Source organism: Haladaptatus sp. R4 (assembly GCF_001625445.1).
Classification (GTDB): domain Archaea; phylum Halobacteriota; class Halobacteria; order Halobacteriales; family Haladaptataceae; genus Haladaptatus.
This window is the reverse complement of the sequence record NZ_LWHG01000021.1, coordinates 887,988-941,278: the sequence shown is the minus strand read 5'-3', so window position 1 is coordinate 941,278 and position 53,291 is coordinate 887,988. Positions and strand designations below refer to the sequence as shown.

Sequence of the window (53,291 nt, the reverse complement as noted above, 5' to 3'; positions counted from 1 at the left end):
AACGGGCATGGAAAAGCGGTACGCCGAAATCACGGAGGACCTCCAGCGCGCGTTCTGGCGACTGGGTGTTCCGGCCCAGCGCGGCGAGCCGGAACGGTCGTTCTGTCCGGGCGATTACTCGCTCCAGTGGAAGGGGAAGGTTGCCGGCGTGGCACAACGGGTTCGAACCGGCGCGGCGCTCGTTTCCGGCGTCGTCATCGTAGACGACCACGGTGAAATCGCGGGCGTCTTGGACCCGATTTATTCCGCCCTCGACGTCCCGTTCAATCCCGATTCGGTCGGGAGTATCGCCAAGGTGGACGGTGATAGCGACCCGAAGCGCGTCGTCGAGATAATCGAGGAGATGTTGGTCGGTGGCGCGGACGTGACGGTCGAACACGTTGACCGAGGGATTTAGGGCGATTCCCGGAACAGTGGCGAGTATGCTCACAATCCGGAACGCGACGCTACCTTCTGGGAGTAGACGAGACGTTCGTATCGACACAGACGCCGGGAGGATATCGGCCGTCGGCTCTTCGCTCACGGAGTCCGGCGAGGTGGTCGATGCGACTGGAAAACTGTTGTTACCCGGCGCTATCGACGCTCACGTCCACTTCCGACAGCCCGGCTTTTCACACAAGGAGACGTGGGAGACCGGTAGCAAGAGCGCTGCTGCGGGTGGCGTGACGACGGTCGTGGACCAACCGAACACCAACCCACCGACGGTCGATGCGACGTCGTTCGACGAGAAAGCCGAACTCGCGGCCGAATCCTACGTCGATTACGGCATCAACGGGGGTGTCACACCCGACTGGAATCCGGACGAACTGTTCGAGAAGCCGATTCTCGCGCTCGGCGAGGTGTTTCTGGCGGATTCGACCGGGAAGATGGGTATCGAGGAGGACCTGTTTCGGGTGGCGGTGGAGCGAGCGACGGACGAGTACATCGTCGTGACGGTGCACGCCGAGAACGCCGACCTGTTCGACTCGGACGCGAAATCTCGCGACGACGCGGACGCGTGGAGCGCCTACCGAACCGCGGAAGCCGAGGCCGACGCCGTCGAACGGGCGTGTAAAATCGGGAACGACCTCGACGCGCGACTGCACATCGCCCACACCAGCACGCCGGAGGGAATCGACGCGGCGAAGGACGCGGGTGCGACCTGCGAGGTGACGCCGCATCACATGTTACTCTCGCGCGACCACCTCGACGAACTCGGGACGTTCGGGCGGATGAATCCCCCGCTCCGGAGCGAAGAGCGCCGCGAGGAAGTCTTCGCACGCGTGGCGAACGGGACGGTGGATATGATCGCGACCGACCACGCACCCCACACGCGCGAGGAGAAGGACGCCGGAATCTGGGACGCACCGAGCGGCGTACCAGGCGTCGAGACGATGCTCCCGCTCCTGTTGGAGCAAGCACGCAAAGGGAATCTCAGCTACGAACGCGTCGCCGACCTCACGGCTCGAAACCCGTCGAAGGTGTTCGGACTGCCGCGAAAGGGCCGAATCGAGGAGGGTCGGATGGCCGACCTCGTCTTCGTCGACCCCGATGAATCCCGCGAGATTCGAGCGGACGACCTCCATACCAACTGCGACTGGACGCCGTTCGAAGGGTGGAAGGGTGTGTTCCCCGAGACGACGATGGTTCGCGGCCACATCGTCTTCGAGGATGGCGAGTTCGGCGAGCAAATCGGGGAAAACGTTCGAGCATAGACCCCGAAATTATCCGTCGTGGGGGTGTAGCGTGTAGCAACCCTATGCAAGCAGTCGTCCTCGCCGCCGGAAAAGGAACCCGTCTTCGGCCACTCACCGACGAGAAACCGAAAGCGCTGGTCGAGGTAGCCGGAAAACCGATCCTGACTCGCTGTTTCGAGAACGCCCTCGAACTCGACGCGGAGGAGTTGGTCGTCGTCGTCGGATACGAAGGGAAACGGATTCGGAAACGATACGGGGCGTCGTTCTCCGGCGTCCCGATAACGTACGTCCGACAGGACGAGCAGTTGGGGATGGCACACGCGCTGTTGCAGGCCGAACCGTACGTCGAAGGGGATTTCATGTGTTTCGACGGCGACTGTGTGATCCGCGCGGACCTCGAACCGCTGGTCACACGACAGCGCGAAGTGGGAGTGGATGCAGTACAACAGGTCGAAGAAGTCCCGACTGAGGCGGCGCGCGTGAAGGCTATTTGTGACGTGACGGACGGCGGTGAGTTACTCGGAATCGAAAAGGAACCCGACGACCCGCCCGAACCGAGCCTCATCGCGGTGGGATTCGCGGTTTACAGTCCCTCGATCTTCGAGGCGTGTGCCGAGACCGAGTTGTCGGTGCGCGGCGAATACGAACTCGCGGAGTCCATCGAGCGGTTCGTCGCCGAGAATACGATGCTGGTGGGGCAAACCGACGGATGGACGGTAAACGTCAACACGCCCGCGGAGCGGGACGACGCGGAGCAACGGCTTGCCGGTAATCGGTGATCGAAAACTGGTAATTGGTGATCGGTGATCGGCGAGCGTTGGACCGTGGAGCCACCAAGGTTAGGCACTCTCGCGACGATAGTCAGCGCGATATGCCGGGGGAGAACACGGTCGAGATACCCATCGATTCCGTTCGCCTCGACGGGTTTCTCGACGTTCCGGAGGGTTCGACGGGAGTCGTGGTGTTCGCACACGGGAGCGGGAGTAGTCGGCACAGCCCACGAAACAACTTCGTCGCGGATCGACTCCACGAGTTCGGCCTCGGGACGCTCCTGTTCGACTTGCTCACCGAAGCGGAGGACGAGACGTACGCGAATCGGTTCGACATTGGATTACTGACCGACCGCCTCGTCGCGGCGACGAAGTGGCTCGAAGACGAGCGGGGAATCGCGGAGCGTCGTGTCGGGTACTTCGGATCGAGTACGGGTGCGGCCGCTGCACTGCGTGCCGCCGCACGCCGTCCGGACATCGGAGCGACGGTCTCGCGCGGCGGGCGCGTGGACCTCGCGATGAACGCTCTCGCCGATGTGACCGCCCCGTCGCTGTTCGTCGTCGGCGGACGGGACACCGACGTCCTCGAACTGAATCGGGAAGCGTACGACGAGTTGGGCTGTGAAAAGCGATTGGAGGTCGTCGATGGGGCGGGGCACCTGTTCGAGGAACCGGGAACGCTGGAGGCAGTTGCCACCGTCGCCGGTGAGTGGTTCGCGTCGAAACTCGTCGAGCCTTAAGGAAGGAAGAAGGGAACCAATGCGAGAAGCAATCCGGCGAGGACACAGAGCAACCCGTAGGTCTGATACCGCGCGACACCGAACTCGCCGAGTTCGCCGGTCGATGCGACCGCAACTGATTGTCTGATCCCAAACACTTCCTGCGGCTTTGTCGTGACGACGACGCCGAATAGGGCGAATAAGACGCCCACAAACAGTGTTTCGAAGACGACCATATACTCCATAACAATGATATAATAAAAAATGTTGCGGCTCAGTGTGCCGCACGCAAGACGGTCGTCATAACGACGACGCCGAGCATGCCGCCAGCGCCGAAACTTCCGATGGCCGTCATGGCTCGGCGGGACCCCGCCTCCGTCCAGTTCGAATTCGTATCGAGGTGTTCCTGCACATTTTCGATTGCGGACCCAGCGAACACCGAACCCGACCAGCCGAGGATGGCGAACCCGAACGCGAGTGTAGTGACCGCGAACGTCTTCCGACTGGCGAACGAGACCGTCTCTCCATTAGCGACGACGAGGAGCATGGCAGCACTGCTGAGGACAATGCCAAAAAGTCCGAATCGAACGATGAGACGGAGTCGCGGGCGCAGATAACCGGCGAAATCCATCAGTCGACCGCTTCGCGCATCCGGGGGTCGAGCGCGTCGCGCATCCCGTCACCGAGGAGGTTGAAGCCCAGCACCGTGACCGCGAGGAAGAGGCCGGGGAAGAACGACCACCACCACGCACTCGGAATGCTGAACAGGCCGTGCTTGACGCCGTTCGAGAGCATCAGTCCCCACGACGGGGTACCCGGAGCGCCACCGAATCCGAGGAACGATAGCGCCGCGAGGTCGAGGATTGCGAGGCCGAAGTTGAGCGTGCTCTGCACCGTGATCGGCGCGAGGCAGTTCGGCAGAACGTGGCGGACCAGCACGCGGGCGTTCTGTGCCCCCAACGCCACCGTCGCATCGATGTACTCGTCTTCGAGCACTTTCAGGGCCGCTCCGCGGACGACGCGGGCGAATCGCGGCGTGTAGACGAGGGTCAGTGCGGCGACTGCGCGCCACAAGCCCCATTCATTGGGGAAAATCGCGACCAACGCGAGCGACAGCAGGAGCGATGGGAACGCCAACAGCACGTCCATCGTCCGCATGATGATGTTGTCGGTGAGGTCGCTGTAGTAGGCCGCGACGATGCCGAGACCGACACCGAGCGTCGTGGAGGCGACGACCGTTACCGTTCCGAACAGCATGGCGTACCACGCCCCGTAGAGGACGCGCGGGAAGATGTCCCGTCCCAGTTGGGTCGTTCCGAAGGGATACTTCGCGCTCGGTGGGTGCATGCTCGGTATCACCCCGATCTGTGTCTGTTTGATGGTATCGAGATCGATGGTAAATCTCGCGTAAATCGCCACTACGAGCATGAAGACGATGATGGCGAGTCCGGTGACGGCGAGGCGATTCGACAGGAGTTCGGAGAGGAACGGCGACGCCCGTAGGCGTTCGAAAAAGCCACGGGAAACCGTTTCGCTGTTTTCTGTTTGTGTGCTCATTGTTGGATCCTCGGGTCGAGATAGGAGTAGGTGATGTCGACGAACAGGTTGACGAGGGTGAACAGGAGCGCGAAGGTCAGCACGGTTCCCTGTACAACCGGGAAGTCACCGACTTCGATCGCGTTCACGAGCAGCGTTCCGATACCCGTAATCCCGAAGACGGTTTCGGTCAGCACTGCGCCGCCGAGCAGGGTACCGAACTGGATACCGATGACGGTGATGACCGGAATCAACGCGTTTCGGAAGCCGTGTTTCAGCATCGTGATCTTGGTTCCCTGCCCCTTCGCGCGGGCGGTTCGGATGTAGTCCTGCCGGACGACCTCCAGCATGGACGACCGCATCATGCGCGAGATGAGCGCCATCGAGTAGATACCGATGACGAGCGCGGGCAAGAACAGGTGCATCACGGCCGATTGGAACGCCGCGAGGTTACCGCTCAACAACGTATCGACGGTGATGAGGCCGGTGACAAGCGGAATGCTGAACTGTGATGCGATGCGCTGGCTCGGCGGGAACAGATGGAGAATCTGGGCGAACAACAGAATGATGAGCGGTCCGCTCCAGTAAATCGGGACGCTGATGCCGGTCAGCGCACCGAGGCGGGTGAGGTGGTCGGTCGCGGAGTCCTGCTTGATGGCCGAAATCACGCCGAGCGGGATTCCGAACAGGATGCCGAATATCTGCCCGTAAATCGCTAGCTCGACGGTAACGGGAAGCTTGTGCAGGAGGATGTTCGTGACCGGAACACCCTTTTGAATCTGGTAGGACTTTCCGAGATTGAGGTGAAGCGCCTTCCACAGGAAATCGAGGTACTGGACCCAAATCGGTTGGTCCAGTCCCATCTGGTGGCGAACTTGCTCGACGAACGCCTTCGACGCCCGTTGACCGGCAACCACCTTCGCGGGATCACCCGGTGACAGTTGCAGAATGGCGAAGACGAACGTCGCCACCCCGAGTAGCACGGGAACGAGTAGCAACAGTCGCTTGACAACAAACCGCTTGGATATCATCTACACCAAGGTCAATTTTGCGGGGTCAAAAAATGCTCGTTACTACAATCAGTCAGTTGAGTTTCACGAGACGGAGGAACGGACCGCTGATGGGTGCGAGTTCGAACCCGCTGACCCTGTTGTGAACGCCACGGAGGTCCTTCGCGTGGTCCATGAACACCCACGGCGCTTCGTCGTGTGCGAGTTTGCCCGCCTTCTTGTACTTCTTCTTCCGCGTCGCGTTGTCGTAGGTCACTTGCGCGTCCTCGACGAGCTTCATGAAGTCCGTGTTCGCCCATCCGGCCACGTTGAGCGTGTTGAAGTTCTCCGCGTCGAAGCTGACCCAGTCCTGTCCCTTCGGAACCTTGTCGATGGAGACGCCGGGGTGGAGCAGCGCGTAGTAGAAGTTGTCCGGGTCGGCGTTGTCCGTCATCCAGCCGAGGAAACACGCGTCGTGCTTTCCGCTACTGGTGTAATCGAGGAACGGATCGAACGCCTGCTGGTGGATGGTCACCTCGATACCGACTTGGTGGAGGTTCGATTTGACCGTCTGGGCGGCCTGAATCGGACTCGGGTTGTACGTCCGCGGGTTCTTGAACGTCGCCAACTCGAACGAGAAACCGTCGCCGTAGCCCGCTTCCTTCAGCAACTTCTTCGCCTTCTCCGGGTTGTGCTCGTACGGGCTGATGCTGTCGTTGTAGCCCATGACGCTTTCCGGAATCGGCTGGTTCGCCTCCTTTGCGATACCATCGAAGATGGTGTTGACGATGGCCTTCGTGTTGATGGCGTAGCTGATGGCCTGCCGGACCTTCTTCTTCCGGAACGGCTTCACCTTCGCCATGTTGAACGCCATGTAGCCGACGTTGATACCGGCGGCCGAGACGAGTTCCGCGTTGCCGGACTGCTTGACCTGCTTGGACGACTGTGCGCCGAGTCCGTCGATGATGTCGGCGTTGCCAGTGTCGAGCGTCTGGGCGCGCGAGGTGTTGCTCCCGACGACCGTGAAGACGACTTCGTCCACGTAGGGACCATCGCCCCAGTAATCGTCGTTCTTTTCGAGGCGGATTCGGTTGTTGTTCGTGTCCCAGTTTTTGAATTTGAACGGCCCGGTGCCGACAGGGTCCGATTTGAGGTCCTTGCCCTTCTCCTCGATCGCTTTCTTGGAGTGAACCGCCGAGACGAACATGGCGAGGTTCGGCAGGATCGGCGCGTACTTCTTCTCCAAGGTGATCTCCAACTCGTTGTCGCTCTTCGCTTTCACGTCCTCGATGACGCCGAGCGTGTACGGACCGTACGAGGAGGCGTACTTCTTGCCGGGGTAGTACTTGTAATCCGTATCCACGAACCGTCGGTAGGAGGCGACGAAGTCGTCCGCGGTGAACGTCTCTCCGTTGTGGAACTTGACGTTCTTCCGGAGGTCGAGCGTGACCGTCTTGCCGTCGACCTTCCAGTTCGTCGCGAGCCCTTCGGTGAGGGAGGTCTTTCCGGGTTTGAACGCGATGAGCGTGTCGTAAATCTGGTTCGTCACCTTCGCGGCTTCACCGCTCGTCGTGTTCTGGAAGTCGAGCGACCCCGAACCGCTACCGCGGGTGTAGGTCAGCGTGCCGCTCTTGTCGCCGCCGTTTCCGTTATCGGTGTTGTCTCCGCCACCGTTACCATCGCTCGTCGAACTGTCGTCGTCGCCCGTGTTACCGCCGATACAACCAGCGAGCGTCGCTGCTGCCGCGGCACCACCAGCAGCTTTGAGGAAATTACGTCTGTCAGTCAATCTGTCGCGTGACGCCATACGCCAGTGTGGTCACATGTTGTATATAAACATACCGGACCAATAGTATTCAGAACGGGAAAGAAATGAAAGAAACAGTCGAACAGCGCCAACAATTAGCCACATTTCCGCACATAAAGTTTGGATTCTTAAATAGAACACCGTTTTTCATTAGGAAAAACGACGTTCCGGGATGGTTCGGCGACGAATCTGGCGGCATCGTCGTCTATGCTCCTTCGACGCGTGGTATTGCACACGCGTGTTTCGAGATGGTGAATAAAGGAACTCGATGAACAGAAATGTCGAATCGACTACTACGGTTGGTCGTAGAGGTGACAGGCCGACGGGTGGGTCGTGTCCTGAAGCACCGGATTCTGCTGCTCGCAGATGCTCGCAAACTGTTCGCGCAGGAGTGACTCCGCCGATTCCCAATCGCCATCGGCGAGATGGTCGAACGATTCGGCAACGACCTCACGCGGTTCGCCCGTCGGTTCCGTCTCGAACAACCTGTCCCAGAGAACGGCGTGGAACGAATCGTCCACAGGCTGTCGGCCCATCGGTTCGTCCGTCGAAGCGGGAGATTCCACGTCCGCCGTGGACTGGGCGTCCGCCCGCTTTTCACCGCCGTCGGTCGCGGCTTGTGTCGGGGCCCCTCCCTCCGCCGCCTGCTCGTGAATCGAATCGAGGTTGATGGCGCGGTTTTCGACTCGCTCGCGGTAGTTCATCACTTCGCGGTACGCCTGCTGGTCGATGTCCATTCCCTCCGGTGGGATAATCTGCGGACAGCGCGTCCGGAAGTGACAGCCGCTCGGCGGGTCGATGGGCGACGGAACGTCGCCCTTGAGGATGACGCGGTCGTCGGTGTCCGCTCTCGGGTCGGGTTCCGGAATCGCCGAGAGTAACGCCTGCGTGTAGGGGTGTTTCGGATCGGCAAACAGTTCGTCCGTGTCCGCTATCTCCACGATTTCGCCGAGGTACATCACGGCGATACGGTCGGAGATGTGCCGAACCACGGAGAGGTCGTGCGCGATGAACAGGAACGTCAGGCCGAACTCGTCCTGCAGGTCTTCGAGCAGGTTGATGATCTGGGCCTGCACGGAGACGTCCAGCGCCGAGACCGGTTCGTCGGCGACGATGAAGTCCGGGTCCACCGCGAGCGCGCGGGCGATGCCGACACGCTGGCGCTGGCCGCCGGAAATCTCGTGCGGGTACCGGTCGCGCTGACTGGGGTCGAGGCCGACGTTCTCCATCAGTTCCTCCACGCGTTCCCGTCGGTTCTCCTTCGCCAATCCGTGGATCTTGAGCGGTTCCGCGATGATACTCCCGATGGACATCCGGGGGTCCAGACTGGACAGCGGGTCCTGGAAGATCATCTGGACGTCCTTGCGCCGATCGCGCATCTCGTCGCCGTCCAAGCCGCCGAGGTCCGTTCCGGCGAAGACGACTCGCCCGTCGGTCAGGTCTTCGAGCCGGAGCAGCGACCGCCCGGCGGTCGATTTGCCACAGCCGGACTCGCCAACCAACCCCACGGTCTCGCCCTCGTAGATGTCGAACGAGATGCCATCGACCGCTTTCACGCTGTCGTCGCCGTCCGAGAGCCACTTGTCGAGGAAGTCGTCCGCGCGCGAGTAGTGCTTCTTCAGTTGATCGACTTCGACCAGCGTGTCGCCGATTTCGTGGTCACTGGTCGTGAGACTCTCCTGTTCCTGGATGTACTCCGTTTTGTCGAACGATTCGAGGACGCACTTGGCGCGGTGGTCCAGGTCCTCCGGACCGTGTTGGAGGTTCGGAATTTCACCCTGCGTACATTCGGGTTGCGCCCACGGACAGCGGTCGGCGAAGTGACACCCCTGCGGCATGTCGATGAGGTCGGGAACGTTCCCCTCGATGGGAGTCAGCCGTTCCTTGTCCTCGCGCGGGACGGATTCGAGGAGCGCGTAGGTGTACGGGTGGCTCGGGTTGTGGAAAATCTCGTCCACGGGACCGACTTCCACGAGGTCGCCCGCGTACATCACCGCGACGCGGTCACAGGTCTCGGCGACGACGCCGAGGTCGTGGGTGATCATGAAGACGGACATGCCCAACTCGTCCTGCAGGTCGTTGATGAGGTCGAGAATCTGGGCCTGAATCGTCACGTCCAGTGCGGTCGTCGGCTCGTCCGCGATGAGCAGTTTCGGCTTGCACGCGAGCGCGATGGCGATGAGGACGCGCTGGCGCATCCCGCCCGAGAACTCGTGTGGGTACTCCTCCACGCGGGATTCCGGTTCCGGAATCCCCACCTCTTCGAGGATGTCGATGGTGTCTTCGAGGAGTTCGCCGTCGATTTCGTCGTTGCCGAGTTTCGGGGCGATTTCCCGCACCGCGTTCCACCAGCTATCCTTTCGCTGGCCGCCGTACTGGTGGAGTCGAAGGCTTTCGGCCACCTGCTCGCCGACGGTCAGTGCCGGGTTGAGCGAGGTCATGGGGTCCTGGAAGATCATCCCCATCTCGCTGCCGCGGATGTCCCGCATGACGGATTCGGGCGCGGCCATGATGTCGATGTAGCCCTCGTCGGGGAACACGAACTCCCCGACGCCGCTCGGATATTTCTCGGCGAACGTTTCGGCGACTTCGGCGTGTTGGAATTCGATATCACCCGAGACGACTTCACCCGGGTCGTCGATGAGTTGCATCGCCGAGAGCGCGGTAACACTCTTTCCGGACCCTGATTCGCCGACGAGTCCGATCGTTTCGCCTCGCGGATATTCAGTTCGAAGTCGTCCACCGCTTCGACAGTTCCCCGCTCGGTGTGGAACTGCGTTTTGAGATTCGAGATGGACAGTAGATCGCTCACGATTACGCGGCTATGGTGGTCGCGCGAGCAAAAATCGTTCGGTTGAATATAGCATACGACACGGTAACGAAAGGATGGCCGTGAAAAAATCTCACAACCGCAAAACCATCTCTAGCTCGAAACTCTCGGCGTCGGCGGTTTCGAACCCGACGTTGCGATAGAGGTTGACGGCGGCGCGGTTCCATCGTTCGACCGTGAGCCACACCTTGTCGATGCCTTCCTGTCGCCCGTAGCCGAGGAGGGTACGGATGAGGTGCGATCCGATTCCGGCGCGTTGGTACCCCTGATGCACGAAGATGGCGAGTTCGTAGGAGGAGTTCCCGTCGGGAACGAGGGTCGCATGACCCGCGACCTCGTCACCGTCCCACGCGATGACGTTCAACCCGTCGCCGTCGGTTAACGTCTCCACCCAGTTGCGCACCCGTGGTTCCGTGGCCGGGGGAATCCCCTGTGCCCGGTCGGCCGGGTCGAAATCGACGTACATCGAGACGAGTGCTTCCGCATCCCCCTCCTCGAAGGGACGGACCTCGATGTCTCGCCCTTCGCGGTCGGTGAACGTCTGCGGTGGTTCCGGGAACGGCCCGGCGGGCTCGTCCGGGAACCGGCGGTCGGGACTCATCGTACTAGTTTCACCGAGACGTGCGAGTTCAATAGGACGAACTCCGCGATCTGGCCCAAGCGGATCTTCCCCATCGGACTGCGCTGGCCGCCGCCGAGAACGATCTGTTCGAACCCTTCGCTTTCGGCGATGTCGAGCAGTCGGCTCCCGGGGTCGCCGGAGACGTCCCGAACGGTCGCGTCGAACCCGACGTCGTCCAGTACCGCCTGTACCTTCTCCGTGATGTCGTCCTTCGCCAGATCGCTTTCCGGGTTGTCAAGGATGGCGACCGTCAGTTCGTCGTCCGCCGCGACCGCGCGCTCGACGGTTCGGGAGAGCGCGGTAAGGGAGTCATCGCTCCCGCCGATTCCCAATAAGACCTTCATACTACCTCCATTTCCGCCGGGTATCAAAACAGTTGGGTGCGATACGCTTTTGCACCCCGCTCGGTAACGACGGGATATGTCGAACGACCCCTCCCCGCCCGACCCCGAAACGGAGGACGAGCACGCCGAAACGACACGCGAGACGGCGGAAGGCGTTTCCCAGGAGATGGCCGCCGAATCGGCGGCCGAAACGACTCCCGACGCCGGAAACGATATCGCACCCGATGCCGGAAACGATATCGCACCCGATGCCGGAAACGATACCGCACCCGATGCCGGAAACGATACCGCACCCGACGAACCTGATACCCCCGAAATACCGCCGGAGGTGCAGAAATACGCCCGATTCAAGAAGATGGACGGGGCACAGTACGACCGCGTCAACGAGTTCCTGCGCGACCGGACCTACATCACCGCGCGCGAGTGGGCCATCGCCCGTCTCTGTGCGGACTTCCGAACCGAAACCGGCGTGGAGATGACGAAAATCGGGAACAACCTCCCGTATCTCGTCCCGTTCATGACCGACACGTACACCCCGCAGGCGGTGAATCAGGCGCGGTCGGCGTTCGAGGACAAGGTTCGAAAAGCGGGTGCGACGTTCCTCTACGGCGCGATGTCCGGCTTTTTCACCGCCGAGGAACTGGACGACGTGATGTACGAGGTGACCGAGGTCGCCAAGTTCCTGCTCGAAGTCGAGGGCGTGGACCTCGCGGTCGAGGACGAACTCGCCGCCGAGGACAGGATTTCGAGCGTCATGCGCGAGGTGCGTGAATCGAGCGAGGAGTTGCGCCACGACGAGATGGAGTGTCCCCACTGCGGGCACGAAATCAACGGTGAGGAGTAGGATTCGTTACTCTTCGACGTCCGCTTCTTCCACATCCGCGCTCGCCGCTTCGATCTCTTCCTCCGTCGGCCGGAACAGCGACGGGTCGTCGTGAACGAACTGGACGCGGTCCTCGCTCAGCGTTCGGACGAACGTGTACATCTCACCCGCTTCCGTCGCGTCGTCCAACATTCCCTCCGCTCCCTGCATGTCGTAGTACACCGGATAGAGAACGGCGGTTTCGGCGTCGTGGTCTTCCATGACGACGACACCGAACACGAGGCCGTCGGCGAGCGCGCGATAGAATTCGAACGCGTCGAACGAAACGTCGTCGTCCATCAGTTCCTCTACCTCCTCGAACTCGTTGTCCGGAACGAGCACGTCGAGTCCGAACTCGTCGTCCTCGTCCAGCCAAAGCGGCGTCACGTCGCCGGGATGGAGCTGTACCGTCTCCCATCCCTCGTCGTCGTATTCCGCCGCTGTCGCGTCCATGTCGCCGATGACGTTCTCCCAGTACGGCATCGCGCGTGAGTGCGCCGTGACGTTCGGCGTCGTCCGGTCCATACACCGATGGGTGGCTTTTGCGGGTAAAAACGTTGTGTCATCGCGGTTCGAACGCGCGTCTCAACTTTTGGCGATTCGGGGGGACACCAGATAATCGACTACCCCAGCACCTTCGGCGAACGAGTGGTGCATCGCGAGCGGGATGTCGACGCCGAGTTCGAGTTCGACGTCCAAATCACGCGGCATCGCTCGGTCGATGGCCGTCAGATAGTCGATGGAGAACAGCGCGTGTGCGTCGCCGGGGGTGAACCCCGCGAGGTCGTCCGCCGGAAGCGCGAGCGAGACGTCGTCGGTGTCGCCGTCCGCTTCGGCGTAGAACAGTTCCCGTTCCGCGTCGATTCCGAGCGTCACGTGACTCGAAACCATATCGGCCGCCGTCACCGCCCGACTGATGGTTTCGGCGTCCGTGACGACTTCCCCGGTGAATTCGAGATCGACGTTCGACCGGTTCGGCGGGGAGCGAACCGTTTCGGGGTCGAGAAGCGCGAGCGTGTACGTGAGTTCGTCGATGCGAATCACGAGTTTTCGCGTTTCGGCGTCGAGCGTAAGCGATACCAATTGGTCGCGGTCGGCCATTCCAACGATGTCGCTGAGCCGTGGGACGTCGACGCCGACGTGGGCACCGTCGGTCTCGTAGGATTCGAACGCGTCGGGTTTCAGGACGAGGTCGATGGCGGCCACGGTGGCGGGGTCCATCGCCGGAATCCGTAACCCATCGTCGTCGAAGTAGCAGTGACACTCGTCCACCAACGCCTCGACCAGCGAGACGGTCGTCTGCATCACGTCGGCGCTCACCACCCCTTCGAACAAGTTGTCTCCGTCGCTGCTTTGTCGTGGTTTCGAACTGGTTTCGCTCATCGTTTTCTCGATTTACCCATCAGTAAACAATCGAATAAGGATTTTCCTACGATAGAAGATAGATACCCCAGTATCGGTTATGTTTATATCAGTGTATCACATTCTATAACCTGATACAAGTTATGGACGGGAACGAGCGACCCCGCGGAATCCTGAGTCAGGCCGACCGCGCGTATCTTCGCGGCGAGTCCGACCTCGCGAGTACGCAATCGGAACGCAACACGCGTGCGCGCATCCGGGACCGAACGTACAACGCGATGTGCGATTTCGAACTCCTCGTGGAGCGACTTCCGGAACGCGACCGACGGCTCATCTTCGAAAAGCGGTTCGAAAACATGGACGGCGCAGCGGCGTTCGACGCACTCGTGTCCGCCGTCTCGTTCCTCTATCGGGCGACCGAGGACACCAGCCTCGATTTCGAGACGGTATTGCACGAAGGAATCAACATGGCGGAGGTGAGAGAGGGCAGGGTGGCGAGCGTCGATCTCGATCTGACCTTCCACTCGCTCTCCGTCGAGCAACTGCGACACAAACTGGAAGCGGGTGAAGCGTTGTCGCTCACCGAAATCGCCTATCTACACGACAGCGACGAGATACGGATGGACGAACTGGCGGAGTATTTCAGGGACGCGGACGAGGAGTTGGCGATCGACGACGGGCGGATTCAATCGAAGATGACCAACTTCTGAGGCCCATCTAACCGAGAGAACGGAATCAGACCGAGAGAACGGGTTGACTGGCGTACAGGAGTACGTACTCCGCCGCTTTTTCGAGCACGTCTCCGGGTTCGTCGGCGAGCGTTTCCCGCGGGACGACGATGAAGTCGGCATCGACCTCGTCCGCACTGTCGAGCACGGTGCTGCCGGGATGGCGGAGTTTGCTGTGCGTCGAAAAGCCGTAGGCTATCGAACTGCCGAGTTCGACGTCGGCGTTCTCGGCGATGGCGCGTGCACCGTCGATGAACGATTCCGTCTCGTCGATGATGTCGTCCTCCTCGACCGTTCCGGTCTCGATCGCTCGGGACACTTCCTCGCCGAACACGTAGAGCGCGTGAACATCGGCACCGTAACGGTCGGCGATAGCAACCGCGTACTCGACGGCACGCACCGATTCGTCGCTTCCGTCCACCGGAACGAGTACCGTGTTTACTTCGACTGACGACTCGGACATACGTGTGGGTGCGCGTAGGTAAGCAAAAAGCCTTCTCCCGCTCGCCCGTCGAGAAACCGCAATCGGATGGGATTGCGGCTTGAGTGCAACCTTGCCCCGTCGGGCGTACTGATAACATGCACCATAGACCTTAGCCGTTTGGATTGGTGCAATATAGTCTTAGGCTTTAAGCGGGATGCCGGAGGAATGAGAAACGATGATAGACACCGTCGTTATCGCCACCGATGGTTCCGAGAGCGTCGAACGGGCAGTGACGGTCGCGCTCGACCTCGCGCGCCGTTTCGACGCCGAGGTACACGCACTCTACGTCGTGGACGAGGGAGAAGTGAACTCCTCCCCCGAAACGCTGCGCGAGGAGTTTCACGACGCGCTCGAAGCGCAAGCCGAAGCGGCGCTGGAATCGGTCCGCGAGAACACGAACGGGAGCGTCGTCACCGCCGTCCGGGAGGGCGATCCGGCCGCCGAAATCGGGGAGTACGCCCGTGACAACGACGTGGACGTGGTCGCGACAGGGACGCGAGGACGACACGGCGAAAACCGATTCCTCATCGGGAGCGTCGCCGAACGCGTCGTTCGAACCTGCCCGACACCCGTGTTGACGGTCCGGCAACTCGACCCGAGCGAGGCGTGAGGAAAACATTTATCAGACGGCTACGATGTTGCCGCCATGACCGCCATCGAATTGATAGACGTCTCCAAGCGATTCGGGAACGTCGTCGCCCTCCGCAATCTCAACCTCTCCATACAGGAAGGTGAGGTGTTCGGCTTTCTCGGCCCCAACGGCGCGGGAAAATCGACCACCATCGACATCGTTCTCGACTACGTCAGACCGACCAGCGGAACGGTCAGCGTCTTCGGCCACGACGCCCAGCGGGAAACCCGCGCCGTTCACGAACGTATCGGTGTCCTCCCTGACGCCTACCATTCTTACGGCCATCTCACCGCCCGTCAACACCTCGACTTCGTCATCGAAACACGCGGCGCGAACGACGACCCGGACAGGATACTGGAACGGGTTGGCATTCCCGAGGCGGCGGACCGGCGGGCGGAAGGTTTCTCGAAGGGGATGACTCAGCGACTCATCCTCGGCATGGCGCTCGTCGGCGACCCCGACTTGCTCATCCTCGACGAACCGACGACCGGCCTCGATCCCAACGGTGCACTGGCGATGCGGGAAATCATCCAGGAGGAGAGCGACCGCGGGACGACCGTGTTCTTCTCAAGCCACATCCTGGAACAGGTCGAAGCCGTCTGTGACCGCGTCGCGATCCTCAACGACGGGGAACTGGTCACAGTGAACTCCATCGACGGACTCCGCGAGACGGTCGGTTCCGGCGCGTCGCTGACCGTCCAAGTGGACCGGATTCCGTCGGGTACGCTCGACAGAGTGCGTGGCGTCGAGGGTGTCGGGAACGTCGTCGCCGACGGGACGACGCTCGTGGTGGCCTGTACGAACCAGTCGAAAAAGCGCGTTCTCGACGTCGTCGAATCGACGGGTGCAGTTATCGAGGATTTCGAAACCGAGGAGGCGTCGCTCGAAGAACTGTTCGCCACCTACACGGCGGAGGTACCGGCATGAACTGGTCCGTTTTGGCGAAAAAGGACTTCCTCGACGCCTACCGGAAGTGGTCGCTCGCGACTGCGGCCGCCGGGTTCGTCCTGTTCTTCGCCGTTCCGACGTATCTGCGGATGAGTCGCGCGCAACATCCCGGCGACCAGAGCTTCTTCGGGCTCGTGCAGACGGCCCTCTTTTTCGTCCCGTTGGCGGGGCTGATGATGAGTTACGGGGCTATCGCGGGCGAACGCGAACTCGGCAGCCTGAAACTCCTGCTCGCGCTCCCGTACACCCGGTTGGACGTGATTTCCGGGAAGGCCATCGGACGGGCCGCAGTCGTCGGCGCGGCAGCGATCATCGGCATCCTCGTCTCGACGCTCGTCTTCGTCGTCCTCGGCGGGACGCTCCCCATCGTCGGGTACGCGCTGTTCCTCGTCCTCGTCCTGCTCCTCGCCGCGGCGTACACTAGTTCGGCGGTCTGTCTCTCGGCCGCCTCGCCCACGAGCAACCGCGCGATGGCGACGAGCGTCGGGTTCTTTCTCCTGACGCTCGTGGGCTGGTCAACGATTCCGATGGTGATCCGATACGTGCTCAACGGCTTTTCGATGCCGGGTGGCGCGGAACCCGTCTGGGCGAAAGTCATCGACAGCCTCAGTCCCATCCAGGCCTACTCGAACGGGATGAGTTCGCTGGTGCACGGACACGCCGCATCCACGTTCTATCGGTCCGGCTGGTTCGCCCTCCTCGTCCTCATCGGATGGGCCGTGGTCCCGGTCGCGCTCGGCTACCGGCGGTTTCGTTCGGCGGATCTCTGACCCGCTTTTCGACGCAGAATTCCACACCCGGTAGAATTCTTTTGTCTGTTCGGATAAATATATATTTTTTCGTTAGAAATACATAATATTCGGACGTGAGGAGTTTCACTTCCAGATGGTTGACAGCCAGAGTTCACGATCGGAACGAGCAGTATCTGCCACTCGCAGCTCACGGCGCGGATTTCTACTGAAATCGGGAAGCGTTCTCGCGGCGGCGACGGTTGCGACGGGAGTCGGTGCGGCGGCGGGCGAGGAGCGAACGTCTCACTCGATTCGGCGCGGAACGGACGACGAAACGGACGTGCACGTCGTCAAATCAGGAGAACCGGGTCCGACGGCCGTCGTCGTCGGTGGCATCCACGGCAACGAACCGGCCGGATACCGGGCCGCCGGTGGTATCGCCGAATGGTCCATCGATAAGGGGAAACTCGTCGTGATTCCGCGAGCGAACCCGGTCGCTATCGAACGGGGCGCGTATCTAAACGACGACGGGAACCTGAACGCGGAGTTCCACCCGGGGCGCGAACCGAGAACGGCGCTCGCGCGCGCGCTCTGGTACGAGATCGACCGCCACGACCCGAAGACGGTGTTGACCCTCCATAGCTCGAAGGGCATCCTTTGGGATGCGGATACGCCGGACGGAACCGGACAAGCCATCTTCCCGACGACTTCGGAAGGTGCCGACCGGGACGCGACGAAAACGGCGTCGTACATGAACAACCACCACCTCGCCAACTCGCTCCCCGAGTACTACGAGTTCAAGATGGGGCGGTTGCTCGACGGGAGCGAACCCCTCCTGGCCGGAAAAGTCGGCCGCGACATGGAGATTCCCGCCTATCTCCTCGATACGACGCGATACGGTACGGACCTCGACACGCGGATCAACTGGACGCTGAACATGGTCCGTCACCTCCTCGAACGGAACGGCATCTCCCGAACGTTCGAATAACTTCGTCTTCCCGGAGCCATACCCGGTAACTCTTTGGGACAGGGGTATGAGGGAAGGTATGAAAGATTGGGTTATCGACGACGAGAACCTCTCGCTCGAACGGAAATCGCTCCTCCCGGGCGAGGGCTTTTTCTTTCCCGACTCGCTCGAAGCACGGCAGGAAGAACAGGAAGCGAAAGAGGAGTTGGAGGGTGCAGAACGGGCCGTCGTCGCCGACCCGGACGCCGACGGACTGGCGGCAACCGCGCTCGTTCGCGAAGCCTACGGCGAGACGGCGCTCATCGACGCCGGACCGCACGACCTCGCGGACGCCCTCGAACGGGTCGTCGCGTACAGCGAACCCGGTGCGACCGTCTTCATCTGCGACCTCTGTCCCGACGCCTACGAGCCGATAGCGACGGAACTCGAAGTCCTCGTGGAGGAGGCGAACGAGGTCTTCTGGTTCGATCACCACCAGTGGGACGAGGCCGTGGCCGACGCCGTTCGCGCGCTCGGTATCGAACTCGTCGTCGGCGAATCCGACGAGGAGTGTACCGCCGACGTGGTTGCCCGCTCGCTCGATTACGACTTCCCGGACTACCTCGTCGAACTCGCGGAAGTCACGCGCGACCACGACTTGTGGCTTCGCGAGGACCCGCGGAGCGACGACTTGGCGGACTACTCCTACTGGGCGGAACCCGAGGAGTACATGGAGGTCATTCAGGAACACGGCGCGGAACTCCCCACGGAAGTCGAGGAGTTCCTCGCGGAACAGCGCGTCGAGAAGGAGGCGCTCATCGAGCGGGCGGTTTCCCGCGCCGAGATGAAGCGAATCGGCGACTGGACGGTCGGGGTCACTTACGGCCGCTGTTCGCAGAACGAGGTCGCGGAAGCGATGCGCGAACAGGGTGCTGACGCCTCGGTCGTCGTCAAGCCCGCCGGAAGCGCGAGCATTCGCGGCACCGACGAGTTCGAGCGCTGCCACGAGGTCGCCCGGCAGGTCAACGGCGGCGGACACCCGAAAGCGGCGGGTTGCAAACCGAGCATCTACGACGACATGCTGGACTACGCCCACCACTGGACCACGCAGGGCGCGGTGACCAAACAGGTGATTCTGGAGGCGTTCTGGGCCCTGAAACACGAGGACGACGAGGCGGCGAAGGCGGCGGATACGGCCGACGACGCGGAAGCCGAGTCTGGTGCGGCCGACGAACTGGACGCAGACGAATAAGGCCACTTCGAACGGCCCGTCCCGAACGGTGCAAAAAATCAACTGCTATTCTTTGCCACTCGATACGGATGATCGATAAAAACGCGGTTCGTCGGGCGTACGACGATTCGATTCCTCGTGTTCAGTTCCTCGTGAGATCACTGCCGACGATTTAGCCGAAGCGTTTGGGGTCACACATCGAACGCTCTCCGAACGGGTCCGACGTGGCGACGGAGATGTCAGTGACCACGCGTTCGGTGAAAACGCCGGTATCCCAGAACCACCCGTTCCGATCAACGACCAACGAAGACGCGGTAGCCGACTAGAATCACAGTATCTCGTTCCCCTCGGCATCGAGTGGTTCGAGTTCGATCGTCCGATCAGCGTTGACCGTGATCTGATAGCCACAGTAGTCGAAAATCACTTTCCCGTTTCGTTCGGTCTCCCGGTGGAGTGGAGCGAACAGCGTGTCAAGAGCGTCCGGGTCGATAGCCTCGTACAACGGCGGGCATTCGCTCGTATCGGGACCGTCACGGGCAGCAATCTCGGTGTGGATCAACACCGTGATCGAGGGCTCTGCCATGGTCGTTTGCTCGTCGCTTGGTGTGTTGGTTGTTGTCTCTCCCATGGTTGTAGTCTCTCCCCAGAGTGCGTGATTATTCGGGGAATTTCCGCAACGAACACTCCATCCAAACCTCCGGCCTGTAGTTATAAACATCCTCTGGCGAAAGATAATGCGGATACCTCATCTCTATGTTTTCAATGCTGTACTCCGGCAGCGCTTCTTGAAGCTATCCGGTATCAAAACTGCTGTAACTTCGTACGCGCTGTTCTGCACGTTCCTTTGGCGATAATAAAATGGTGTTCGTGACTGTTTAACCTGCATGGATGGCACTGCCGTTAAGAACGGCCAAGCAGTCGATTGATGCGGATTAGTAACGAAAACTGGAAGATTGGGACAGCGTGGGGAGTTGTCTCCCCTGGGTACCGATCATTCTTCCTCGAAGCAGTTTGGGATTTGCGTTCACTGCTCCTATCGGTTTTACGAATATATTCGCCTACTGGACCCCATTTTATACGGTGACATACGCAACAGCGAGATATTCATCGACACGGGAATTACTACAAAATGGATGAAAGGACGTCGGGAGCAATGAGCAAACATATGCAACTCCAAAAAGTGACCGAAGACCTCGAAAGTAGTTCCAACGATGCAACTGACGGGAGACTTTCGGAGACGGAAGTCGGCGAATTGCTTTCGAGCCAACGGCGACGCGTGATCCTCTCTTACTTACAAGTATGCGACGGCCCGGTCGAAATCGAATCGCTAATCGAGCACCTCACGTACCAAGAGTTGGAGGAGTGTTCCAGTGGTACACCGACCCACCTCTTCGAAGCGATCTCCGAGGCTGTCTGGAACGATCATCTACCACTACTCGCCGAGCACGATGTCATCAAGTTCGATCGAGAGAGCGGAAAACTGCGCGGATGGACCAATATCGGTCAACTCGCACATCGCCTGCGAGAACACAGTAACTGATCAGTAACGATAGATCATCGTTCGTCCACGTTCGTATCCGGTTTGGATTCTGATGGTGAGCCCACCGTGTCGAACATCCCTTTTCGCCCCGCAAGTACATGCTGGACCAGGTTCCCGTGGGCACGTCGGAGCGGTTCGGAGAACGCTTATCGTTATGATCACTCCTTCGGCTTGGACGATCACACCGTTCACTACGTCTCGTTTATAAGCAACCGACGGTTCAGTGACCGGAGAACACGAGGAACTGATTCGGGGCTACGGAAGCAACGACAGCGCGAGTTCCTTCTGCCGAGTCTCGATCTCATCCGAATCGTCGCGCCCACCGTACCAGAGATCGAACCACGCGAGCGGGGAGAGTTGTCCGATGAAGCGGTAGGCCCGCTGCCGTCGTCTGAACTCGTCGTCGCGCGTCAGTTCGTCCGTTTGCGCATACCCCGAAAGCAACGCCTCGTGGACGATGTTCCGACGTTCGTCGTCCAGCGGGCGACGACCGCAGAGGTAGTGTTCGGTGGTCGCGAGGTCGAACTCGCAGTGGCCGGTGAACTGGTTGCCCCAGTCGAGCACCGTCCGCACGGTACCCGTGTCCGGGTCGACGAGGAGGTTGCCGAACCGATAGTCGTCGTGGAGGAGCACCGGGGCGGGGTCGGACGGAACGACTTCGAGGTAGTGGTCGAGTCCGGCACGGAGGTCGTCGGTCAGATCCGAAAATCGCCCGGAGTCCTCGATGCGGGCGAGGTTTCCTTCCGCGTAGGACCGGAGCCGTGAGGGCCAATCTGGTTCGAGGTCGGTGATAGAGAGACCACCGACGGTCGGTTCGCTGTCGGCGTCCACGCCCGCACGAAGCCATCCGTATCCGTCGAACGTGGCCGCGGAGTGAAGTTCGCCGAGGTGCCGTCCGGCGTCGTGTGCGGTGCGTTCGAGGGCGCGGTCGGTCAGCGACTCCGGGCCGGAAACCTGCTCGCCGGGCGCACGCTCCATCAGGAAGAACGGCGCGGGCAGACTATCGTGGTCGTCCACGTATCCGAGAACGGCCGGAACCGGAACTTCGGTTCGCCGGTTCACGAAGTCGAGAATGCGCGGTTCCACCCGAAACGAAGGCGGGTCCACGAACGAACGGGATTTCAGCACGCAGTATCGGTCCCCGTCCGGCATCTCGACGGTGACGAAAAAGACGTCGTCAGTGCCCTCGTCCGCCGGAACCACGTTCGTCACCGTGCGGTCGCCGAGTATCTCCCGGATCAGTCGCGGAACGCGCTCGGTCTCCAAGCTTGTGTCCGTCATCGAGTTATGGGTGGGTTTCGCCGCCCCGCTCGTAGAAGCCTTGTGGTGTCTAACTGCCAACAGCAACGGAACTCTCCGGGCCGGAACGAACCAGAGCGAATCGGAGCGAACCGGAACGACCCCGAACGAACGACTCGGACCTTTTAATCCGGGCCGCAACGAGGCCCGCGTATGGTCATTTTCGACACCGACGCCATCGTCGGCATGGTACACCTGCCCGCCCTTCCGGGTGCTCCCGGTTTCGACGGCAACTTCGACGCGCTCCGGACCCGCGCGCTCACCGACGCCCACGCGCTCGAATCGGGCGGCGTGGACGCGATCATGGTGGAGAACTTCGGCGACTCGCCGTTCCACCCGAACGACGTGCCGAAACACGTCGTCGCCTCCATGACCCGCGTCGTCACCGAACTCCGACAGGCTACAGAGTGCCCGCTCGGCGTGAACGTTCTCCGCAACGACGCCGAAGCGGCCCTCTCGATAGCGACCGCGGCCGACGCCCAGTTCATCCGCGTGAACGTCCACACCGGCGCGCGCCTGACCGACCAAGGCATCATCGAGGGGAGCGCACACGAGACGATTCGCCTGCGCGACGAACTCGATTCCGACGTGAAGGTCCTCGCCGACGTGGACGTGAAACACTCCGCCGCACTCGCGGAACGCCCCGTCTCCGAACTGGTGGACGAGACCCTCGGCCGCGGACGGGCGGACGGTATCGTCGTGAGCGGCGTCGGAACCGGTCACGAAGTGGACACCGAGATGCTGGAAGCCGTCGTCGCGTGCCGGGACGGAATCGGATCGGACGCGCCGGTGCTTCTCGGGAGCGGAACGACGGCCGAAAACGTGCGTGACCTGTTGAATATCGCGGACGGCGCTATCGTCGGCACGGCGTTGAAAGAAGGCGGCGAGACGACGAACCGAGTGGACGAGGAGCGGGTTCGGGGACTAGTCGAGGGGCTTTGAGATACCCACTACGCTCGCTACGAACGGATGCTCCTTCGGTTCTCGTGTAGCCCACTCGTATCGCCTAACCCGTCCTAACCGAGTGGCGCGCGGAAGCGAGTGAATACGAGCGGCGCGCGAGGGATGACGGCCTGAGAAACGAAGTGACGATGGGAGTTCTCGTGAGCCGGTTGGGACCGAAGGTCCCGCTGGAAGCCGACGTTTCACGCTGATGAGGACGAAGGAGTGAACAAGAGCACGGGAGAGCGAAGCTCTCCCGGAGGAATCGGCTGGGGAGGGCGTGGTGTGGTGCGGAATCGGTTGTAGGACGGTATTCATGCGGCTCGGTAGCTGCAATCGCATCAAAATCAAATTCAGTACGGTGAGGTGAGCAGAAAGGGGTGTCTCACGAATACATCCATGTCTTTCCACCACTCCTACCGAGGTTACACAGACCAATCTGCAGAACCGAACCGAAGATGACCGCTGGAACTAACATTTCTCCATGCACGTTCGTGACGCAACGACCGACGACGCCGAGGCAGTCCGGAGCGTTCATTCGGAATCAATCACGGAACTCGGCCCGGAAGGATACGCGGAACCGCAGGTCGCGGCGTGGGCGAGAGGTTGTGAGTCCGCCGACTACTCATCAGTTATCGAAAACGAGGAGACCGAGTTCGTCGTCGCGGAGGACGAAGGAACCGTCGTGGCGTTCGGGTCGGCCACACTCGAATCGCCCGAGGAGTACGAGGCCACAGTGGAGGCGGAAGTCACAGGTGTGTATGTTCACCCGTCGGTCTCCCGGACGGGAGTTGGCTCCGCGGTACTCTCGGAGATAGAACGACGGATGCGTGACCGGGATACGCACGCCCTCGGCCTCTCGGCGTCGTTGAACGCGGTTTCGTTCTACGAGAAACACGGATACGAACGCGTGAAGGAGTACACACACGAGTTCTCCAGCAGCAAATCGACGGGTGTGACGGGGACGGTTATCGAGATGAAAAAGGAGCTGTGACCGTTCACAGAAACTCTTCGATCTCGTTTTCCGTCGGCAAGCCATCCCTCGCGCCCTCCGCGCCGCAGTTCAGTGCGGCCACGGCGGCCGCGAACTCCCCCGCCTCGACCATTCTCCCCGCTCCCAAAATCCACTCGTGGATCAGGCCAGCAGTGTGACCGTCCCCCGCACCGGTCGTGTCGGTCACGGGAACGTCGAAGGCGGGTATCTCGACCGTCTCCGACGCGTCGAACAGCAGCGCACCGTCCGCGCCGCGCGTCACCGCGCCTCGTTTCACACCCCTCTCGCGGAACGTCTCGACGGCCTCGTGTGGACCGACGCCGAGATACGACCGGACCGGAACCTCGCTGGTGACCAGCAGGTCGAAGACGGGGAGCGCGTCGTCCAACGTTTCACGGGTGACGCCCCGGCCGTCGAGTTCTGAGAGCGGGCCGGAGAGGTCGAAGACGAGCGGCGGCAAGTCGCCCGCTCTCCGGGCGGAAACGAGGCGCGAGACGACTTCGTCGGGGGCGTACGCGCTGGTGAACACGACGCGGGCGCGCCGGAGGTAGTCGAGGTCGGCGTCGTCGAGTCGGAGTGCGGGTACGGCGTCCCCGCCCGCGATGATCATACGCTCGCCGTCGGGGTCGCGGAGGATCAGACAGTACGAAGAGTCTTCGTCGCCGCGGCGAACGCGGGTCGTGTCGATGCCGCGGGCTTCGAGGTCGCTTTTCACGAATTCCCCTTCCTCGTCGTCGCCGACGCGTGCCACGACGCCGGTGTCGCGGCCGAGTCGTGAGAGCGCGGTTGCGACGTTCGCCGCGACGCCACCGGCGGCACGGGATTCGTCGCGGACGAACGCGCCGCCGTCCGGCTCCGGGAGGTTCGAGAGCGAGTAGACGTGGTCAACGAGCGCGCTCCCGACCGTCGCCGCGTCGAATGTCATCGTCGGCACGGTCACGTCGCGGCGGGAAGTCGCTTGCGCTATGGTTTGCGGAACACGTAGGTCACCCCTGCTCGCTCGATTCGAATCGCGCCCGCGTCGTGGTCGAAGACGACCCAATCGGCGCGTCCGTCGAACTCGTGAAACGGCATTCCGGCCGTAACGTGCCCGTCACGCGTGACGGTAAACCGGGCGACACCCATCCGCGCGACGAGTTTCGACCCGTGTTCGTCAACGTCCGGAGCGAACTGCCGGAGGTTGGTTTCGATTGCGCCCCAGTTGTCGATGGGCACCCGCTCTGCCATAGGTAATCGTCGGCAGGGAAGGGGAAAGCGATGTCGGGTCGATTGGAAAAATCGGGAAAATCCGAGGGAAAGGTGTCACTGTATGCCCGGATATTCGACGTCGGAGAACGCGAACCGAGCACCGCCGCCGGTGCTGTCACCGATCGCAATCGTCCATCCGTGGGAGTCGGCGATCTGCTGGACGATACTCAAGCCGAGTCCGGTTCCGGACTGTTCCGTCGAGTACCCCGATTCCAACACCCGTTCGCGTTGCTCCTCCGGAATCCCGGGGCCGTCGTCAGCGACGTAAAACCCGTCCGGCGTCCTGCCGAGAGAAATGGTCACGTCGTCGCCACCGTGTTCGATCGCGTTTCGAAACAGGTTCGCAAACAACTCGGTCAAACGGTCGCGGTCGGCGAGAATTCGGCCGTTCGTCGACTCGACGTCGAGGGTCGCCGACTCGCTTTCGACGCCGTTCCACACGTCGATGGCGAACTCGACGAGTTCGACCTCCTCCAGTTTCAGCGTCTTCTGCCCTTCTCGTGCGATTTCGAGGAGGTCGGAGATGATGGCCTCGATGCGATCCGCGGCCGTCTCCACCTCGTCGAAATGTTCCTCTTCCCCCGTTTTACGGGCCAAGTTGAGATAGCCGTAGATGATGCTCAACGGCCCACGGAGGTCGTGGGAGACCTGACTCGCGAACTCGTCGAGTCGCTCGTTCTCCCGGACGAGCGCGCGTTCACGCTCCTTGCGCTCGGTGACGTCTCGGACGGCACAGACGTACTCGTCTTCCGCGACGACCGAGACGGTGAGCGTCAGCGTGAGGGTACTGCCGTCGTGACGTTCCCCCGTGATGTCGCCGTTCCACTCCCCGGCAGAATCGACTTCGGAGATTATCTCGGACTGAAGGCGGTCGTCCGCCTCGTCCGTGAGCGTCTCCTTCCACTCCCCTCCGATGAGGGTGGACGAGTCGTACCCGAACAGGTCGGCGTACGCTTCGTTGACGTAATTGAAACGGAAATCGTTCGTGAGCAACGCGATACCTTCGCTGGTCGTGTCGATGGCTCGAAACCCTCGGTGGACTTGTTTTTCCACGTAGCGGTGTGACACCGCTTGCTGGATTTGGGACGCCAGCGTGACGAACCGAGCACCGGACGTCCCCTTCTGGAGGTAGTTTGTCGCACCGGCGGAAATAGCACCGCTTGCAACGTCCTCGCTTCCAGTCCCTGTAAACATGAGAAACGGAATGTACGGACAGCGGTCACGGACCTGTTCGAGCAGCTTCAATCCGGACCCGTCTTCGAGTTCGTAATCGCTGACGACGCAGTCGATATCGATGTCACGGTCGAAGAGGTACTCCGTCGCTTCCGCGTTGTTCGTAACGCTGACGACCTCTCCGATGCCATCCTCCGCTTCCAAGGTCGTTCTGGATAACTGGAGAAATCTCTCATCGTTGTCGACGTGGAGCACACGGATTTCGGCGGGGAAGTCGTGACCGATCGAAACCGGGTCTACATTCGCCATCTAGCTCTCTGCACCAACAGGGCCAAAAGACATATACCTAACTCATTACGAACGGTAACGAATTCGGGATCGAATAACGAATTCAAGATCGAATTCTCACTCCGCTCGTGCGTCTTCGCGTTCGCCAGCGACCCACTTCTGTGAGAACGCGGTGCCACAGTCACAGTAGGCGTAGGCGTGAATCACGTCCCCCTCCGCGTATAGGCCACCGACGTCCTCGTTTTGTTCCTCGGCGAACGCGAAAACGAACTTCACGTCGTGGTCACCCTCCGGGCAGTCGCCGCCGTCGAGCGTCGGCGCGACGGTCCCTTCGGTTCCCATCGCCTGTTTCGCGAAGTTCATCGCGTCCATTCCGGTCGCCTTCTTGAACACGCTTCGACCGGTTTCGCCGGGGACGATGAGCAGCGTCCCACCGGGTACCGACTCGCCGTACTCCGTCAGCGTGTCCCGGGAGACGAACGAATCGGCGAGAAAGAGCGCGACGTCGTCCGGACGGTCACCGGCCAAAAACTCGTCTCGCTTGCTCATTGGTCCTCGACTTGGCGTGCGATATCCGCAAGGCTGCCGTCCGGTTCTTCCGTCGCCTCGTACACCGCCCGCGAACCGGGTTGTCGAATCCCGTATTTGAACCCCTCCTCGACCACGTCGATGAGCACCGACTGGCCGAACGAACGGTTGCTCTCGTCGAACCACTCGGCGAGTCTGTTCTCTCCTTCGCCGGGATTCCGCGCGAGTCGCGGCGTATCGTACACCCCGCGAATAAGCCGTCCGTCGCCGGTTAGCGGCCGTTCGATCCGAGCGCGGTACTCCGTATCGTCCATGACGATACGGACGATTTCATCGGCCGGAAACGCGTCCTCGTCGTCCCCGGAAATCTCGATGTTCGCACGATGCGTCGCACCCGCCTGCGCCAGTGTCGCCCTGACGGTTTCGGTCGTATCACTAGAAACCCGCTGGGTCATAATCGTGAAAAGATGGTGTATATGTTTGAGTGTTCCGCCGCGTTACTCGTCGTCTTCCTCGTCGTCGCCCTCGCCGTAGAGGGATTCGACGGATTCGTCGCCGTATTCCGAGATCGTGACGTTGAGTTGCGCGACTACCTCGCTGACTTCCTTGCCGCGGACCGAGATGCGTCGTCGCTCGCCGTCTCGCTCGGGGTTGTAACCCGTGCCGCCTTCGAGGAGCACGTCCTTGAGGTTCGGGCCTGCGACGTCGCCGCGCATCGGACGACCGGCGTTGTCCGAGCCACCGGTGATTTCGACGGAATACCCGTCGAGGCCGACGGCACTGCCGTCGACGTCCTCACCGATAGACTTGCCGAGGAATCGGTTTGCGTCCTGTCCGTCTACTTCGCGCTGATAGGCCACCCCGGACTCGGGGTCAGCAACGACGACCTGAAAGTTTGCCATACGGAACGAATATCGGTCGCACCCTAAAAGGACATCGAAAAGGGCTTTCGGACGAAACCGCTTTGCATGGGCCGGTCGTTCGTTGGTGGCAGGGGGGACGAATGTCGGAAACCTATTACTTTGTCAGTGACCTGCACGTCGGCGGGGACGAGGAGCTACAGAAGTGTGAGTTCGAGGACGAGTTCGTCGAGTTCCTGCGGATGCTCGAAACGACGGACGAAGACGCCGAACTGGTAATTCTCGGCGACGCCTTCGGCCTGTGGGAGTTCACCCAATCGGCCGGGATGAAGAAGTTCGACCTGCTGGTCGAACACCACCCGAAACTGTTCGACCAGTTTCGAAAGACGGGCGAGAACGTCACCATCACGCTCATTCCCGGCAACCACGACGCCGAACTCGCCGGGTATCCGGAGTACGAGAGGCGACTGGCCGAGTACAACGTGAACCTCGACTCGACGCTGTCGCTGACTCGGTCCGTCGCCGGAAAGAAAATCTGGATCGAACACGGCATGCAGGAGGATGCACACAACCGCATGCCGGAGTTCGGCAACCCGCGTGCGAACCCGCTCGGCTACTTCGTCAACCGCCACATCACGGGAAAGGCCGGACAGCTTTCGGGGCGGGGGAAGTACAACTGGCTCAAGGACATCCAGTCGCTCACGCCGCTCGAAGAGATTCCGGACTGGATCGCATCGAACTACTTCTACCGCGAGATGAACCCGTTTCTGCGCTACGGCGCGTTACCGTTCCTGTTGCTCTTCCAGATCAGCCTGCTGTATCTCCTCGTCCTCGTGCTGGAAGCGACCGGGGTCCTCGGAACGCATCTCATCTCGAACCTCACGACGGAATTTCTCCACCAGTTCGGACTGGTCGGCGACCTCGTGGAGTTCGTCATCTACGTCAACCTCGTCGTCGTCGGTCTCCTCATTCTCGTCTCGATACCGCTGTACTTCTTCGCCCGCGACGTGCGAAAGACGCTCGAACGGTTCGGCCTCGTCAGACAGGAGAAGCCGGACAAACCGGCCGACGCGCCCTACGTCGCCGCCGCCGAGGACGTGTTCGAGGAGTTCCCCGACGTGGTGGCGTACATCTACGGCCACACCCACCGCGTCTCGCTCACGAACGTGGGCGAGCGCGTCATCATCAATACCGGAACGTGGCTCAAGCGACTGCACCGGACCTCGACGTGGATCGGCATCTTGCCGCCGGTGTACTACCCCTCCTACCGACTGAACTACTTCAAAATCGACGAGGAGGAAGGAAACGTCGTAATCGAGTACCACACCATCGAGAAGGAGGCCCCGAACGAACTCACGCTCGTCCAGCGGTTGCTCTCGCGCCGTCCGAAGGTGAAGAACGATATTCCGAAACGGACCGTCATCGAGGGGTCGGAGAAGGAAGTCGTCGAGTCGGCATCGAAGGAGTAGGTGGAAATTGGGGTTCGCGGTGGAGTAGCGGCCTCCCTTTGATGTTCAGTTCCACCGAAATGGAGAACATGGGGAGTACGAAGACGATCCGAATCGAACGGGTAGACCAACCCGCCGACCCGAGAGCCAGCGTATCCGTCGGGACGATCGACGAGGAGATCACCGCGGAAGCCACGGCGACGATAGAAATCGGGGTGAAGTGGAACGGGGACGCGGCCGCACTCCTGTTCGGGAAAACCGTCCCGATCGAACTTCCCTGCTGTTGTTCTCGACCCGAAACCGGGCTGGTACTGCTTTCGTCCCCCAACGGGTACGAACGGAAGATGGACGAACCGGAATGTTGGATACCGGTCCTCCCCGCAAACGACGATTTCGGCCACCCGCTGGGCCTCATGCGGAGGGAAACGGAGAAGGGCGAGACGCTGTCCTGTCGTGCCGAAATCTGGGGTGACCACCGGTCGGAAAACCCCCTCGAACCGGGAGAGTATTCGTTCGAGGAAACGCTCTCGGTCGAAGATGAAGGATACGCGAAGTGGGGATTCACGCTGCGCGTCGAGACGTGAAATTGTGGGGTTGCTCACGAAACTCCGCCGCGAGCAAAGGCTCATCAGAGCGAAGTTCTGACGATACTTTTGATCGACTTTCACGGGGAAACCGCCCGCAGTTGCGCCGCGTCGGCACAACTGCTGGCTTTCGACCGTCGTAAAGGGTCGTCTAGAACGGATACCGACGCTGGTCGCGCTGCACCGAAATCCACTTCTCCTGCGTGAGTTCCTCGACGATGGCATCACCGTCGTAGCGGCCGATTCCGGAGCCTTTCACGCCGCCGAACGGGACGTGGGGTTCCTCGTTGATGGGTTGGTCGTTGATGTGGACCATCCCGGCATCGATGGCGTCGGCGAAGTCCTGTGCGCGGCCGAGGTCGCCCGCGTGTACCGACGCGGCGAGGCCGTACTCGGTGTCGTTCGCGAGTTCGATGGCCTCCTCGTCGGAGGAGAACGGGATGACCGGTGCGATGGGACCGAACGTCTCGTTGCACGACGCAGCCATGTCGTTGGTCGCGCCGGAGAGGACCGTCGGCTTGACGAACAGGCCGTCGTGGTGGCCGCCGGTTTCGAGGGTCGCGCCCTCCTCGACCGTCGAGTCGATGTAGTCGAGCATCTGGTCGCGCTGACCCTCGTCGATGATGGGGCCGATGACGTTGTCGCGGTCCGTCGGGTCGCCGATGGGGAGTCCTTCGGCGCGCTCGGTCAACTTCTCGACGTACTCGTCGTACACGTCCTCGTGGACGAGGTGGCGGTTGATGGAGATGCACACCTGTCCCTGGTGGAGGAACGACCCGAACACGGCCGAATCGATGGCCGCGTCGAGGTCCGCGTCCTCGGTGACGACGTGCGGGTTGTTCCCGCCGAGTTCCATCGCGGGGAGCGCGAGGTTCTCCGCGGCGAGACCCGCGACGTGTTTGCCGACTTCGGTCGAACCCGTGAACGCCATTACATCGAGTTCAGGGTGGGACGCCATCCGGTCGCCGATTTCTGAACCCTTGCCGGGGACGACGTTGAGCAGTCCCTCGGGCAGTTCGGCCTCCTCGAAGATTTTGGCGAGGAGGAGACCGCCGGTGACGGGCGTCGGCGAAGCGGGTTTCAGGACGACCGCGTTGCCGAGCGCCAGCGCGGGTGCGACGGCGCGCATCGAGAGGTTGAACGGGAAGTTCCACGGCGAGATGACGCCGACGACGCCCATCGGCACGCGCTTGACGTGGTTCTCCTTGCCGGGAATCATCGAGTCCTTGATTTCGCCGCCGACGCGGAACGGGAACTCGGCCGCCTGCTGGGTGATACCGCGGGCGGTCTGCCACTCGGCGAACGCTTTCATGTTCGCGCTTCCGGACTCGACGGCGAGCGCGTGGAGAATGTCGTTTCGGTGTTCGTCCAGCAGGTCGAGTGCGGACTGGACGACGCCGACTCGTTTGCTCGGCGGCAGGTCGGCCCAGTCGGCCTGCGCCTCGGCGGCGGCCTCGTAGGCGCGGTTCACGTCGTCCTCGGTCGCGGCGGGGACCGACGTGACTTTCTCCTGGGTCGCCGGGTTCGTCACTTCGATTTCGTCCCGGTCGCCGCCGTCGATCCATTCGCCGTCGATGTAGAGGGCGTTCCAGTCGCCGTCCAAGGTGTAGGCTCTGTCCGACATCACTGAGAACTCGGAGGTTCGTGGTGATAAATGGTCAGGAACCGGCCGCGGTGTGGCATTTTCAGACACGCTTCCGAACCGACGAAGAAAAACGGCTCCGGCCGTTAGCACCGACAATGAATATCGAGTTTCTCGGCGGCGCGCGCGAGGTGGGGCGCAGCGCGATTCTCGTCAACGACTCCCTCCTGCTCGATTACGGGATGCTGACCGGTAATCCGCCACAGTACCCCGTCAAGGACGTGGACCCAGATGCCGTCGTCGTCTCGCACGGCCATCTCGACCACGTCGGCATCCTCCCGTCCCTGCTCGCGGGCGACGACCGGCCGCCGATTCACTGGACGCCGCCGACGTACGAACTGACGCGCATCCTCGCGCGGGACACCCTGAAACTCCACGGCGGAAGCTACGACTGTCCGTTCACCGAGGCCGAACTGAAACGCTTGGCCCAGGTGTCGGAACTGCACGGCTACGAGGAGTCGTTCGAAGCCGCGGGCCACGAAATCACGTTTTTCAACGCTGGCCACATTCCGGGGAGCGCGCACGTGCTCATCGACGACGGGGACACCGAACTGCTCTACACCGCCGACTTCCACACCGGCGACCAGCGGTTGCTGTCGGGCACGACTGCCCGCCCCGACGCGGACGTGGTCATCTGCGAGAGCACGTACTCCGACGTGGAGCGCGGTGAGCGGAAGACGACGGAACGGGAGTTCGCCGAAAGCGTGAAGACGACGGTGTGGGAGGGCGGAACCGTGGTCGTCCCGGCGTTCGCCATCGGCCGGACACAGGAGGTATTGATGGTCTGTGAGGCCCACGACATCGACTGCTACGTGGACGGGATGGGAACGCAAGTCACCAGAATGCTCCAACAGCAGTCCGAGTTCCTCCGTGACCCGGACGCCTTCCAGCGCGCCGTCTCGAACGCCCGGTTCGTGACGGGGAGAAACGGCCAGCGAAAGCGAATCGCGCGGAAGAACACCGTCATCGTGACGACAAGCGGGATGCTTACCGGTGGTCCGGCGATGACGTACATTCCCGAAATCCGCGCCAATCCGGTCAACAAGATCACGATGACCGGCTATCAGGTCGAAGGAACGCCCGGAAGGGAACTGCTGAACCACGGCCGCGGCGAAATCGACGGTCGCGTCATGCCCGTCAGCGCGCAGGTCGAATCCTACGACTTCTCGGCCCACGCCGACCGGAACGGGTTGCTCGACTTCCTCGATTCGTATCGGGATTCGACGGTCCTCGTCAATCACGGCGACAGATGCGACGCGTTCGCCGAGGAACTGCGGGACGACGGTTTCGATGCGAACGCGCCCGAACTCGGTAGTCGATTCGAAATCGCCGACAATTCGACCTCCGCGACGCCTCGCAACAAATTCACGTGACGACTCGTCGCTAAACTCTGTCGCTAAACTCGCCGTTACCCCCCTAAATCGTGCGCGAGTGCCACTTCGACCACTTGCCGTTCGGTTCGATTTCCCATCGCTGGTGAATCTTCGGCTGCCGCGACACTTCCGGTATGTCTTCGAGACCGAACACGACGAGGCGTTCGTCCGCCGTCCGTGCGACGGAGAGACCGGCGCATTTGACCCTCCCGAACCGCTCCCACAGCGACCAGTCACCGTTCGGTGCCATCTGCGAGAGATGGTGGAGGCGTTTTCCGGTGATGAACGCTTCGAGGCGGCCGTCGGCGTGTCGCCCGACTGCCAGCGATTTCGCCTTCGGTCGGTGGAACACCTGGAACCGCTCGGGATAGCTCAGTTCGCTCCATTCCTCCTCCCACTCGATCTCCTCGAATCCGAGCTGTCGGAGGTAGAGCGGCGTCTCGTCGTCCCGGACGAGGAATATCTCGAACTTCCCGTCGTTGTTCTCCGCGACGGCGAGCGAGTGACCGTTCGCCCGCCCGCGTCGATGCCAGTCGGCCCACTCGTTGCCGTCCAATTCGAGTTGCCAGCAGTGGTGAATTCCGAACAGGAACTCCCTTTCGGCCGCCGTCAGATCGGCCGCCTCGTCGTCGTAGCTGAGCAGGAAGGCGTGCAACCGTTCGTTCGCGGCCTGCTGGACGACGATTTCGTTCCCGGCTTGATCGCCCAACTGTTCCCAGTCGGTCCACGTCGCATCGTTCGGCGACGTCTGTTTCGCGTGGAACGTCCCGCTCGCTGGCCCGGTGACGAAGGCTTCGAGCCGTCGATCACCGTTGGGTGCGACGGCTATCGACTCGCCCGTGATCGGATCGTCGGAGAGCAGTCGCCAGCCCTCCCATTCGGTCGCGGCTTCGTCGGTACCCAGCGGTTCCCGTCGATTGTGATACGTTCCGTCCGCCGGGTCGGTGAGGAACACCTCGGGCCGTCCGTCCTCGTTGCGCCCGGACGCTATCGCCTTTCCTTCGGCACCGACGAGTTGCTCCCAGTCGGTCCACTCCGTCTCCGACCCGGTCTGTCTGCTGGTGTACACCGTTTCGTCGATGAGGACGAACAGTTCGAGGTGGTCGCGTTCGTTGAGTGTTGTCGCTACTTTCATCGTTCGTAGTTACTCCGTCATCTCCGGCAGTCGCACGAGGTCCTCGGGGTTTTGCGAGGCGAATATCACGATAGAACCCTCCTGTCGTTGTTTCTGTAGCAGTTGTTCGCCCATCTCGCGGTCGAGGTCGGCGAAAATCTCTATCGCGGTGAGCATGTCGGGTTGTGGGACTCCTCGCTGAGCGGAATTCAGTCGGCCACTCTTGGCCTCCTTTTCGGCGAGCATGACGCGAACGTACTCGGCGAGGTCTATCGTGTCGTCCAACTGATCGTGCCACGACGGTGGGTAGATGCTGACGTTCTCCCCGACTCGGTACAGGTTGTTTCCGGGCGTCCACGTCTCCGAGTCCGTCAGTCGCTCTTCGAGCAAGGCGTTCGTCCGATCCCTGTCGTAATCGAGCGCGTCGGCGTAGGCGTCGATCCGTTCCCGCGAAAGCCCGGGTTCTTCCCCGTGGTGATGCCGTTCGAGATATCTGACGAAGTCGTCGATTTCGTACTCGCGGTCGCGCAGCGAGAGATCATCGACCAGACGGTTATCAACAACGACCATGACTATCCGTTCGACCGACAGCTCGATAAAACTCTACAGAACCCTTCTGAGAATTCCGGAATAATCGCTACCGGTCGCGGCGGATAACTGTATCCAACTAACGTCTAAAACGTGAGATGTGACGACGAACTCGGCATATCGTCGTCATCGTCCTCCTCGATTCCCCCCTCGTGATCGAAGTCGCAGGTTCGGTCGGTCAGGTAAATCTCGCCGTCGTCCTCGGTGACGTCGACCGAGAGGAGCGTCGAACCCGACGCTTTGCCGTTGTCGCAGTGGCCGGAACAACCGTCGAACATCGACCCGTGTTTCGGGCAGATGATGTCGCCGTCGCGCATCGCCGCCCCGAACCCCCGGTCGAGACGCTGGTCGGTTTCGTGCTGGCAGAAGTTCTTCCACGCGGCGATGCAGTCGCCACCGTTCACGAGAATCACTTCCTCCTGTGAGCCGTCGCGTTCGCGAACCGTGAACAGAAAGGAATCGTTTTCGGGGAGGTCCTCGACCGTCGTCAAACGGTGGGCGTCGTCCGTCGCGTCCATACGGGCGTATCTGACGGATGGGAATTAAAGAATTCTATCGACTGACGATTACCGATCCACGATCATCGACTGACGGATTTCGACTGCGGAAAGTCGTACGCGACCCCCGTCAGTTCCTCGGAGGTGTCCCAGAGTCGCTCGGCGGTGCGTTCGTCGTAGGACTCGTCGCTGGACGGTTGGACGCTCGGGAGGCCGCGCATGTTCCTCAGGCCGTCCGGACCGACGTACTCCCCGCCCTCGATTTCCCCGGCGGTCGCACCGTACAGCATCGGGAGCGCGCCGCGTTCGGCGCTCTGTGCGAAGACGGCGTTCGCGACCCGTATCATCCACAGTCGAAGCAGGGAGCCTTCCCGCTCCGGGCCGCGTCGCTGGAGGTTCGTGCTCGCGTAGCCGGGATGACAGGCGACGCTCGCCACGTCGTCGACCCCCGCGTCGTGGAGTTTTCGGTCGAGTTCGTAGGCGAACAGCACGTTCGCCAGTTTGCTCTGGCCGTAGGCGTCCCACTTGTCGTACTCGCGTTCGCCCTGCAAGTCGTCGAAGTCGATGGTCCCCCGCTCGTGCACGCCACTACTCTGTGTCACGACCCGCGTCTCGCCCTCCGTTTCCAGCAGTGAATCGAGCAGGAGACCGGTCAGCGCGAAGTGACCGAGGTGGTTGACGCCGAACTGTAACTCGAAGCCATCCGCGGTTTCCTCCCGCGGCACCGCCATCACGCCCGCGTTGTTACAGAGAACGTGCAGGTCGTCGTACTCCTCGGTGAAATCGTCCACGAACTCCCGAATCAACGCGAGGTCCGCGAGGTCGAGTTCCCGCACGTCGAGGTTCGCGTCCGGCAGTTCGGTCAAAATCCGCCCCTTGACCGTCATCGCGTGATCCGTCCGTCGGCAGGCCATGACGACGGTCGCACCGTGGCGGGCGAGCGCCCGCGTCACCTCGTAGCCGAGGCCGCTGTTCGCGCCCGTGACGATGACGGTCTTTCCGGCCATGTCCGGCATGCTGTCTTGGGTCCACCCGGAATTGGTCATGAATCCGGTTACGGGCGCACGATACAGAAAAGCACCGCCCAACGGCTTCGAATTCCGTTACAATCCGCCCAGACCTACAACCCGCCCGCGCCGGTCGGCGCGTCGGGAAGGTCCGCCGGTTCCACCGGAATGCCGAGTTCTTCCAGCGCGGCTTCGAGGTGTTCGCCCTTCGCGTACTCCGAACCGTCCTCCTCGCGCTTTTGCTGGGCGACGGCGAGAACTTCGGCGCGGCGGTTGTCCGGAATGTCGAACTTGTCCGTCGTCAGTTCGATGGTGAGGCCGTTGTGGTCGGAGGTGTATAGCGAGTAGAAGATGCTCCGGTCGAACTCGTTGTACCGGCGGCCGTGCGCTTCGAGTCGTTCGCGGACCTCCTCGATTCGCTCCGGATCGAACCGGAACGCGAGGTGGTGGACGGCACCGATGCCGGTCCGCTGTGGTGCGGGATTCGACTGGCGACCCTCCTCGACGAAGAACGTGATGATGCGGCCGTCGCCGCTGTCGAAGAACAGGTGCGTGACGTTCGGCGCGTCGAGGTTCGGTTGGCGGAGGACGAGCGGCATGCCGAGCACGTCCCGATAAAATTCGACCGTATCCTCCTCGTTGCTCCCGATGAGCGTGATGTGGTCGGTGCCGGTGAGCGGAACCGCGCCGTCCGGGCGCTCCGCCGTGATCGGAATATCGTCCGTGGAAGGTTCGTTGGACATCGTTCTCGTCTCGGAATAGGTTCCGAGCGGAGAAATACCCTCGCTGACGGTGGTGTCACCACATGGCATCGATGTCAGTGGCCAGAAAACCGATCATTTCCCGCCGAACCGCTCGTCGTCCACCAGCGCCCGCAGTTCCGGGTCGAGTCGGTTGTACGCCTTGCGCCGCCTCTCGTCGTCCGCGCCGGACTTCCGGACGTAGGTCCGCTTCTCGATGTCGAAAACCGAGGACTCGTCCAGCCCCCGCTCGGCAACGAGCTTTTTGACCTTCTTCGTGTCGAACGACCGGGCTTCCTCCGGGTCGATACCCGCCGCTTCCAAGTGGTCCGCGACGGTTCGTTCGTCCTTGAGATTCCGTCGCTTGTGGGTGGTCCGTTTCACCGCGCCGAAATCCGACTCGACTCGGCGGTCGTCCTGCACGACCTCCAGCAGTTTGTCCCGGACTTCCTTCCGCGCGTCGTCGGCGGAACTGCTCACGTCGGAAAGGAGCGTGTAGAGGTTCACCAGGCGGAAGGTGTCGAGTTCGTCCAACGAATCGACGTCGTACTCCTCGACGGCGTCGAACAGCACCAACACGTCCCTGACGAAATCGAGGTCGAGACCGAACTCGGGCGGGTCCTCCGGCGGAAGAGTGGGGGCGGGCGTCGATGCGGCAGATTCTCCGCCCGTATCTTCTGCTCCGTTACCAGTTGCCGTTGCCCCCCCTGACTCCGCGTGCTGTCGTCGCTTTTCGCTCATCACGAACTCGCGGGCACCGTCGTAGTCCAGCGCGTCCCACGAGTGGCCGTCGTCCGACGAACGACTGACGTGTGCCGCGACCGAGCGGATGGCGTCCTCGTACTCACACCCCTCGACCGGACAGGTCGTCGGGTCGTACTCGTCTTGCATGTGTCCTCTCCGTGTAGTATCGCGTTCGTCGTTTTCTTGAGCGTTCCGCTACAGTCGGTTTTCGACCGCTCCCCCGAGGCGGGAGAACAGCAGCGCGCACCCGACGGCGAGGACGACCGCGGTCGTCGCTGTCACGACCGGCGAGTGAAACGCGATATCGACCCCTGTCGCGGCGTAGGCGACCCCGAGGATGACGGCGTCGTAGAAGACGAACCGCAGGAGCACCAACGCGGGTGTCACCTGCGGCCAGTCGATATCGATCCAATGGCCGCGGAACGTCCCGACCGAGAGACAGAGCGCGAGCCATCCGAAGAGGGCCGAAAACTTCAGCGGCCCGTTCGGTTCCGCGTCCATCAGGACGTAGAAGGCGGGCACGCAGAGAAACGTCACCTCCCCGACCGCGAAGAAGAAGCTCTCCGTCCACTCCTCGATGCCCTCCTTTTCCTCGCGGGTTCGAAGGCGGCGTTCCTCCGTCGCGTGGTCCGTACCGCGGCTCATCATTTCGAAATTTTCGGCGGCTTCGTACAAAAGGCTACGGTGGAAAGGGAGACGAAGAGCGGAACGTGAGGTTGCTCCGCAACCTCGATTGTGAGTGGTGAAATTGCCGAGCAAAGCTCGGCAGTCTGCCGGACTTTGTCCGGCGAAACCGCGAGCAGGCGGGAGCGATGCGGTATGGTGTGGCTCGGCAACTGTAATCGCAGAAAAATCAAAACCAAAGCCATCTCGTGGCGGTGTGTTTACAGGAGGTGTAGGAGAATGCCCCGAGTCTTGATCCCGAGCGATTCATCCGGCGCGAACCAGTACGTCCCTGTATGGCTGACTTCGACACCACGGAGGAGGAGTGGCGCGAGGAACTGCTCGCTATGCGCGAGGAGAAAGACGACTTTTTCGACACGCATCCGCAATCGCCGATTCCGCCCGAAAAGCGCGACGATTTCGACGGCCTGTCGTACTTCGACCCGGACGCGGACTACCGCGTGACAGCGGCGGTCGAGGCCCACGACGAACCGGAACCCGTCGAACTGGAGACGACCGCGGGGCCGTCACAGCGCTACCTTCGAACCATGACGCTCCACTTCGAGGTGGACGACGAGGATGCGTCGCTCGCGGTGTACCAACAGGAGGGGCAGGATTCGCTGTTCGTGCCCTTCCGGGACAAGACGACGGGCCAGCAGAGTTACGAAAACGGACGCTATCTCGAACTCCATCCTGACCGCCGACTGTCGGACGGCGACGAGATAGTTCTCGACTTCAACGTGGCGTACTCCCCGTTCTGCGCCTACAGCGAGACGTTTTCCTGTCCGCTCCCGCCCGAGGAAAACTGGCTCGACGTGCTGATTCCTGCGGGCGAGCAGACGTGGGACGGCCACTGAGCGAACACTGAGTGTCCCAACCGAACGGACTCCACCGGAAATGGAGGGGCCCCATCCAGAATTTTGCGATTCGAAAACTTCGTCTCGCTTTGAACAATCTGAACTCGTTTTCCCACTATATCATTGCCGGTTAGAAAAACAAATATTCTGAATCCCTGAATTTGGGTCGGAATTTGGAAAGCATATTTACGCGCTCGAATCGAAGCACCGGATGCCGACGACCAATCGTCGGCTGACAGCATGCCAAACTGTGACCACTGTGGCGCGCATGTCTCGGAACGATTTGCGCGCGTCTTCGCTGACGAATCCGGTTACATCCGCGCTTGCCCTGCTTGCTCGGCGAACGCAGGTATCGCCGAGGTGGCACGAGAGCGTGCGCAAAAAGTATAGCCCACTGTGGCGGCCCGGGCGGAATCGACAGGACGAAGAAGAACCACGCGAAGCCTGTCAGGTGTGACCGACCATTGGGTGTACGTCGTCGAATGCAGTGACGGCACTTTTTACACGGGGTACACGACCGACGTCACTCGTCGAGTCGCCGAACACGACGCCGGAAACGGGGCGAAATACACCCGCGGAAGAACTCCCGTCACGCTCCGCTACACCGAGCGATTCGACTCGAAATCGGCCGCGATGTCCCGCGAATATCGGATCAAACAGCTCAGCCGTCGGCAGAAAGAGCGGTTGATAGAGTAGTTCGTAGAGTGGGTCGCAGTTCGAGACCGTTTTCAGTCGTCAGCGGCGGCTTCGTCCGCCACCTCTTCGTCGGCCTCCGAGGAGGTCACGTTGGGGTCGAGAAAGGCGTATTTGACGGCCTGCTCGCCCAGCTTTCGGACGCGCGCTTCCAAATCGCCGTCGACGAACTCGTCGTCGTCGAACTGCTCGTATGCGTTCCGAATACCGACCTGATGGGGGAGTACCCAGCCGTGGACGCCGCGGACCGTGATCCGCATGTGATCGAGCGTGCTTCCGTAGGAACCGCCACCGGCGACCGCGAGCAGGCCGACCGTGGTGTCCTCGAACTCGTCGAAGCTACAGTAGTCGTGGACGTTCCGGAACGCGGAGGTGTACGAGCCGTGGTAAACCGGACTGCCGATGATGACCGAGTCGGCTTCCCGAATCTTCCGCTTGATCTCGACGGCGTCTTCCGGTTCTTCCTCGTCCGGATCGAAGATGGGGAGGTCGTACTCGCGCGGGTCGATGAGTTCCGTCTCCGCGCCTTCCGCCTCCGCGGCATCGAGGACGTGCTTCAAAGCGGTTCGTGTGTGACTGCCATCGCGCATGCTGCCGCATACCGCGATGACATTCGGTGTCCGTTGCATTATTGGACACCTTGGAACCGAGAACGTTTAACCGGCGTGTTCGACTCCAACCAATTTTCGGTTCGTGTTCGCCTCGTGAAGAACGGCTGGTCGGACGGGCGGAGCGTACGAGGCGGTTTCCGAAAGCGCACTTTGGTTGCATGCTTGCCACTTCTGTGTCAAACTTCGACACGGTGGTTTTTTCGACATCCCCGATGACGAACGATGTATGGACACGCCGATTTCGTTCGGAACCGACGGTTGGCGCGCGACGCTCGACGAGTTCACCTCCCCGCGCGTGCAGATCGTCGGCCAAGCAGTCGCCGACTACCTGCGCGAGGTCGAAGACCGAGCGGGAGAAACGGTCGCGATCAGCTACGACGCCCGCGAAACCTCACGCGGGTTCGCGGAAGACCTCTGCCGAGTTCTCGCCGCGAACGGGTTCGACGTACTCGTCGCCGAACGCGACACCCCGACGCCGATCCTCGCGTGGACCTTGGTGGACCGCAACCTCGCGGGCGGCCTGATGATAACCGCGAGCCACAACCCGCCGGAGTACAACGGCGTGAAGTTCATCCCGTCGGACGGCGCACCCGCCCTCCCCGAAGTCACCGACGAGATCATGGCTCGACTCGCCGAACCCGACCCCCTCCCCGAATCGGAGTACGGGTCCGTCAGCGAGGAGGACCTCGTCGACCCCTACGAAAAACACGCCTTCGACCTCGTGGACGCCGACTTCGACGGCCTCTCGGTCGTCTACGACGCCATGCACGGCAGCGGTCGAGGCATCACCGACCGACTCCTCGAAGACGCCGGTGCGAGTGTCGAACGACTCAACTGCGATCAGGACCCGGAATTCGGCGGCACACCGCCCGAACCGAGCGAGGAAAACCTCCAAGACCTCATCGAAGCGGTCGAGGACGGCGACGCGGACCTCGGTATCGCCAACGACGGCGACGCCGACAGAATTGCCATCGTGACGCCCGAACGCGGCTATCTGGACGAAAACCTCGTCTTCGCCGCGCTGTACGAGTATCTGCTCGAAGACGAGTCGGGTCCCGCGGTGCGCTCCGTCTCGACCACCTTCCTCATCGACCGTATCGCCGAGGAACACGGCGAGGAAGTCCACGAGACGCCGGTCGGATTCAAGTGGCTCGCGGAGTCGATGGGCGAACACGACGCGCTCATCGGCGGCGAGGAGAGCGGCGGATTCACCATCCGCGGCCACGTCCGCGAGAAGGACGGCGTCCTCATGGCGCTCCTGGCCGCGGCCGTCGCCCACGAACGACCGTTCGACGACCGCGTGGACGACCTCCTCGCCGAATTCGGCGAGATTCACCAGGGCAAGGTCAGTCTCGATTGTCCCGACGACGAAAAGGAGCGCGTCCTCGACGACCTCGAAACCGAACTCCCCGACGAAGTCGCGGGTAAGGACGTGGCCGACATGGTGACGAAGGACGGCTTCAAAATCCTGCTCGACGACGGTTCGTGGTTGCTCGTCCGGCCGAGCGGCACCGAACCGAAGATGCGAATCTACGCCGAGGGGGAAAGCGAGGACGCGGTGGCCGACCTGCTCGACGCGGGGAAGGAACTGGTCGCACCGTTGATCTGAATCCATCGCTTCGATTTTTTAGCCGAACGTAAGCATGCCGCGTGGATTGAAGTAGTAGACGGCGGCGAGCACCACGCCCAACGCTGCGGTGAGGAGACCGAGCAGGTCACCGACCGACCCGGTAAATCCGCTTGCGAAGACGTAGTACACCATCACCGCCGCGAACGCGACCCAGATGAGCGTGAGACGGCGTCGTTTCGTCTCGTCCATGTCCGGCCGTTGGCGAACTCGCCATATCAGTCTTCGCTTTCGAGCGTTCCCCACAACCGCTTTTCCTCGCTTTCCTTCCCATCCGTCATCCGTTCCTCGATGTCGAACCCCAACGACTCGTAAAACGGTCGCACGTTCGGATCACAGTCCGCGGTCAGCGTTCCGCATCGCTCGGCCGCGAACGCCACCAGTTCGCCGCCGATGCCCTGTCCCCGCCGCGCCCGTCGCACCGCGATTGCATCGATGTGCGTGCCGTCCTCTCCCGGTTCCAGCACCGCCGCTCCGAGCACCCTGTCTTCCTCGACGGCTACCAACACGTCCCCCGAATCGATTCTCCGCTCGACCGCTTTCGCATCGACTTCCAGCATCGCACCGTTCACGATTCGCATCACTGACAGGCGGTCCGCCGCGGTCGCGAGTCGAACCGTCATCCGCCTTTTATCAGTCGCAGTATCTTCACGTGTTCCGCCTCAACGGGTTGGTCCTCCGGCACCGGCCGTCCGTCCACCATCACCGACACCTCGTGCGGACTCAACCCCACGGCCGACACCAAATCGGCGTACACCTCGTCTTCCACGTCGAACTCGTGGCTTTCCTCGCCGACCACTTCGACCGTCACGTTCATTGGATCCTCCTTGCGTTTCTCACGCCTTCAGCGTGTCGAAGCCGACGATATGCCGTTCAGAGGACGACCGCTCCGCTCGATTGAAACCCATTTCGCGTCCTCCATCGGAGGCGGTTCGTCGCGGACCTGCTGACGAAAACCGGTCCGATAAAATGTGAGATGTTTACAACGAGACCCGTTCGTTTCGAGGACGCGAAAACACCAATATTGCCGTCGATAGGGGCTCCGACATCAATATTTCGTCCGCAGTCCGCTCATAAAGGGTGGCTGAGACGTGTCAGTCTGGACTACCAACCTTTATAAACCTTAAATACGTCATTTAAGTCGCGCTATGACCGACCCAAAGGAAACCATCAACATTGAAAACGTGGTCGCCTCGACGGGCATCGGGCAGGAACTCGACCTTCAAAGTGTCGCCATGGACTTGGAGGGCGCGGATTACGATCCAGAGCAGTTCCCCGGTCTCGTTTACCGTACGCAGAACCCGAAGTCTGCCGCACTCATCTTCCGCTCCGGTAAAATCGTCTGCACCGGTGCAAAGAGCACTGCCGACGTCCACGAGAGTCTCGAAATCGTCTTCGACAAGCTCCGAGAGCTGAACATTCAGGTGAACGACGACCCCGAAATCGTCGTCCAGAACATCGTTACGAGCGCGGACCTCGGACGCAACCTCAACCTCAACGCCATCGCCATCGGTCTCGGTCTGGAGAACATCGAGTACGAACCCGAGCAGTTCCCCGGCCTCGTTTACCGTCTCGACGAACCCGAAGTCGTTGCCCTGCTGTTCGGCTCCGGCAAACTCGTCATCACCGGCGGCAAGAAGCCCGAAGATGCGGAACAGGCAGTCGATAAAATCGTCTCGCGGCTCGAAGAACTCGGTCTGCTGGAATAATCTCTTTCGATTTTCCCTTTCCCGCCTTTCTCGGAGTGACATCGTCGGACTCCCCGACGAGAAAACATTTATCCTCACCTGATTAACTTGACAGTATGTCCCTCCCCCGCCGTCTGGAACAGGTCGGCATCGTCGTCGGGAGCGTTATCATGCTTCCACTTCCATTCATCGCGCTTCTCGATTTGTTCATCGTTAGCCCCCACTGGGTCGGGACTCTCCTCGTCTGCATCCCCGGTCTTGTCGTTGGCGTACTCGTCGCCTTCGATCTGCTCCCGGTCTCCTACGGACAGGTCTGGCTGTTCTCGCTCGCCAGCTCCGTGGCGATCGGTGTTCTGTGGGCTGGCCTCGAAATCAGTCTCACGCCCGCCAACAGACCGGCCGCGTTGACAACGTGGGCTATCGCCGTAGCCATCGGCGCGTTCGCCGCGTGGGCGAAACCACGCGTCCGGTTCCGACGGAGCGGGGCGTAGATGGGTGAATTCGCCGACGAGATGGGGAAATTCGCTGACCTCTTCTGGTATTACGTCGGTGCTGGTGCGGTGTTTACCCCACTACTCTTCATCGGACCCGGAGGTGGATACGATCGTTTGCTGTCCGACTTGCCGTTCGCAGCGGCGATTCTGACGACGGGTCTCTGTCTGTACTACCGTCCCGCAGCACCGAAACGCGTCGCGCTGTTCGGCCTTCTGACTCTCCTTGGATCGGGATTGATCGGATCGCTCACGGGAACGGAGGACGCCTACGCACTCATCCCCCTACTCACGACGTGGATGGTCGGCACGCTGTTTGCGTTCCTCGTCGTGCGATTTAAGCTCGACAGAAAACTCCGTGCGGCGGTTCCTCACCGCTCGTAGCGAACGAAGTCGAATTCGTCGCGCTCGTCGCGCTCGACTTCTCGCCACTCCTCCGGGTCCCACTCGGGGAAGTACGTGTCCCCCTCGTAGGATTCGTGAATCTCCGTGAGGATCATCTCGTCCGCGTGCGGGAGGAACTGCTCGTACACCGCCGCGCCGCCGGTGATGTAGGCGACGTCGTCCAGTTCCTCGATTTCCGCCATCGCTTCCTCCACGCCGTGGACGAGGACGACTTCCTCCGGAAGGTCCGGGTTCGACCGACTCAACACGACGTTCGTTCGGCCCGGGAGCGGGCCATCCATCTGTGCCGCGATGCTCTCGTAGGTCGTCCGACCCATGACGACGGGGTGGCCCATCGTCGTCTCCTTGAAGTGCCGCATATCCTCCGAATAATGCCACGGCATGCCGCCGTCGTTGCCGATGACGCCGTTTTCCGCAATCGCGGCGATGAGGACCAGACGGGTCATTCCGCCACGCTGAATTTCAGACCGGGATGAGCGTCGTACTCCCGGAGCGTGATGTCCTCGTAGCTCAACTCGTCGATGGAATCCGCCGCGATGTCGATTTCCGGCTTCGATTTGGGTTCGCGCGAGAGTTGGGTCAGCAGGCCCGGAACGTGGTCGAGGCGTTCGGTCTCCTCGGCGGGTGCTTCCGATTCCAACCACTCGCGGACTTCCTCGTACCCCGATTTCTCGTCCACGTCGGCGATGCGCAATTGCAGGTCCGAAAGGTTGTCGCGGTACCACTCGCCGCGTTCTCCTTCGCCGCAGTAGACGTGTGCATCTACGACTGTGTGGGAGAATTTGCCCACCTCGAAACCGGTCTGTTTAGCGAGCACGGTCGCCATCAGGGCGTAAGCCGCGATATTGAACGGAATGCCGAGTGCCACGTCGCCCGAACGCTGGGTGAGGTGCAGGTTCAGGGTACCGTCGCCCTGAACGTTGATGACGAAGGTGTAGTGACACGGCGGAAGCAGCGAGACGGCCGCATTCGCGGGGTGCCAAGCCGAAACGACGAACCGGCGCGAGTTCGGATTCTCGTTGAGACCGTCGATGACGTACTGAATCTGGTCGAAGGTCCCGTCCTCGTTCATCCAGCGGTTGCCGTCCTCGGGCCACGATTCGCCCGGTAGACCCTCCTCGGGAACCGGAAAGCGCCGCCAGAACCGACCGTAGGCCGTGTCGAGGTGGCCTTCTTCGTTCGACCACTCGTTCCAGATTCCGGTCTCTTTGCGGAGGTTTCGGATGTGCTCTTCTCCTGACAGATACCAGAGGAGTTCGTGGAGCATCGAATTCCACCGAGCACCGTCCATCGCCTTGGTGGTCAACAGCGGAAAGCCGTCGCGCAGGTCCACCTCGTAGTGCTGGCTGAACGTGGAAATCGTGTCTACGCCGGTTCGATTGGGCTTGTAGGTTCCGTCCCCGAGAACGTCCTCGACGAGTCCGAGGTACTGCTTCATGGGTGGGTGTCCCCCCTACGGTATCTTAAGTGCTGATAAAATAGCTTTGACCGGTCGGATTTTTAGCCATCCGATTTCGTATTCGCGCAACCGCTGTTACCCAGACAACACGACGATGTACCGCGTCAGCGACCGATGCACGCGCCGCTCGAACTCCCCTTCGACGGTCCATCCCGCCGTCCGCGCTTCGTCCGCCCACGAGCGGTCGCCGACGACGACGGTACGGGATGCAACCCGCTTGGCTTCCGCGAGCGCGCCAGCCACGAGGTCGTCGAGGTCGAGGTTCGCTATCTTCGACTGCCTGCCGTAGGGTGCGTCGAACACCACGCCGTCAATGGAATCGTCGGCGAACGGCAGATGTGTCGCGTCGCCGCGAACCGTGGCGGCGTCCGCGTCCGGTGCGTAGTGGTCGAGGTTCTCCGCCGCCCCACGGGCCATCTTCCACTGTGCATCGGCACCCAACGGTCGCGCGCCGACGAGCGCGGCCTCGATGAGGGTGCCACCCGTCCCGCACATCGGATCGAGAACCGTCGTTTCCTCCTTCGCCCCGACGATGTTCACCAGCGCGCGCGCAAGGAGGGGGTGCATGCTCCCCGGTTGGAAGAACGGTCTGTCGGTCGGTTTCCGAGTACCGTAGTCGCGCACGCTCTCGACTGCGGTCCACCCGAGCACACAACTGTCGTCGGAGAACGTCGCCCGCAGTTCGTGGTCGGGGCCGTCCAAGTCCACTGCGAATCCACGGTCCACGAGTATTTGCCCCAATTCGCGCTCGACCTCCTGTGTGCTGATGTCCTCCGTGTCACGGACCGTCCGCGCACGTACCGCGACCGTTCCTTCTCGGTCGATGGGTGCAGCAGAAAGCAACGCCCGCGCGCTCGCCACGTCGGCGTCCGTCGTCCCCACCAGTTCGTTCGCCCGATGGGTGTACGCGAGGTTTCGAACGCGCTCGGTGATCGTCGCCGCCCGCGCGAGGCCGGGCGCGACGAGTTCCACCTCGGTCGCCGCACTCGCCGCTTCACACGCCGCGAATTCGTCGTCTTGTCCGCCGAGTTCCAGTACGTACACGATTGCGATTTCCTCCGGAGCCGTCCGGTTTCGTTCGAGGGGAACAGTGCCGTCGTCTTGGGGATTGCGAATCGCGTGTCGAAACACCCCGTTTGTCTGCGCTGATTTGGTACCGTTTTCGAGACTGCGACCCCACCGCTTGTTCGACGGAATTTATGCGATTGCCGCGACCGCCTTCGACGCCGATTTTGAGACCCCAACTGCTAGGGTCCATGACAGCAACCGCATGTGGACGGGTGGCCGGAACCGCACGGCCACCGCCCTCGACGTCCCCTTACCTCCCCGGGCACGCGGACACCTGCACCGACCGCTGGTGCAGTGTCCGCATCGCGCGTCCCGAAAGCGGTTGTGTCACCACTCTCGAACGGCGGTTTCGAAAAAATCTGAAGTCGATTACTCCTCTTCTTCTTCGCCGAGGAGTCGCTCGACCATCGTTTCAGGGTCGAACTGCTCGATGTCGTCGTAGCCCTGGCCGGTTCCGAGGAACAGGATGGGCTTGCCCGTGACGTGGGAGATCGAGATCGCCGCGCCGCCCTTCGAGTCGGCGTCGGCTTTCGTCAGGATCGAGCCGTCAACCTCGGCGGCGTCGTCGAACTCCTTCGCGCGCTGGACCGCGTCCTGTCCGGCCACGGCCTCGTCCACGAAGAGGGTCATGTCGGGGTCCACGACGCGTCCGATCTTCGCCAACTGGTCCATCAACCCTTCGCTGGTGTGCAGGCGACCCGCGGTGTCGCCCAGCACGATGTCGATGTCGTGGGCGTCGGCGTACTCCACCGCGTCGTAGATGACGGCGGCAGGGTCGCCACCCTGCTCGTGCGCGATGAGTTTCTTGTCGAGCGCGTTCGCGTGCTCCTGAATCTGCTGGTTCGCACCGGCACGGTAGGTGTCACCGTTCGCCATCACCGAGGAGTAGCCGCGCTCCTCGAAGTAGCGGGCGAGTTTGGCGATGCTCGTCGTCTTCCCGACGCCGTTGACCCCGGTGAAGATGATGACGAGCGGTTTGTCGGCTTCCGCAACCCGCTGATCGAAGTCGAACTGCCCGACGCTGATGACCGACAGCAGGGAATCGCGCAGGGCTTGTTCGACCACGTCCCCCGTCTCGGCGCTGAACTTACGCGTCGCGCCGACGAGGTCGTTCCGGATGTCTTCGAGCATCTCGCTGGCGACGCTCATCTCCACGTCGCTTTCGAGAAGCGCCATCTCCAGCTCCCAGAGCGGGTCCTCGACGTCCTGCTCCTCGATGATGATCTCACCGCGCGCGAACGACTTCGCCTTCTGGGCGAACCCGCCGCCGTTGCCCGAACTCGATTCGGAGTCCGTTTCCGATTCCACGCCGTCCTCGTCGGACGCCGCTGGCTCCGGTTCAGGCTCGGATTCGATTTCCGGCTCTGGTTCCGGTTCGGCTGTTCCCGCGGTTTCCGCTTCCGTTTCGACGGGTTCCGATTCGGCCGTTTCTTCGGCTGCCGCGGCATCTGCAGTCTCCGCGTCCGCCGCCTCAGCTTCTTCGGCCTTCTCCTCTGTCGTCTCTTCGACGTCCTTACGGAACCCGCTCAACTTATCCTTCAGACTGTCGAACATCGGCGGTTACTCGTCCTCGTCGTCCTGCTGTTGCTGCATCTGCTGCATCTGCTGTTGCATCTGCTGTTGTTGCATCTGCTGTGCTTTCTGCTCTAGCTGGTCGCTCTCGGCTTCGACTTCACCGATTTCCTCCTGCAGGTCCGCGATCTGCTCGTCGAGGAGATCCTTCCGGCTCTTCAGGGACGCCACTGCGCCCTCCTGGTCTCGCTCCGCGGCGTAGCCGCCGCCGAGTTCGACGATGACCTCGTCGATGTCCTCGACGCTCGCGCGGAGGTACGCGCCGCCGCCGAGCGGGACTTGAACGACCGAGCCGGTGTCGAGCGTTTCGACGGCTTCGATTGCCTCGTCGACCTCGCCCTTCTCGTCGCGAAGGTCCTCGACTTCTCCGTTCAGCTCCTCCTTCTCGGCTTCCAGCTGTTGGAGCTGCTGTTGCATCTGCTGCATCTCTTGATTGCCGCCGCCCATCATTGTGCTCCACTCTCCGTTCCGCGAGTAATCGTGCTCATGTCACCACGTGCGGGAGCGAGCGGGAAGAATGTTGCTAACTAGGTTGCAAAACACGGTGGGCCGAAAATCAGTCGATATAGCCCAGCGCGTCCTCGATACGGCCGAGTTCCGGTCCGGTCGTCTCCTCTCCGACGACGTAGCCGTGGGCATTGGCGAGAAGCCCGGACCCGACGAGCGGCCCACCGTAGTTGATGGTGCCGATGTCCGCCGGGACGCCGAGCACGTCCTCGATGGTATCGAGTTCGTCGTCGGTCGCTTTCGGATGGCAGAGGACGCCTCGGTTCGTGGCGACGCCTGCCGTTCCGACCGTTTGAACGCCCGCAATCGTCCCTCGTTCGACGGGAACGTCCAAGCCGTCCGAGACGGCTTGAACTGCTTCCCGCGAGAGGTCCGGGTGGACGTATGCGCCCGTGTCGTTCACGAGCACGACGTTTCCGGCGGCGTTGATTCGCCCCGGGAACTTCGTGAGTGGAACGTCGACCACTTCTTCGATTCGTTCGCGCTCGTGGTCGGTGAGACGGTTGCTGACGAGCAGTCCGTTCTCGTTGCCTGCGACCAGCGCGCCGACGGTGGACGACCCACCGAGCGTCGTGCCGATTGCATCGACTTCCAACTCCGTTTCGAGGGAGTCGACGAGGTCATCGTCCAAATCCGGTCGGACGAGGAGATACTCGTCAGTCACACGAGCGAAGACGCCAACGTACGCCGAGCCGTTGAACGCGGTACGAAGCACCGCTCTACTCTTCGTATTCCGCCTCGACGACGGATTCGCCCTCTTCCTCGAAGCGGGCAGCGTGAACTCGAAGCTTTCGTGGCGGGTTCTTCTGACCGCGCGCCCAGATCGCCTCGTTGATGGAGGGGTCGAGGCGAACCTCGTCCTCGTCCACCTTGAAGTGCTGGGCGAGATGCCCGCGCACCAGTTTCATCGCTTTGTTCGCTCGTTTGTGCTTTGCCTCTGCCGTCACGTCTCGGAGCGGAACCGTAACGACTCGCTCCTCGAAATCACTTGCGCTCATTATTCGTCAGTGTCGCTACGCCGCCAGCTACGGCGCTTCGGGTTTCGCATTACGTCTCGGTCCGTCTTCATGATGACCCACGCCGGGATGCGGCTGTTCTGCCGTTCCAGCTTGGACAGGCGTTTCTTCTTGGCCTTCGATTTCTTGCCCATAGTGGTTGCCACTTTTCCGCCGTCGCATAAAATCTTGTTCCTTTCAAACGGCTTCACAGGGTGAACGCCGCGACGGTCGAATACTCCGGACCGTCAGACGATCGCTCGCTCTCGGTCAGTCGAACCTCCCTGACTTCCATTCTCCCCACAGTCGGGTCGAGTTCCCGCACGTTCCGCTGGACGAGTTCCTTGCCGCCCGCGTGTTGCATCCTGGCGATGGTGACGTGCGGAACGAACTCGTTGTCGTCGGGCGAAAACCCGAGGTCGTAGAGGCGGGATTCGACGGCGTCGTGGACGAGACTCGTCTCCTCTCCCCCATCGTCGAGGCCGAGCCAGACGACGGAGATGTAGTCGAGACTGGGAAAGACGCCCAAGCCGCCGATTTCCGCGTCGAAGGGGCCGAAGTCGATGTCGTCCTCGACGGCGGTTTCGAGCGCGTCCTCGATGGCTGGCACGCGGTCCTCGTCCACGTCGCCGAGAAACGAGAGCGTCAGGTGGGCCTGCGTTGGGTCGGTGAACGAGAGTCCGTCCGCGTCGCGGAACTCCTCCTGCACGCCCTCGACACCCTCCCAGAGGTCGTCCGTCAGGTCGATGCTCACGAACAGTCGCATACGAAACCCTTCGTTCCCAGTCGGCTTGAAGATTGACGGCCCTCGATACGTTCCGACGACATCGACTCCAAACCAAATAGAAAAAGGGTTTAAACCGCCGGAAAGCCAAACACTCCCTAACGATGGTGCTCGATAATCTCGGCAGTTCTCTTCGCGGCTCACTCGACAAACTGAGTGGGAAATCACGCGTCAGCGAGGACGATGTCGAGGAAATCGTCAAGGAAATTCAGCGTTCCCTCCTGCAGGCTGACGTCGACGTCAGCCTCGTGATGGACCTCTCGTCGTCCATCAAGGACCGCGCTGTGAACGAAGAACCGCCGGGCGGGACGACGGCCCGTGACCACGTCCTCAGTATCGTCTACGAGGAACTCGTCGGCCTCGTCGGCGAGAGTACGGAAATCCCGCTCGAAAACCAGACCATTCTCCTCGCCGGTTTGCAGGGGTCGGGGAAGACGACCACCTCCGCCAAGATGGCGTGGTGGTTCTCGAAGAAGGGGCTTCGCCCCGCGGTCATCCAAACCGACACCTTCCGGCCCGGTGCGTACGACCAGGCGAAGGAGATGTGTTCCCGCGCCGAGGTCGATTTCTACGGCGACCCGGACAACGAGGACCCCGTGGATATCGCGCGGAAGGGACTGGAGGAGACGGCGGACGCCGACATCCACATCGTGGACACGGCCGGTCGCCACGCGCTCGAAGACGACCTCATCGCGGAAATCGAGGAAATCGAATCGGTCGCCGACCCCGACCGAAACCTGCTCGTGCTTGACGCCGCAATCGGACAGGGCGCGAAGGACCAAGCCCAACAGTTCGACGAGTCCATCGGCATCGACGGCGTCGTCATCACGAAACTCGACGGTACCGCGAAAGGTGGTGGCGCGCTGACGGCGGTCAACGAGACCGATTCGTCCATCGCCTTCCTCGGGTCCGGTGAGACGGTCCAGGACGTCGAGCGATTCGAGCCGAACGGCTTCATCTCCCGCCTGCTCGGCATGGGCGACCTGAAACAGCTCACCGAGCGCGTCCAGCGGGCGATGACGGAGACCGAAGAGGAGGAGGACTGGGACCCCGAGGACATGATGAAGGGCCAGTTCACCCTCGACGACATGCGCCATCAGATGAACGCGATGAACAAGATGGGGCCGCTCGAACAGGTTATGGACATGATCCCCGGCTTCGGCGGCGGGATCATGGACGAACTGCCGGACGACGCGATGGACGTGACGAAGGACCGGATGCGGAGCTTCGAGGTCATCATGGACTCGATGACCGACAAGGAACTCGAAAATCCGCGGTCCATCGGCGCGAGCCAGATTCGACGTATCGCTCGCGGGAGCGGACAGGACGAGGAACGCATCCGCGAACTGCTCCAACAGCACAAGATGATGGCCCAGACCCTGAAACAGTTCCAGGGCATGGGGCAGGGCGGCGACATGGAGCGCATGATGAAGAAGATGCAGGGCGGCGGCGGTGGCGGCGGTGGCGGTATGGGCGGCATGGGTCCGTTCGGGTGAACGGTCTCCGCGATTCGGCTACGATTTTGTCGCGAGCACGATTGCGATGAACGGCCGCTTTTAGCGTTCTTGTGTATCACAACTATCGAGCGCAAGTGAAACCGCGACACACCGCTTTTTTGTTCCGTGCCCACCTCCACAGCAATAGATGACCGTCCGGGAAGTCGCCATCGAGGCGTACCGCGAGGCTCTCCCCGCGCTCGCAGCGAGCATGGTGGGTGGGCTGTTCGCCGGTATCGTCCTCGGGGGAATGCGCGCCGAACTCCGTCAGGTGGCCGGGTTGTTGGTTCTCGTTCCCGCCCTCCTCGCTACCCGTGGGAACGTCTACGGGTCGCTCGGCGCGCGTCTCGCGTCCGGACTGCACCAAGGGCTGGTCGAACCGTCGTTCGTCCCCGACGACGAACGGGTCTGGGCGGCAATCGTCGCCTCGCTGGCGAACGGCATCCTCGCCAGTCTGTTCGCGTCCGTGGTCGCGTTCTTCATCCTGAAAGCACTCTCGCAGGACGTCGCATCGCTACCGACCCTGGTCGCAATCGCTCTCATCGCCGGA

Annotated in this window: 64 protein-coding genes and 1 pseudogene (2 of these 65 cut by a window edge); 25 read left to right on the top strand and 40 right to left on the bottom strand. The window is 61.7% G+C overall.

What is annotated here, in order from left to right:
• The 4 genes from A4G99_RS14445 to A4G99_RS14430 form a co-directional block, all read left to right on the top strand.
• Nucleotides 1–397: the 3' portion of a lipoate--protein ligase family protein gene (locus A4G99_RS14445; protein WP_066144918.1), read on the top strand. Its footprint begins 290 nt before the window's first position; the window shows 397 of its 687 coding nt (coding positions 291–687); its start codon lies off the left edge, out of view; the stop codon is at nt 395–397.
• Between the two features lie 25 nt (nt 398–422).
• Nucleotides 423–1,694, top strand: coding sequence for a dihydroorotase (locus tag A4G99_RS14440; protein ID WP_066144916.1), 1,272 nt, complete (start codon nt 423–425; stop codon nt 1,692–1,694).
• 44 nt (nt 1,695–1,738) lie between these two features.
• A complete protein-coding gene (locus A4G99_RS14435) occupies nt 1,739–2,455 on the top strand; it encodes a sugar phosphate nucleotidyltransferase (RefSeq protein ID WP_066144914.1) in 717 nt (238 codons plus the stop codon).
• A gap of 92 nt (nt 2,456–2,547) precedes the next feature.
• The gene (locus A4G99_RS14430; protein WP_066144912.1) at nt 2,548–3,186 is read left to right on the top strand and encodes a dienelactone hydrolase family protein; all 639 of its coding nucleotides are present in this window, start codon (nt 2,548–2,550) and stop codon (nt 3,184–3,186) included.
• Here the strand turns inward: A4G99_RS14430 and A4G99_RS14425 are convergent.
• The 8 genes and pseudogenes from A4G99_RS14425 to A4G99_RS14390 all read right to left on the bottom strand — a co-directional run bounded on the left by A4G99_RS14425 (nt 3,183) and on the right by A4G99_RS14390 (nt 11,293).
• A complete protein-coding gene (locus A4G99_RS14425; protein WP_223301884.1) occupies nt 3,183–3,401 on the bottom strand; it encodes a hypothetical protein in 219 nt (72 codons plus the stop codon). The two genes, A4G99_RS14430 and A4G99_RS14425, sit on opposite strands and share 4 nt — an antisense overlap.
• A gap of 38 nt (nt 3,402–3,439) precedes the next feature.
• Nucleotides 3,440–3,796, bottom strand: coding sequence for a hypothetical protein (locus tag A4G99_RS14420; protein ID WP_066144911.1), 357 nt, complete (start codon nt 3,794–3,796; stop codon nt 3,440–3,442).
• On the bottom strand, nt 3,796–4,722 hold the full coding sequence (locus A4G99_RS14415) for an ABC transporter permease (RefSeq protein WP_066144909.1): 927 nt from the start codon (nt 4,720–4,722) through the stop codon (nt 3,796–3,798). Before A4G99_RS14415 ends, A4G99_RS14420 begins: the two co-directional genes overlap by 1 nt.
• Entirely contained in the window at nt 4,719–5,732 is a 1,014-nt protein-coding gene (locus tag A4G99_RS14410; RefSeq protein WP_066144907.1) for an ABC transporter permease, read from the bottom strand. Before A4G99_RS14410 ends, A4G99_RS14415 begins: the two co-directional genes overlap by 4 nt.
• Before the next feature lie 52 nt (nt 5,733–5,784).
• The gene (locus A4G99_RS14405; protein WP_066144905.1) at nt 5,785–7,497 is read right to left on the bottom strand and encodes an ABC transporter substrate-binding protein; all 1,713 of its coding nucleotides are present in this window, start codon (nt 7,495–7,497) and stop codon (nt 5,785–5,787) included.
• 293 nt (nt 7,498–7,790) lie between these two features.
• Nucleotides 7,791–10,309 (bottom strand): annotated as a pseudogene (locus A4G99_RS29280) (dipeptide ABC transporter ATP-binding protein).
• Nucleotides 10,310–10,400: 91 nt separating this feature from the next.
• On the bottom strand, nt 10,401–10,928 hold the full coding sequence (locus A4G99_RS14395) for a GNAT family N-acetyltransferase (protein WP_066144903.1): 528 nt from the start codon (nt 10,926–10,928) through the stop codon (nt 10,401–10,403).
• On the bottom strand, nt 10,925–11,293 hold the full coding sequence (locus tag A4G99_RS14390) for a universal stress protein (RefSeq protein ID WP_066144901.1): 369 nt from the start codon (nt 11,291–11,293) through the stop codon (nt 10,925–10,927). Before A4G99_RS14390 ends, A4G99_RS14395 begins: the two co-directional genes overlap by 4 nt.
• Before the next feature lie 76 nt (nt 11,294–11,369).
• Between A4G99_RS14390 and A4G99_RS14385 the strand changes: the two genes are divergently transcribed.
• On the top strand, nt 11,370–12,137 hold the full coding sequence (locus A4G99_RS14385) for a DUF5806 family protein (RefSeq protein WP_066144899.1): 768 nt from the start codon (nt 11,370–11,372) through the stop codon (nt 12,135–12,137).
• Nucleotides 12,138–12,143: 6 nt separating this feature from the next.
• Here A4G99_RS14385 and A4G99_RS14380 read toward each other — a convergent pair whose 3' ends face one another.
• Nucleotides 12,144–12,680, bottom strand: a complete 537-nt coding sequence (locus tag A4G99_RS14380; protein ID WP_066144897.1) for a hypothetical protein — start codon at nt 12,678–12,680, stop codon at nt 12,144–12,146.
• Nucleotides 12,681–12,740: 60 nt separating this feature from the next.
• Nucleotides 12,741–13,490 carry a DNA polymerase sliding clamp gene (locus tag A4G99_RS14375; RefSeq protein WP_066145291.1) on the bottom strand — a complete coding sequence of 250 codons (750 nt, stop codon included), beginning with the start codon at nt 13,488–13,490 and terminating at the stop codon, nt 12,741–12,743.
• A 170-nt stretch (nt 13,491–13,660) separates the two neighbouring features.
• On the opposite strand from A4G99_RS14375, the gene A4G99_RS14370 reads away from it, so the two are divergent.
• Nucleotides 13,661–14,227, top strand: coding sequence for a hypothetical protein (locus A4G99_RS14370; RefSeq protein WP_066144895.1), 567 nt, complete (start codon nt 13,661–13,663; stop codon nt 14,225–14,227).
• Between the two features lie 25 nt (nt 14,228–14,252).
• On the opposite strand, the gene A4G99_RS14365 is transcribed toward A4G99_RS14370, so the two are convergent.
• Nucleotides 14,253–14,708: a universal stress protein gene (locus A4G99_RS14365; RefSeq protein WP_066144893.1), complete on the bottom strand. Its 456-nt coding sequence runs from the start codon at nt 14,706–14,708 to the stop codon at nt 14,253–14,255.
• 196 nt (nt 14,709–14,904) lie between these two features.
• Between A4G99_RS14365 and A4G99_RS14360 the strand changes: the two genes are divergently transcribed.
• From A4G99_RS14360 to A4G99_RS14340, 5 genes are all read left to right on the top strand, one after another.
• Nucleotides 14,905–15,339, top strand: coding sequence for a universal stress protein (locus tag A4G99_RS14360; RefSeq protein WP_066144891.1), 435 nt, complete (start codon nt 14,905–14,907; stop codon nt 15,337–15,339).
• A 36-nt stretch (nt 15,340–15,375) separates the two neighbouring features.
• Nucleotides 15,376–16,287 (top strand): ABC transporter ATP-binding protein, encoded by a 912-nt coding sequence (locus tag A4G99_RS14355; RefSeq protein ID WP_066144889.1) that lies wholly within the window; start codon nt 15,376–15,378, stop codon nt 16,285–16,287.
• The gene (locus tag A4G99_RS14350) at nt 16,284–17,078 is read left to right on the top strand and encodes an ABC transporter permease subunit (protein ID WP_066144887.1); all 795 of its coding nucleotides are present in this window, start codon (nt 16,284–16,286) and stop codon (nt 17,076–17,078) included. Before A4G99_RS14355 ends, A4G99_RS14350 begins: the two co-directional genes overlap by 4 nt.
• Nucleotides 17,079–17,193: 115 nt before the next feature.
• On the top strand, nt 17,194–18,027 hold the full coding sequence (locus tag A4G99_RS14345) for a succinylglutamate desuccinylase/aspartoacylase family protein (RefSeq protein WP_223301883.1): 834 nt from the start codon (nt 17,194–17,196) through the stop codon (nt 18,025–18,027).
• 58 nt (nt 18,028–18,085) lie between these two features.
• Nucleotides 18,086–19,237, top strand: coding sequence for a DHH family phosphoesterase (locus A4G99_RS14340; RefSeq protein ID WP_066144886.1), 1,152 nt, complete (start codon nt 18,086–18,088; stop codon nt 19,235–19,237).
• A gap of 307 nt (nt 19,238–19,544) precedes the next feature.
• Here the strand turns inward: A4G99_RS14340 and A4G99_RS14335 are convergent, their stop codons facing one another.
• The gene (locus A4G99_RS14335) at nt 19,545–19,799 is read right to left on the bottom strand and encodes a HalOD1 output domain-containing protein (RefSeq protein ID WP_082837821.1); all 255 of its coding nucleotides are present in this window, start codon (nt 19,797–19,799) and stop codon (nt 19,545–19,547) included.
• A gap of 570 nt (nt 19,800–20,369) precedes the next feature.
• On the opposite strand from A4G99_RS14335, the gene A4G99_RS14330 reads away from it, so the two are divergent.
• A complete protein-coding gene (locus A4G99_RS14330; RefSeq protein WP_150123108.1) occupies nt 20,370–20,756 on the top strand; it encodes a hypothetical protein in 387 nt (128 codons plus the stop codon).
• A 255-nt stretch (nt 20,757–21,011) separates the two neighbouring features.
• Here the strand turns inward: A4G99_RS14330 and A4G99_RS14325 are convergent, their stop codons facing one another.
• Nucleotides 21,012–22,037 (bottom strand): phosphotransferase family protein, encoded by a 1,026-nt coding sequence (locus tag A4G99_RS14325; RefSeq protein ID WP_066144881.1) that lies wholly within the window; start codon nt 22,035–22,037, stop codon nt 21,012–21,014.
• A gap of 171 nt (nt 22,038–22,208) precedes the next feature.
• Between A4G99_RS14325 and A4G99_RS14320 the strand changes: the two genes are divergently transcribed.
• A complete protein-coding gene (locus A4G99_RS14320; protein WP_066144880.1) occupies nt 22,209–22,997 on the top strand; it encodes a BtpA/SgcQ family protein in 789 nt (262 codons plus the stop codon).
• A 484-nt stretch (nt 22,998–23,481) separates the two neighbouring features.
• On the top strand, nt 23,482–23,991 hold the full coding sequence (locus A4G99_RS14315) for a GNAT family N-acetyltransferase (RefSeq protein WP_066144877.1): 510 nt from the start codon (nt 23,482–23,484) through the stop codon (nt 23,989–23,991).
• A gap of 4 nt (nt 23,992–23,995) precedes the next feature.
• On the opposite strand, the gene A4G99_RS14310 is transcribed toward A4G99_RS14315, so the two are convergent.
• From A4G99_RS14310 to A4G99_RS14285, 6 genes are all read right to left on the bottom strand, one after another.
• Nucleotides 23,996–24,916 carry a carbohydrate kinase family protein gene (locus A4G99_RS14310; protein WP_066145286.1) on the bottom strand — a complete coding sequence of 307 codons (921 nt, stop codon included), beginning with the start codon at nt 24,914–24,916 and terminating at the stop codon, nt 23,996–23,998.
• A gap of 38 nt (nt 24,917–24,954) precedes the next feature.
• Nucleotides 24,955–25,218 carry a hypothetical protein gene (locus A4G99_RS14305; protein WP_066144876.1) on the bottom strand — a complete coding sequence of 88 codons (264 nt, stop codon included), beginning with the start codon at nt 25,216–25,218 and terminating at the stop codon, nt 24,955–24,957.
• A gap of 75 nt (nt 25,219–25,293) precedes the next feature.
• Nucleotides 25,294–26,721, bottom strand: a complete 1,428-nt coding sequence (locus A4G99_RS14300) for an ATP-binding protein (RefSeq protein ID WP_223301882.1) — start codon at nt 26,719–26,721, stop codon at nt 25,294–25,296.
• A gap of 96 nt (nt 26,722–26,817) precedes the next feature.
• Nucleotides 26,818–27,249: a DUF5807 family protein gene (locus tag A4G99_RS14295; protein ID WP_066144872.1), complete on the bottom strand. Its 432-nt coding sequence runs from the start codon at nt 27,247–27,249 to the stop codon at nt 26,818–26,820.
• Complete coding sequence (locus tag A4G99_RS14290; protein ID WP_066144870.1) at nt 27,246–27,683, bottom strand: hypothetical protein; 438 nt, start codon at nt 27,681–27,683, stop codon at nt 27,246–27,248. Before A4G99_RS14290 ends, A4G99_RS14295 begins: the two co-directional genes overlap by 4 nt.
• A 42-nt stretch (nt 27,684–27,725) precedes the next feature.
• Entirely contained in the window at nt 27,726–28,130 is a 405-nt protein-coding gene (locus A4G99_RS14285) for a 30S ribosomal protein S6e (protein ID WP_066144868.1), read from the bottom strand.
• 101 nt (nt 28,131–28,231) lie between these two features.
• Here A4G99_RS14285 and A4G99_RS14280 point away from each other — a divergent pair, with 101 nt between their 5' ends.
• Together A4G99_RS14280 and A4G99_RS14275 are read left to right on the top strand one after the other, a co-directional pair.
• Entirely contained in the window at nt 28,232–29,557 is a 1,326-nt protein-coding gene (locus tag A4G99_RS14280; protein WP_066144866.1) for a metallophosphoesterase, read from the top strand.
• Between the two features lie 41 nt (nt 29,558–29,598).
• Entirely contained in the window at nt 29,599–30,120 is a 522-nt protein-coding gene (locus A4G99_RS14275; RefSeq protein WP_066144865.1) for a hypothetical protein, read from the top strand.
• 151 nt (nt 30,121–30,271) lie between these two features.
• On the opposite strand, the gene A4G99_RS14270 is transcribed toward A4G99_RS14275, so the two are convergent.
• Nucleotides 30,272–31,744, bottom strand: a complete 1,473-nt coding sequence (locus tag A4G99_RS14270; protein WP_066144863.1) for an aldehyde dehydrogenase family protein — start codon at nt 31,742–31,744, stop codon at nt 30,272–30,274.
• Nucleotides 31,745–31,860: 116 nt separating this feature from the next.
• Between A4G99_RS14270 and A4G99_RS14265 the strand changes: the two genes are divergently transcribed.
• On the top strand, nt 31,861–33,135 hold the full coding sequence (locus A4G99_RS14265; RefSeq protein WP_066144861.1) for an MBL fold metallo-hydrolase: 1,275 nt from the start codon (nt 31,861–31,863) through the stop codon (nt 33,133–33,135).
• Nucleotides 33,136–33,178: 43 nt separating this feature from the next.
• Here A4G99_RS14265 and A4G99_RS14260 read toward each other — a convergent pair whose 3' ends face one another.
• The 7 genes from A4G99_RS14260 to A4G99_RS14230 all read right to left on the bottom strand — a co-directional run bounded on the left by A4G99_RS14260 (nt 33,179) and on the right by A4G99_RS14230 (nt 38,473).
• A complete protein-coding gene (locus A4G99_RS14260) occupies nt 33,179–34,270 on the bottom strand; it encodes a hypothetical protein (protein ID WP_066144859.1) in 1,092 nt (363 codons plus the stop codon).
• A gap of 9 nt (nt 34,271–34,279) precedes the next feature.
• Nucleotides 34,280–34,819 carry a hypothetical protein gene (locus A4G99_RS14255; protein ID WP_066144857.1) on the bottom strand — a complete coding sequence of 180 codons (540 nt, stop codon included), beginning with the start codon at nt 34,817–34,819 and terminating at the stop codon, nt 34,280–34,282.
• Between the two features lie 104 nt (nt 34,820–34,923).
• Entirely contained in the window at nt 34,924–35,355 is a 432-nt protein-coding gene (locus A4G99_RS14250) for a Rieske 2Fe-2S domain-containing protein (RefSeq protein ID WP_066144855.1), read from the bottom strand.
• Between the two features lie 62 nt (nt 35,356–35,417).
• Nucleotides 35,418–36,380: an oxidoreductase gene (locus tag A4G99_RS14245; protein ID WP_066144853.1), complete on the bottom strand. Its 963-nt coding sequence runs from the start codon at nt 36,378–36,380 to the stop codon at nt 35,418–35,420.
• A gap of 74 nt (nt 36,381–36,454) precedes the next feature.
• The gene (locus tag A4G99_RS14240; protein WP_066145283.1) at nt 36,455–37,084 is read right to left on the bottom strand and encodes a VOC family protein; all 630 of its coding nucleotides are present in this window, start codon (nt 37,082–37,084) and stop codon (nt 36,455–36,457) included.
• Nucleotides 37,085–37,177: 93 nt separating this feature from the next.
• A complete protein-coding gene (locus A4G99_RS14235) occupies nt 37,178–37,972 on the bottom strand; it encodes a hypothetical protein (protein ID WP_066144851.1) in 795 nt (264 codons plus the stop codon).
• Nucleotides 37,973–38,020: 48 nt separating this feature from the next.
• The gene (locus A4G99_RS14230) at nt 38,021–38,473 is read right to left on the bottom strand and encodes a hypothetical protein (RefSeq protein ID WP_223301881.1); all 453 of its coding nucleotides are present in this window, start codon (nt 38,471–38,473) and stop codon (nt 38,021–38,023) included.
• 311 nt (nt 38,474–38,784) lie between these two features.
• On the opposite strand from A4G99_RS14230, the gene A4G99_RS14225 reads away from it, so the two are divergent.
• Together A4G99_RS14225 and A4G99_RS14220 are read left to right on the top strand one after the other, a co-directional pair.
• Complete coding sequence (locus A4G99_RS14225) at nt 38,785–39,345, top strand: DUF1684 domain-containing protein (RefSeq protein ID WP_066144847.1); 561 nt, start codon at nt 38,785–38,787, stop codon at nt 39,343–39,345.
• 453 nt (nt 39,346–39,798) lie between these two features.
• Nucleotides 39,799–40,041 (top strand): GIY-YIG nuclease family protein, encoded by a 243-nt coding sequence (locus A4G99_RS14220; RefSeq protein ID WP_066144845.1) that lies wholly within the window; start codon nt 39,799–39,801, stop codon nt 40,039–40,041.
• A gap of 32 nt (nt 40,042–40,073) precedes the next feature.
• On the opposite strand, the gene A4G99_RS14215 is transcribed toward A4G99_RS14220, so the two are convergent.
• The gene (locus A4G99_RS14215) at nt 40,074–40,667 is read right to left on the bottom strand and encodes an NADPH-dependent FMN reductase (RefSeq protein ID WP_082837820.1); all 594 of its coding nucleotides are present in this window, start codon (nt 40,665–40,667) and stop codon (nt 40,074–40,076) included.
• Between the two features lie 208 nt (nt 40,668–40,875).
• On the opposite strand from A4G99_RS14215, the gene A4G99_RS14210 reads away from it, so the two are divergent.
• A complete protein-coding gene (locus tag A4G99_RS14210) occupies nt 40,876–42,258 on the top strand; it encodes a phosphoglucomutase/phosphomannomutase family protein (protein ID WP_066144841.1) in 1,383 nt (460 codons plus the stop codon).
• An 18-nt stretch (nt 42,259–42,276) separates the two neighbouring features.
• Here A4G99_RS14210 and A4G99_RS14205 read toward each other — a convergent pair whose 3' ends face one another.
• From A4G99_RS14205 to A4G99_RS14195, 3 genes are read right to left on the bottom strand one after another with little or no spacing between them, the layout of a single operon-like run.
• Nucleotides 42,277–42,468, bottom strand: a complete 192-nt coding sequence (locus A4G99_RS14205; RefSeq protein ID WP_066144839.1) for a hypothetical protein — start codon at nt 42,466–42,468, stop codon at nt 42,277–42,279.
• A 26-nt stretch (nt 42,469–42,494) separates the two neighbouring features.
• Nucleotides 42,495–42,899: a GNAT family N-acetyltransferase gene (locus A4G99_RS14200; RefSeq protein ID WP_066144837.1), complete on the bottom strand. Its 405-nt coding sequence runs from the start codon at nt 42,897–42,899 to the stop codon at nt 42,495–42,497.
• Complete coding sequence (locus tag A4G99_RS14195) at nt 42,896–43,093, bottom strand: ubiquitin-like small modifier protein 2 (protein WP_066144835.1); 198 nt, start codon at nt 43,091–43,093, stop codon at nt 42,896–42,898. Before A4G99_RS14195 ends, A4G99_RS14200 begins: the two co-directional genes overlap by 4 nt.
• A 331-nt stretch (nt 43,094–43,424) precedes the next feature.
• Here A4G99_RS14195 and A4G99_RS14190 point away from each other — a divergent pair, with 331 nt between their 5' ends.
• The 3 genes from A4G99_RS14190 to A4G99_RS14180 all read left to right on the top strand — a co-directional run bounded on the left by A4G99_RS14190 (nt 43,425) and on the right by A4G99_RS14180 (nt 44,839).
• Complete coding sequence (locus A4G99_RS14190; protein WP_007976369.1) at nt 43,425–43,985, top strand: TATA-box-binding protein; 561 nt, start codon at nt 43,425–43,427, stop codon at nt 43,983–43,985.
• Between the two features lie 95 nt (nt 43,986–44,080).
• Entirely contained in the window at nt 44,081–44,455 is a 375-nt protein-coding gene (locus A4G99_RS14185) for a hypothetical protein (protein ID WP_066144833.1), read from the top strand.
• A complete protein-coding gene (locus A4G99_RS14180; RefSeq protein WP_223301880.1) occupies nt 44,456–44,839 on the top strand; it encodes a hypothetical protein in 384 nt (127 codons plus the stop codon).
• On the opposite strand, the gene A4G99_RS14175 is transcribed toward A4G99_RS14180, so the two are convergent.
• The 9 genes from A4G99_RS14175 to thpR all read right to left on the bottom strand — a co-directional run bounded on the left by A4G99_RS14175 (nt 44,827) and on the right by thpR (nt 51,227).
• Nucleotides 44,827–45,306, bottom strand: coding sequence for a dihydrofolate reductase (locus A4G99_RS14175; RefSeq protein ID WP_066144832.1), 480 nt, complete (start codon nt 45,304–45,306; stop codon nt 44,827–44,829). The two genes, A4G99_RS14180 and A4G99_RS14175, sit on opposite strands and share 13 nt — an antisense overlap.
• Nucleotides 45,303–46,298 carry a thymidylate synthase gene (gene thyA, locus A4G99_RS14170; RefSeq protein WP_066144830.1) on the bottom strand — a complete coding sequence of 332 codons (996 nt, stop codon included), beginning with the start codon at nt 46,296–46,298 and terminating at the stop codon, nt 45,303–45,305. Before thyA ends, A4G99_RS14175 begins: the two co-directional genes overlap by 4 nt.
• A gap of 96 nt (nt 46,299–46,394) precedes the next feature.
• On the bottom strand, nt 46,395–47,363 hold the full coding sequence (locus A4G99_RS14165) for a methyltransferase domain-containing protein (protein WP_066145276.1): 969 nt from the start codon (nt 47,361–47,363) through the stop codon (nt 46,395–46,397).
• A gap of 393 nt (nt 47,364–47,756) precedes the next feature.
• A complete protein-coding gene (gene ftsY, locus A4G99_RS14160) occupies nt 47,757–48,941 on the bottom strand; it encodes a signal recognition particle-docking protein FtsY (protein ID WP_066144829.1) in 1,185 nt (394 codons plus the stop codon).
• Between the two features lie 6 nt (nt 48,942–48,947).
• The gene (gene pfdA / locus A4G99_RS14155; protein WP_066144827.1) at nt 48,948–49,406 is read right to left on the bottom strand and encodes a prefoldin subunit alpha; all 459 of its coding nucleotides are present in this window, start codon (nt 49,404–49,406) and stop codon (nt 48,948–48,950) included.
• A 109-nt stretch (nt 49,407–49,515) separates the two neighbouring features.
• Nucleotides 49,516–50,181, bottom strand: coding sequence for a translation initiation factor IF-6 (locus tag A4G99_RS14150; protein ID WP_066144826.1), 666 nt, complete (start codon nt 50,179–50,181; stop codon nt 49,516–49,518).
• A 4-nt stretch (nt 50,182–50,185) separates the two neighbouring features.
• A complete protein-coding gene (locus A4G99_RS14145; RefSeq protein ID WP_066144824.1) occupies nt 50,186–50,464 on the bottom strand; it encodes a 50S ribosomal protein L31e in 279 nt (92 codons plus the stop codon).
• Nucleotides 50,464–50,616 carry a 50S ribosomal protein L39e gene (locus tag A4G99_RS14140; RefSeq protein WP_066145272.1) on the bottom strand — a complete coding sequence of 51 codons (153 nt, stop codon included), beginning with the start codon at nt 50,614–50,616 and terminating at the stop codon, nt 50,464–50,466. The genes A4G99_RS14145 and A4G99_RS14140 overlap by 1 nt, the downstream gene beginning before the upstream one ends.
• A gap of 53 nt (nt 50,617–50,669) precedes the next feature.
• Complete coding sequence (gene thpR, locus A4G99_RS14135; RefSeq protein ID WP_066144823.1) at nt 50,670–51,227, bottom strand: RNA 2',3'-cyclic phosphodiesterase; 558 nt, start codon at nt 51,225–51,227, stop codon at nt 50,670–50,672.
• 122 nt (nt 51,228–51,349) lie between these two features.
• Here thpR and A4G99_RS14130 point away from each other — a divergent pair, with 122 nt between their 5' ends.
• On the top strand, nt 51,350–52,741 hold the full coding sequence (locus A4G99_RS14130) for a signal recognition particle protein Srp54 (protein WP_066144821.1): 1,392 nt from the start codon (nt 51,350–51,352) through the stop codon (nt 52,739–52,741).
• Nucleotides 52,742–52,889: 148 nt separating this feature from the next.
• A protein-coding gene (locus tag A4G99_RS14125; protein WP_066144819.1) for a magnesium transporter crosses the window boundary here: on the top strand, nt 52,890–53,291 show its 5' portion. 177 nt of this gene lie beyond the right edge of the window; 402 of the gene's 579 nt are visible here — the first part of the coding sequence; the start codon lies at nt 52,890–52,892; its stop codon lies off the right edge, out of view.

Excerpts from the sequence above, each read along its gene's own strand:
- A4G99_RS14440 (WP_066144916.1), top strand. The coding sequence starts at position 423 with ATGCTCACAATCCGGAACGCGACGCTACCTTCTGGGAGTAGACGAGAC.
- A4G99_RS14435 (WP_066144914.1), top strand. The coding sequence starts at position 1,739 with ATGCAAGCAGTCGTCCTCGCCGCCGGAAAAGGAACCCGTCTTCGGCCA.
- A4G99_RS14430 (WP_066144912.1), top strand. The coding sequence starts at position 2,548 with ATGCCGGGGGAGAACACGGTCGAGATACCCATCGATTCCGTTCGCCTC.
- A4G99_RS14425 (WP_223301884.1), bottom strand. The coding sequence starts at position 3,401 with ATGGTCGTCTTCGAAACACTGTTTGTGGGCGTCTTATTCGCCCTATTC.
- A4G99_RS14420 (WP_066144911.1), bottom strand. The coding sequence starts at position 3,796 with ATGGATTTCGCCGGTTATCTGCGCCCGCGACTCCGTCTCATCGTTCGA.
- A4G99_RS14415 (WP_066144909.1), bottom strand. The coding sequence starts at position 4,722 with ATGAGCACACAAACAGAAAACAGCGAAACGGTTTCCCGTGGCTTTTTC.
- A4G99_RS14410 (WP_066144907.1), bottom strand. The coding sequence starts at position 5,732 with ATGATATCCAAGCGGTTTGTTGTCAAGCGACTGTTGCTACTCGTTCCC.
- A4G99_RS14405 (WP_066144905.1), bottom strand. The coding sequence starts at position 7,497 with ATGGCGTCACGCGACAGATTGACTGACAGACGTAATTTCCTCAAAGCT.
- A4G99_RS14395 (WP_066144903.1), bottom strand. The coding sequence starts at position 10,928 with ATGAGTCCCGACCGCCGGTTCCCGGACGAGCCCGCCGGGCCGTTCCCG.
- A4G99_RS14390 (WP_066144901.1), bottom strand. The coding sequence starts at position 11,293 with ATGAAGGTCTTATTGGGAATCGGCGGGAGCGATGACTCCCTTACCGCG.
- A4G99_RS14385 (WP_066144899.1), top strand. The coding sequence starts at position 11,370 with ATGTCGAACGACCCCTCCCCGCCCGACCCCGAAACGGAGGACGAGCAC.
- A4G99_RS14380 (WP_066144897.1), bottom strand. The coding sequence starts at position 12,680 with ATGGACCGGACGACGCCGAACGTCACGGCGCACTCACGCGCGATGCCG.
- A4G99_RS14370 (WP_066144895.1), top strand. The coding sequence starts at position 13,661 with ATGGACGGGAACGAGCGACCCCGCGGAATCCTGAGTCAGGCCGACCGC.
- A4G99_RS14365 (WP_066144893.1), bottom strand. The coding sequence starts at position 14,708 with ATGTCCGAGTCGTCAGTCGAAGTAAACACGGTACTCGTTCCGGTGGAC.
- A4G99_RS14360 (WP_066144891.1), top strand. The coding sequence starts at position 14,905 with ATGATAGACACCGTCGTTATCGCCACCGATGGTTCCGAGAGCGTCGAA.
- A4G99_RS14355 (WP_066144889.1), top strand. The coding sequence starts at position 15,376 with ATGACCGCCATCGAATTGATAGACGTCTCCAAGCGATTCGGGAACGTC.
- A4G99_RS14350 (WP_066144887.1), top strand. The coding sequence starts at position 16,284 with ATGAACTGGTCCGTTTTGGCGAAAAAGGACTTCCTCGACGCCTACCGG.
- A4G99_RS14345 (WP_223301883.1), top strand. The coding sequence starts at position 17,194 with ATGGTTGACAGCCAGAGTTCACGATCGGAACGAGCAGTATCTGCCACT.
- A4G99_RS14340 (WP_066144886.1), top strand. The coding sequence starts at position 18,086 with ATGAAAGATTGGGTTATCGACGACGAGAACCTCTCGCTCGAACGGAAA.
- A4G99_RS14335 (WP_082837821.1), bottom strand. The coding sequence starts at position 19,799 with ATGGCAGAGCCCTCGATCACGGTGTTGATCCACACCGAGATTGCTGCC.
- A4G99_RS14330 (WP_150123108.1), top strand. The coding sequence starts at position 20,370 with ATGAGCAAACATATGCAACTCCAAAAAGTGACCGAAGACCTCGAAAGT.
- A4G99_RS14325 (WP_066144881.1), bottom strand. The coding sequence starts at position 22,037 with ATGACGGACACAAGCTTGGAGACCGAGCGCGTTCCGCGACTGATCCGG.
- A4G99_RS14320 (WP_066144880.1), top strand. The coding sequence starts at position 22,209 with ATGGTCATTTTCGACACCGACGCCATCGTCGGCATGGTACACCTGCCC.
- A4G99_RS14315 (WP_066144877.1), top strand. The coding sequence starts at position 23,482 with ATGCACGTTCGTGACGCAACGACCGACGACGCCGAGGCAGTCCGGAGC.
- A4G99_RS14310 (WP_066145286.1), bottom strand. The coding sequence starts at position 24,916 with ATGACATTCGACGCGGCGACGGTCGGGAGCGCGCTCGTTGACCACGTC.
- A4G99_RS14305 (WP_066144876.1), bottom strand. The coding sequence starts at position 25,218 with ATGGCAGAGCGGGTGCCCATCGACAACTGGGGCGCAATCGAAACCAAC.
- A4G99_RS14300 (WP_223301882.1), bottom strand. The coding sequence starts at position 26,721 with ATGGCGAATGTAGACCCGGTTTCGATCGGTCACGACTTCCCCGCCGAA.
- A4G99_RS14295 (WP_066144872.1), bottom strand. The coding sequence starts at position 27,249 with ATGAGCAAGCGAGACGAGTTTTTGGCCGGTGACCGTCCGGACGACGTC.
- A4G99_RS14290 (WP_066144870.1), bottom strand. The coding sequence starts at position 27,683 with ATGACCCAGCGGGTTTCTAGTGATACGACCGAAACCGTCAGGGCGACA.
- A4G99_RS14285 (WP_066144868.1), bottom strand. The coding sequence starts at position 28,130 with ATGGCAAACTTTCAGGTCGTCGTTGCTGACCCCGAGTCCGGGGTGGCC.
- A4G99_RS14280 (WP_066144866.1), top strand. The coding sequence starts at position 28,232 with ATGTCGGAAACCTATTACTTTGTCAGTGACCTGCACGTCGGCGGGGAC.
- A4G99_RS14275 (WP_066144865.1), top strand. The coding sequence starts at position 29,599 with ATGTTCAGTTCCACCGAAATGGAGAACATGGGGAGTACGAAGACGATC.
- A4G99_RS14270 (WP_066144863.1), bottom strand. The coding sequence starts at position 31,744 with ATGTCGGACAGAGCCTACACCTTGGACGGCGACTGGAACGCCCTCTAC.
- A4G99_RS14265 (WP_066144861.1), top strand. The coding sequence starts at position 31,861 with ATGAATATCGAGTTTCTCGGCGGCGCGCGCGAGGTGGGGCGCAGCGCG.
- A4G99_RS14260 (WP_066144859.1), bottom strand. The coding sequence starts at position 34,270 with ATGAAAGTAGCGACAACACTCAACGAACGCGACCACCTCGAACTGTTC.
- A4G99_RS14255 (WP_066144857.1), bottom strand. The coding sequence starts at position 34,819 with ATGGTCGTTGTTGATAACCGTCTGGTCGATGATCTCTCGCTGCGCGAC.
- A4G99_RS14250 (WP_066144855.1), bottom strand. The coding sequence starts at position 35,355 with ATGGACGCGACGGACGACGCCCACCGTTTGACGACGGTCGAGGACCTC.
- A4G99_RS14245 (WP_066144853.1), bottom strand. The coding sequence starts at position 36,380 with ATGACCAATTCCGGGTGGACCCAAGACAGCATGCCGGACATGGCCGGA.
- A4G99_RS14240 (WP_066145283.1), bottom strand. The coding sequence starts at position 37,084 with ATGTCCAACGAACCTTCCACGGACGATATTCCGATCACGGCGGAGCGC.
- A4G99_RS14235 (WP_066144851.1), bottom strand. The coding sequence starts at position 37,972 with ATGCAAGACGAGTACGACCCGACGACCTGTCCGGTCGAGGGGTGTGAG.
- A4G99_RS14230 (WP_223301881.1), bottom strand. The coding sequence starts at position 38,473 with ATGATGAGCCGCGGTACGGACCACGCGACGGAGGAACGCCGCCTTCGA.
- A4G99_RS14225 (WP_066144847.1), top strand. The coding sequence starts at position 38,785 with ATGGCTGACTTCGACACCACGGAGGAGGAGTGGCGCGAGGAACTGCTC.
- A4G99_RS14215 (WP_082837820.1), bottom strand. The coding sequence starts at position 40,667 with ATGCAACGGACACCGAATGTCATCGCGGTATGCGGCAGCATGCGCGAT.
- A4G99_RS14210 (WP_066144841.1), top strand. The coding sequence starts at position 40,876 with ATGGACACGCCGATTTCGTTCGGAACCGACGGTTGGCGCGCGACGCTC.
- A4G99_RS14205 (WP_066144839.1), bottom strand. The coding sequence starts at position 42,468 with ATGGACGAGACGAAACGACGCCGTCTCACGCTCATCTGGGTCGCGTTC.
- A4G99_RS14200 (WP_066144837.1), bottom strand. The coding sequence starts at position 42,899 with ATGACGGTTCGACTCGCGACCGCGGCGGACCGCCTGTCAGTGATGCGA.
- A4G99_RS14195 (WP_066144835.1), bottom strand. The coding sequence starts at position 43,093 with ATGAACGTGACGGTCGAAGTGGTCGGCGAGGAAAGCCACGAGTTCGAC.
- A4G99_RS14190 (WP_007976369.1), top strand. The coding sequence starts at position 43,425 with ATGACCGACCCAAAGGAAACCATCAACATTGAAAACGTGGTCGCCTCG.
- A4G99_RS14185 (WP_066144833.1), top strand. The coding sequence starts at position 44,081 with ATGTCCCTCCCCCGCCGTCTGGAACAGGTCGGCATCGTCGTCGGGAGC.
- A4G99_RS14180 (WP_223301880.1), top strand. The coding sequence starts at position 44,456 with ATGGGTGAATTCGCCGACGAGATGGGGAAATTCGCTGACCTCTTCTGG.
- A4G99_RS14175 (WP_066144832.1), bottom strand. The coding sequence starts at position 45,306 with ATGACCCGTCTGGTCCTCATCGCCGCGATTGCGGAAAACGGCGTCATC.
- thyA (WP_066144830.1), bottom strand. The coding sequence starts at position 46,298 with ATGAAGCAGTACCTCGGACTCGTCGAGGACGTTCTCGGGGACGGAACC.
- ftsY (WP_066144829.1), bottom strand. The coding sequence starts at position 48,941 with ATGTTCGACAGTCTGAAGGATAAGTTGAGCGGGTTCCGTAAGGACGTC.
- pfdA (WP_066144827.1), bottom strand. The coding sequence starts at position 49,406 with ATGGGCGGCGGCAATCAAGAGATGCAGCAGATGCAACAGCAGCTCCAA.
- A4G99_RS14145 (WP_066144824.1), bottom strand. The coding sequence starts at position 50,464 with ATGAGCGCAAGTGATTTCGAGGAGCGAGTCGTTACGGTTCCGCTCCGA.
- A4G99_RS14140 (WP_066145272.1), bottom strand. The coding sequence starts at position 50,616 with ATGGGCAAGAAATCGAAGGCCAAGAAGAAACGCCTGTCCAAGCTGGAA.
- thpR (WP_066144823.1), bottom strand. The coding sequence starts at position 51,227 with ATGCGACTGTTCGTGAGCATCGACCTGACGGACGACCTCTGGGAGGGT.
- A4G99_RS14130 (WP_066144821.1), top strand. The coding sequence starts at position 51,350 with ATGGTGCTCGATAATCTCGGCAGTTCTCTTCGCGGCTCACTCGACAAA.